General features: G+C 74.3%; 47 protein-coding genes and 4 tRNA genes (2 of these 51 only partly in view). 28 read left to right on the top strand and 23 right to left on the bottom strand.

Going from position 1 to position 56,764, the window contains the following annotated elements; genetic code table 11:
- On the bottom strand, nucleotides 1-32 hold the 5' end (the start) of the coding sequence (glnA, locus tag QYM41_RS06275; RefSeq protein WP_368798881.1) for a type I glutamate--ammonia ligase. 1,393 nt of this gene lie to the left of the window's left edge; 32 of the gene's 1,425 nt are visible here — the first part of the coding sequence; it begins with the start codon at nucleotides 30-32; its stop codon lies beyond the left edge, outside the window.
- A gap of 194 nt (nucleotides 33-226) precedes the next feature.
- Here glnA and QYM41_RS06270 point away from each other — a divergent pair, with 194 nt between their 5' ends.
- Complete coding sequence (locus tag QYM41_RS06270; protein ID WP_368798880.1) at nucleotides 227-673, top strand: RDD family protein; 447 nt, start codon at nucleotides 227-229, stop codon at nucleotides 671-673.
- Between the two features lie 91 nt (nucleotides 674-764).
- On the opposite strand, the gene QYM41_RS06265 is transcribed toward QYM41_RS06270, so the two are convergent.
- The 3 genes from QYM41_RS06265 to lipB all read right to left on the bottom strand — a co-directional run bounded on the left by QYM41_RS06265 (nucleotide 765) and on the right by lipB (nucleotide 3,468).
- Complete coding sequence (locus tag QYM41_RS06265; protein ID WP_368798879.1) at nucleotides 765-1,562, bottom strand: DUF4191 domain-containing protein; 798 nt, start codon at nucleotides 1,560-1,562, stop codon at nucleotides 765-767.
- A 127-nt stretch (nucleotides 1,563-1,689) separates the two neighbouring features.
- On the bottom strand, nucleotides 1,690-2,697 hold the full coding sequence (lipA, locus tag QYM41_RS06260; RefSeq protein ID WP_368798878.1) for a lipoyl synthase: 1,008 nt from the start codon (nucleotides 2,695-2,697) through the stop codon (nucleotides 1,690-1,692).
- A gap of 69 nt (nucleotides 2,698-2,766) precedes the next feature.
- Nucleotides 2,767-3,468, bottom strand: a complete 702-nt coding sequence (gene lipB / locus QYM41_RS06255; protein WP_368798877.1) for a lipoyl(octanoyl) transferase LipB — start codon at nucleotides 3,466-3,468, stop codon at nucleotides 2,767-2,769.
- Between the two features lie 95 nt (nucleotides 3,469-3,563).
- On the opposite strand from lipB, the gene QYM41_RS06250 reads away from it, so the two are divergent.
- Nucleotides 3,564-5,315 (top strand): serine/threonine-protein kinase, encoded by a 1,752-nt coding sequence (locus QYM41_RS06250; protein ID WP_368798876.1) that lies wholly within the window; start codon nucleotides 3,564-3,566, stop codon nucleotides 5,313-5,315.
- A gap of 37 nt (nucleotides 5,316-5,352) precedes the next feature.
- On the opposite strand, the gene QYM41_RS06245 is transcribed toward QYM41_RS06250, so the two are convergent.
- From QYM41_RS06245 to QYM41_RS06230, 4 genes are all read right to left on the bottom strand, one after another.
- Entirely contained in the window at nucleotides 5,353-5,700 is a 348-nt protein-coding gene (locus QYM41_RS06245) for a hypothetical protein (RefSeq protein WP_368798875.1), read from the bottom strand.
- Nucleotides 5,701-5,825: 125 nt separating this feature from the next.
- A complete protein-coding gene (gene sucB, locus QYM41_RS06240) occupies nucleotides 5,826-8,144 on the bottom strand; it encodes a 2-oxoglutarate dehydrogenase, E2 component, dihydrolipoamide succinyltransferase (protein ID WP_368798874.1) in 2,319 nt (772 codons plus the stop codon).
- Nucleotides 8,145-8,249: 105 nt separating this feature from the next.
- Nucleotides 8,250-9,617 carry a dihydrolipoyl dehydrogenase gene (gene lpdA / locus QYM41_RS06235; protein WP_368798873.1) on the bottom strand — a complete coding sequence of 456 codons (1,368 nt, stop codon included), beginning with the start codon at nucleotides 9,615-9,617 and terminating at the stop codon, nucleotides 8,250-8,252.
- Nucleotides 9,618-9,760: 143 nt separating this feature from the next.
- Nucleotides 9,761-11,353, bottom strand: a complete 1,593-nt coding sequence (locus QYM41_RS06230) for a leucyl aminopeptidase (RefSeq protein WP_368798872.1) — start codon at nucleotides 11,351-11,353, stop codon at nucleotides 9,761-9,763.
- A gap of 265 nt (nucleotides 11,354-11,618) precedes the next feature.
- Between QYM41_RS06230 and QYM41_RS06225 the strand changes: the two genes are divergently transcribed.
- From QYM41_RS06225 to QYM41_RS06210, 4 genes are all read left to right on the top strand, one after another.
- A complete protein-coding gene (locus QYM41_RS06225; RefSeq protein WP_368798871.1) occupies nucleotides 11,619-12,536 on the top strand; it encodes a proteasome assembly chaperone family protein in 918 nt (305 codons plus the stop codon).
- A gap of 89 nt (nucleotides 12,537-12,625) precedes the next feature.
- A complete protein-coding gene (locus QYM41_RS06220) occupies nucleotides 12,626-13,921 on the top strand; it encodes an MFS transporter (protein WP_368798870.1) in 1,296 nt (431 codons plus the stop codon).
- Nucleotides 13,922-14,049: 128 nt separating this feature from the next.
- On the top strand, nucleotides 14,050-15,444 hold the full coding sequence (locus QYM41_RS06215) for a DUF4192 family protein (protein WP_368798869.1): 1,395 nt from the start codon (nucleotides 14,050-14,052) through the stop codon (nucleotides 15,442-15,444).
- A gap of 187 nt (nucleotides 15,445-15,631) precedes the next feature.
- Nucleotides 15,632-17,140 carry an RNA polymerase sigma factor gene (locus tag QYM41_RS06210; protein ID WP_368798868.1) on the top strand — a complete coding sequence of 503 codons (1,509 nt, stop codon included), beginning with the start codon at nucleotides 15,632-15,634 and terminating at the stop codon, nucleotides 17,138-17,140.
- A 230-nt stretch (nucleotides 17,141-17,370) separates the two neighbouring features.
- On the opposite strand, the gene QYM41_RS06205 is transcribed toward QYM41_RS06210, so the two are convergent.
- Entirely contained in the window at nucleotides 17,371-17,571 is a 201-nt protein-coding gene (locus QYM41_RS06205) for a DUF7455 domain-containing protein (protein ID WP_017834164.1), read from the bottom strand.
- A 254-nt stretch (nucleotides 17,572-17,825) separates the two neighbouring features.
- Here QYM41_RS06205 and QYM41_RS06200 point away from each other — a divergent pair, with 254 nt between their 5' ends.
- Both QYM41_RS06200 and QYM41_RS06195 read left to right on the top strand, forming a co-directional pair.
- Entirely contained in the window at nucleotides 17,826-19,934 is a 2,109-nt protein-coding gene (locus QYM41_RS06200) for a DNA gyrase/topoisomerase IV subunit B (protein WP_368798867.1), read from the top strand.
- A 115-nt stretch (nucleotides 19,935-20,049) separates the two neighbouring features.
- A complete protein-coding gene (locus QYM41_RS06195; protein ID WP_368798866.1) occupies nucleotides 20,050-21,102 on the top strand; it encodes a malate dehydrogenase in 1,053 nt (350 codons plus the stop codon).
- 3 nt (nucleotides 21,103-21,105) lie between these two features.
- Here QYM41_RS06195 and QYM41_RS06190 read toward each other — a convergent pair whose 3' ends face one another.
- Nucleotides 21,106-23,601, bottom strand: a complete 2,496-nt coding sequence (locus QYM41_RS06190) for a DNA gyrase/topoisomerase IV subunit A (RefSeq protein ID WP_368798865.1) — start codon at nucleotides 23,599-23,601, stop codon at nucleotides 21,106-21,108.
- A 127-nt stretch (nucleotides 23,602-23,728) separates the two neighbouring features.
- Here QYM41_RS06190 and QYM41_RS06185 point away from each other — a divergent pair, with 127 nt between their 5' ends.
- Genes QYM41_RS06185 through QYM41_RS06170 form a run of 4 tightly spaced genes read left to right on the top strand, consistent with a single transcriptional unit; the run spans nucleotide 23,729 to nucleotide 30,001 of the window.
- Entirely contained in the window at nucleotides 23,729-26,425 is a 2,697-nt protein-coding gene (locus tag QYM41_RS06185; RefSeq protein ID WP_368798864.1) for a bifunctional acetate--CoA ligase family protein/GNAT family N-acetyltransferase, read from the top strand.
- A gap of 15 nt (nucleotides 26,426-26,440) precedes the next feature.
- Entirely contained in the window at nucleotides 26,441-28,072 is a 1,632-nt protein-coding gene (locus tag QYM41_RS06180; RefSeq protein WP_368798863.1) for a serine/threonine-protein kinase, read from the top strand.
- A 46-nt stretch (nucleotides 28,073-28,118) separates the two neighbouring features.
- Nucleotides 28,119-28,829 carry a DUF5998 family protein gene (locus QYM41_RS06175; protein WP_368798862.1) on the top strand — a complete coding sequence of 237 codons (711 nt, stop codon included), beginning with the start codon at nucleotides 28,119-28,121 and terminating at the stop codon, nucleotides 28,827-28,829.
- Nucleotides 28,826-30,001 (top strand): alkaline phosphatase family protein, encoded by a 1,176-nt coding sequence (locus tag QYM41_RS06170; protein ID WP_368798861.1) that lies wholly within the window; start codon nucleotides 28,826-28,828, stop codon nucleotides 29,999-30,001. Before QYM41_RS06175 ends, QYM41_RS06170 begins: the two co-directional genes overlap by 4 nt.
- A 209-nt stretch (nucleotides 30,002-30,210) precedes the next feature.
- On the opposite strand, the gene QYM41_RS06165 is transcribed toward QYM41_RS06170, so the two are convergent.
- Nucleotides 30,211-30,981 carry a hypothetical protein gene (locus QYM41_RS06165; protein WP_368798860.1) on the bottom strand — a complete coding sequence of 257 codons (771 nt, stop codon included), beginning with the start codon at nucleotides 30,979-30,981 and terminating at the stop codon, nucleotides 30,211-30,213.
- Between the two features lie 158 nt (nucleotides 30,982-31,139).
- Nucleotides 31,140-32,702, bottom strand: coding sequence for a septation protein SepH (gene sepH, locus QYM41_RS06160; RefSeq protein WP_368798859.1), 1,563 nt, complete (start codon nucleotides 32,700-32,702; stop codon nucleotides 31,140-31,142).
- 301 nt (nucleotides 32,703-33,003) lie between these two features.
- Between sepH and QYM41_RS06155 the strand changes: the two genes are divergently transcribed.
- Entirely contained in the window at nucleotides 33,004-33,303 is a 300-nt protein-coding gene (locus tag QYM41_RS06155; RefSeq protein ID WP_368798858.1) for a DUF4193 domain-containing protein, read from the top strand.
- 94 nt (nucleotides 33,304-33,397) lie between these two features.
- Here the strand turns inward: QYM41_RS06155 and QYM41_RS06150 are convergent, their stop codons facing one another.
- Nucleotides 33,398-33,919, bottom strand: coding sequence for a DUF3093 domain-containing protein (locus QYM41_RS06150; RefSeq protein WP_368798857.1), 522 nt, complete (start codon nucleotides 33,917-33,919; stop codon nucleotides 33,398-33,400).
- A 111-nt stretch (nucleotides 33,920-34,030) separates the two neighbouring features.
- Here QYM41_RS06150 and dut point away from each other — a divergent pair, with 111 nt between their 5' ends.
- The 4 genes from dut to QYM41_RS06130 all read left to right on the top strand — a co-directional run bounded on the left by dut (nucleotide 34,031) and on the right by QYM41_RS06130 (nucleotide 36,432).
- Nucleotides 34,031-34,459 (top strand): dUTP diphosphatase, encoded by a 429-nt coding sequence (gene dut / locus QYM41_RS06145; RefSeq protein ID WP_438612556.1) that lies wholly within the window; start codon nucleotides 34,031-34,033, stop codon nucleotides 34,457-34,459.
- Between the two features lie 70 nt (nucleotides 34,460-34,529).
- Entirely contained in the window at nucleotides 34,530-35,285 is a 756-nt protein-coding gene (locus QYM41_RS06140; RefSeq protein WP_368798855.1) for a DUF3710 domain-containing protein, read from the top strand.
- A 3-nt stretch (nucleotides 35,286-35,288) separates the two neighbouring features.
- Nucleotides 35,289-35,693 carry a single stranded DNA-binding domain-containing protein gene (locus QYM41_RS06135; protein WP_368798854.1) on the top strand — a complete coding sequence of 135 codons (405 nt, stop codon included), beginning with the start codon at nucleotides 35,289-35,291 and terminating at the stop codon, nucleotides 35,691-35,693.
- A gap of 13 nt (nucleotides 35,694-35,706) precedes the next feature.
- Nucleotides 35,707-36,432, top strand: a complete 726-nt coding sequence (locus QYM41_RS06130; protein WP_368798853.1) for a DUF3159 domain-containing protein — start codon at nucleotides 35,707-35,709, stop codon at nucleotides 36,430-36,432.
- Between the two features lie 121 nt (nucleotides 36,433-36,553).
- On the opposite strand, the gene QYM41_RS06125 is transcribed toward QYM41_RS06130, so the two are convergent.
- Together QYM41_RS06125 and QYM41_RS06120 are read right to left on the bottom strand one after the other, a co-directional pair.
- On the bottom strand, nucleotides 36,554-37,237 hold the full coding sequence (locus tag QYM41_RS06125) for a potassium channel family protein (protein ID WP_368798852.1): 684 nt from the start codon (nucleotides 37,235-37,237) through the stop codon (nucleotides 36,554-36,556).
- Nucleotides 37,237-37,983, bottom strand: a complete 747-nt coding sequence (locus QYM41_RS06120) for a potassium channel family protein (protein ID WP_368798851.1) — start codon at nucleotides 37,981-37,983, stop codon at nucleotides 37,237-37,239. Before QYM41_RS06120 ends, QYM41_RS06125 begins: the two co-directional genes overlap by 1 nt.
- Before the next feature lie 87 nt (nucleotides 37,984-38,070).
- Here QYM41_RS06120 and QYM41_RS06115 point away from each other — a divergent pair, with 87 nt between their 5' ends.
- From QYM41_RS06115 to dxs, 4 genes are all read left to right on the top strand, one after another.
- On the top strand, nucleotides 38,071-40,095 hold the full coding sequence (locus QYM41_RS06115; protein WP_438612552.1) for an APC family permease: 2,025 nt from the start codon (nucleotides 38,071-38,073) through the stop codon (nucleotides 40,093-40,095).
- Nucleotides 40,092-41,498, top strand: a complete 1,407-nt coding sequence (locus tag QYM41_RS06110) for a class I SAM-dependent RNA methyltransferase (protein ID WP_368798849.1) — start codon at nucleotides 40,092-40,094, stop codon at nucleotides 41,496-41,498. The genes QYM41_RS06115 and QYM41_RS06110 overlap by 4 nt, the downstream gene beginning before the upstream one ends.
- A 163-nt stretch (nucleotides 41,499-41,661) precedes the next feature.
- Nucleotides 41,662-44,487: an aconitate hydratase gene (locus tag QYM41_RS06105; RefSeq protein ID WP_368798848.1), complete on the top strand. Its 2,826-nt coding sequence runs from the start codon at nucleotides 41,662-41,664 to the stop codon at nucleotides 44,485-44,487.
- A gap of 163 nt (nucleotides 44,488-44,650) precedes the next feature.
- Nucleotides 44,651-46,696, top strand: a complete 2,046-nt coding sequence (gene dxs, locus QYM41_RS06100; RefSeq protein WP_368798847.1) for a 1-deoxy-D-xylulose-5-phosphate synthase — start codon at nucleotides 44,651-44,653, stop codon at nucleotides 46,694-46,696.
- 7 nt (nucleotides 46,697-46,703) lie between these two features.
- Here dxs and QYM41_RS06095 read toward each other — a convergent pair whose 3' ends face one another.
- Nucleotides 46,704-47,147, bottom strand: coding sequence for a Rieske (2Fe-2S) protein (locus QYM41_RS06095; protein ID WP_368798846.1), 444 nt, complete (start codon nucleotides 47,145-47,147; stop codon nucleotides 46,704-46,706).
- 245 nt (nucleotides 47,148-47,392) lie between these two features.
- Between QYM41_RS06095 and QYM41_RS06090 the strand changes: the two genes are divergently transcribed.
- A complete protein-coding gene (locus QYM41_RS06090) occupies nucleotides 47,393-47,824 on the top strand; it encodes a hypothetical protein (RefSeq protein WP_368798845.1) in 432 nt (143 codons plus the stop codon).
- A 147-nt stretch (nucleotides 47,825-47,971) separates the two neighbouring features.
- Here the strand turns inward: QYM41_RS06090 and QYM41_RS06085 are convergent, their stop codons facing one another.
- The 3 genes from QYM41_RS06085 to msrB form a co-directional block, all read right to left on the bottom strand.
- Complete coding sequence (locus QYM41_RS06085) at nucleotides 47,972-49,318, bottom strand: HRDC domain-containing protein (protein WP_438612551.1); 1,347 nt, start codon at nucleotides 49,316-49,318, stop codon at nucleotides 47,972-47,974.
- Between the two features lie 52 nt (nucleotides 49,319-49,370).
- Entirely contained in the window at nucleotides 49,371-50,033 is a 663-nt protein-coding gene (locus tag QYM41_RS06080) for a DUF3000 family protein (protein ID WP_368798844.1), read from the bottom strand.
- A gap of 117 nt (nucleotides 50,034-50,150) precedes the next feature.
- Complete coding sequence (gene msrB / locus QYM41_RS06075; RefSeq protein ID WP_368798843.1) at nucleotides 50,151-50,582, bottom strand: peptide-methionine (R)-S-oxide reductase MsrB; 432 nt, start codon at nucleotides 50,580-50,582, stop codon at nucleotides 50,151-50,153.
- Nucleotides 50,583-50,748: 166 nt separating this feature from the next.
- On the opposite strand from msrB, the gene QYM41_RS06070 reads away from it, so the two are divergent.
- The gene (locus QYM41_RS06070; protein WP_368798842.1) at nucleotides 50,749-52,056 is read left to right on the top strand and encodes an alpha/beta hydrolase family protein; all 1,308 of its coding nucleotides are present in this window, start codon (nucleotides 50,749-50,751) and stop codon (nucleotides 52,054-52,056) included.
- Between the two features lie 7 nt (nucleotides 52,057-52,063).
- On the opposite strand, the gene ybaK is transcribed toward QYM41_RS06070, so the two are convergent.
- From ybaK to QYM41_RS06055, 3 genes are read right to left on the bottom strand one after another with little or no spacing between them, the layout of a single operon-like run.
- Nucleotides 52,064-52,555: a Cys-tRNA(Pro) deacylase gene (ybaK, locus tag QYM41_RS06065; protein ID WP_368798841.1), complete on the bottom strand. Its 492-nt coding sequence runs from the start codon at nucleotides 52,553-52,555 to the stop codon at nucleotides 52,064-52,066.
- A 17-nt stretch (nucleotides 52,556-52,572) separates the two neighbouring features.
- Nucleotides 52,573-53,028: a SufE family protein gene (locus QYM41_RS06060; protein WP_368798840.1), complete on the bottom strand. Its 456-nt coding sequence runs from the start codon at nucleotides 53,026-53,028 to the stop codon at nucleotides 52,573-52,575.
- Nucleotides 53,025-53,933 (bottom strand): sulfurtransferase, encoded by a 909-nt coding sequence (locus tag QYM41_RS06055; RefSeq protein WP_368798839.1) that lies wholly within the window; start codon nucleotides 53,931-53,933, stop codon nucleotides 53,025-53,027. Before QYM41_RS06055 ends, QYM41_RS06060 begins: the two co-directional genes overlap by 4 nt.
- A gap of 247 nt (nucleotides 53,934-54,180) precedes the next feature.
- Here QYM41_RS06055 and zapE point away from each other — a divergent pair, with 247 nt between their 5' ends.
- On the top strand, nucleotides 54,181-55,242 hold the full coding sequence (zapE, locus tag QYM41_RS06050; RefSeq protein WP_368798838.1) for a cell division protein ZapE: 1,062 nt from the start codon (nucleotides 54,181-54,183) through the stop codon (nucleotides 55,240-55,242).
- Nucleotides 55,243-55,369: 127 nt separating this feature from the next.
- On the opposite strand, the gene QYM41_RS06045 is transcribed toward zapE, so the two are convergent.
- Nucleotides 55,370-55,441: transfer RNA gene (locus QYM41_RS06045), tRNA-Val, on the bottom strand.
- Nucleotides 55,442-55,740: 299 nt separating this feature from the next.
- On the opposite strand from QYM41_RS06045, the gene QYM41_RS06040 reads away from it, so the two are divergent.
- The 4 genes from QYM41_RS06040 to QYM41_RS06025 form a co-directional block, all read left to right on the top strand.
- Nucleotides 55,741-55,813: transfer RNA gene (locus tag QYM41_RS06040), tRNA-Gly, on the top strand.
- A gap of 60 nt (nucleotides 55,814-55,873) precedes the next feature.
- A tRNA-Cys gene (locus QYM41_RS06035) sits at nucleotides 55,874-55,944 on the top strand.
- A 49-nt stretch (nucleotides 55,945-55,993) separates the two neighbouring features.
- A tRNA-Val gene (locus tag QYM41_RS06030) sits at nucleotides 55,994-56,068 on the top strand.
- Nucleotides 56,069-56,277: 209 nt separating this feature from the next.
- A protein-coding gene (locus QYM41_RS06025) for a cytochrome (protein ID WP_368798837.1) crosses the window boundary here: on the top strand, nucleotides 56,278-56,764 show its 5' portion. Its footprint extends 368 nt past the window's final position; the window shows 487 of its 855 coding nt (coding positions 1-487); it begins with the start codon at nucleotides 56,278-56,280; its stop codon lies off the right edge, out of view.

Genomic DNA, 56,764 nt, shown 5'->3' with positions numbered 1-56,764 from the left:
AACGTGAGGACTTCCTCGGGTGTCTGGAACATGTGCTGTTCTCCTTGTTAGGTGGGCTGGATGCCGTGCCGCGAACGACCGGTCGGCGTCCGTTTCCGGGGACAACGCTACGGACCGGGCATTAAGGCTCCGTGTCCCGGGTGTTTCCTCGGTGTTACACGGGAGTCCCCGGAGGAGCCACGGTCCCCCGTCAGTCTAGGGGAGTCCGTCCCGATACCCTGAGGGGATGATCGACAGACGTGACGTGGGGTCCTGGCTCGAGGGACCGGGGACGGGCCGGCAGCAGTACCCGGGACAGCGCCTCGGGCGCCCGGAGGGGGGGCCGGGCTCCGTGGGGCGCGTGGGGCGGCGCCTGGTGGCCCTGGTGGTGGACTGGTTCCTGTGCTGGGCGCTCGCCGAGTGGCTGGTGCCGCAGGGGAACGAGCAGTCCCTCATGAGCCTGGCGTTCCTGTTCCTGCTCAACGTGCTGCTGGTCGGAGCGACAGGCCACACCCCGGGCCACCTGCTGCTGGGGCTGCAGGTGCAGACGCTGGGCGGGCGGCCGGCGGGCTTCGCCCGCGCCGCGGTGCGCTCCCTCCTGCTGTGCCTCGTGATCCCGGCCGTGGTCTTCGACCCCGACCAGCGCGGTCTGCACGACCGGGCCGCGGACACGATCCTCGTGCGCACCCGCTGAGCGGTCCGCACGGGTCCCACGACGACGACGGAGCCCCTCGCCTTCCGCGGAAGGCGAGGGGCTCCGTCGTCGCACCGGGCGGGCCCGCGGCTCAGCGGCCGCGCATGGCCCGCCGGTCCGGGCGGGCGCGCATCGGGTCCACGCCCTTGGGGATCGGCAGCCGGTTGCCGAGGGTGCTGATCCGCTTGTGCACGGTCTGCACCTCCTGCTGGGTGAGCTTCTTGTCGAGCTTCTTCATCTCCTTGGCCAGCTGGCGCAGCGGCACCTGGCCCTCGCCCTTGCCGGTCTTGATGACGTGGATCGGCACGTTCTGGATCACGGGGCCGATCCGGCGGCGCTCCTTGGTCACGAGCTTGTCGACCCGCCCGGCGGGGCCCTCGGTCACGAGCACCACACCGGGTCGGCCGATGGCGCGGAAGATGAGGTCGCGGGTGCGCGGGTCCATGGCGGCAGGCTGCTCCTCGACGATCCAGCCGCGGCGCAGCGCGTTCAGCGCGGCCCCGGCCGCCCCGGGCTGGTCCTCGATCCGCGCGAACGCGGCGCGCTCGGCACGCCGCGAGAGGTAGAAGGAGGCCGCGAGCAGGGCGAACGGCAGACCGATCAGCAGACCGGTGATCCAGTTGCCGAGCAGGACGCCGATGAGCAGGAAGACCAGGAGCACGCCGAGCCCGATCAGCAGCATCCACCAGCCGATGTTGGGCTCGACCTCGCGGGTCATCCGGAAGACCTGCTTGATCTGGCTGAGGAAGCCGGGTCCCTTGGTGGCCTTCCGCTGCTTCTTCGCCTCGCGCCGCTCCGCCCGGGTGGGCTTCCCGGTGGGCTTGCCCGTCGGCTTCCCGGGGGAGGTGGATCGCGACGTCGGGCGCGACTTGGCGTGGGAAGGTGACACGGTGAGACCTCGTCCTGTGGTGCGGTGGCGGTGTTCCGGGGGGACCGGCGGCGTCAGCCCCTGAGGCTGACGGGCCGTGGTCCGTCCTCCAGTTTAGCGGGTGGGCGCGGTCGCGCCCCGCCGGTCCTCAGTCGAGCCGCTGGACCAGCGAGGAGGCCTCCTGGGAGGCGCTGCCGGTGTCCTCGATGTGCGCCAGGTGCTCGGGGATCGGCCGCCCCGACTTCTCCATGGCCCGGGCCCACAGCCGGCCCGCGCGGTACGAGGAGCGGACCATCGGCCCGGCCATGACGCCCAGGAAGCCGATCTCCTCGGCCATCTCGGAGAGCTCCACGAACTCCTCGGGCTTGACCCACCGGTCGATCGGGTGGAACAGCGGCGAGGGGCGCAGGTACTGGGTGAGCGTGATGATGTCGCACCCGGCGTCGTTGAGGTCGCACAGGGCCTCGTAGATCTCCTGGTTGGTCTCGCCCATGCCGAGGATGAGGTTGGACTTGGTGATCATCCCGGCGTCCTTGCCCTGGGTGATGACGTCCAGAGAGCGCTCGTACGTGAACGCGGGCCGGATCTGGCGGAAGATGCGCGGGACCGTCTCGACGTTGTGGGCGAAGACCTCCGGCTCGGCGTCGATGACCTGCTGCAGCCGGTCGGGCACGCCCTGGAAGTCGGGGATCAGGATCTCCACGCCGGTGTTGGGGTTCAGCTCGTGGATCTGGCGGATGGTCTCGGCGTACAGCCAGGCACCGCCGTCGTCCAGATCGTCACGGGCGACGCCGGTGACGGTCGCGTAGCGCAGCCCCAGCTCCTTGACCGACTCCGCGACCTTGCGGGGCTCGGTGACGTCCAGCAGGTCGGGCTTGCCGGTGGCGATGTCGCAGAAGTCGCAGCGCCGGGTGCACTTGGACCCGCCGATCAGGAACGTGGCCTCCCGGTCCTCCCAGCACTCGTAGATGTTGGGACAGCCCGCCTCCTCGCACACGGTGTGCAGGCCCTTGCCGCGCGCGAGCGACTTCAGCTCCTGGAACTCGGGGCCCATCCGCGCGGTGTTCTTCAGCCAGGACGGCTTCTTCTCGATGGGTGTCTCGGCGTTGCGCGCCTCGACGCGCAGCAGGCGGCGGCCCTCGGGGGCAACGGTCATGGTCGGTCTCCTTGTCGAGATGTCGACGGTGGTGCGCTCATGGTCCCGGCGGTCCCGGGGCGGCGCAGGTCAGCTGACGGGGGTGCTCCAGGGCAGCGGACCCGGGGTCCCTGACGGGACGAACTGTTCGCACAACTCGTCCCGGCGGGCGAATATTTCCTGCTCCACCCGGGCGACCACCGTCTCCGGGGTCACGAGCCGTCCCGTCTCCTGCGAGATGCTCGTGACCGAGGCGTCGGTGATGCCGCAGGGAATGAAGTTGCCGAACGGGGCCAGGTCGTTGGAGCAGTTCAGGGCGAAGCCGTGCATGGTGGTGCGCCGGGAGACCTGCACACCGATGGCGGCGATTTTGCGGTCGGGGCCGCGCTCGTCCGCGAGCACCCACGCCCCGGAGCGGCCCGCCACGGTGGTCGCCTCCACCCCGAAGTCCGCGACGACGGCCAGGATGATCTCCTCCAGCAGGCGCACGAAGCGCACGACGTCGATGGGCGTGGTCAGCCGGACGATGGGGTAGCCGACGAGCATCCCGGGACCGTGGTAGGTGAGCTTGCCGCCCCGGCCGATCTCCACGACCTCGGTCCCGTCGACGGGGTACTCGTGGGACTCGGTGCGCCGCCCGGCCGTGTAGACCGGGGGGTGCTCCAGCAGCAGCACGGTGTTGGCCCGCTCGCCCGCGACGACCTCGCGGTGCACGTTCTTCTGCAGCTCCAGCGCCGAGCGGTAGTCGACGAGGTGCGGGTCGAAGCCGAGCCGTTCGAAGGAGAGGGACATGTCCCCAGCCTATCGCGCGCGCGGACGGGAGCGCGCCGGGCGGTGGCTGTGGACGGCGCCCGCGGCGCCGGCCGCCCGGCGGGCATGCTGGGGGCATGGACCACCGCCCCGCCGCGACCGACGGTCACCACGAGGAGGGCCGGGCCCTGCCCGACTCCCCGCGGGAGCGGCTCGTCGCGGCTCTGCGCGACGACCGTGCGCCCGGACGCCCCGGCCCGCAGGGGACCTCCTCCGCCGACGGGGCGGGGGAGGACGCTCCGCCGCGGCTGCCCCCCGAGGACGGTCTCGAGCCGGTGCGCCGCCTGGGCGGACGCTCGTGGCTGGTCCGGGAGGCGCGGTCCGGGGAGCAGTTCGTCCTGCGACCCTGTCCCCAGGAGCCGGGCCCGGCCCGCGACCGGTCGCGGGCAGCGTTCCTGTCCCTGGCGGTCGCCCTCGGCGGCCGGGAGGAGCCGTGTCTCGTGCCCGTGCGCGGGCTCCTGGGTCCGGCGTCGGCGCCGCTGGGGCTGGTCGAGGACTTCCTGCCGGGCGGCTCCCTGGCCGACCGGATCGCCGAGCACGGCCGGCTGGCCCCCGGCGAGGCCGGTGCGCTCCTGCGGGACGCCGCGACCGGTGTGGCCGTGCTGCACGCCCTCGGCCGGTGCCACGGGGAGCTCTCGCCCTGCCAGGTGCTGTTCCGCGGCACGGGGAGCGCCGACGGCGCCGGTCTGCCGGCGGCGGTGCGGGCGGGCAGGGGCACGGGCAGCCCGGAGGACGACGTCCGCGACCTCGGGGCCCTCGGGTGGGCGGCGCTCACCGGCCGCGCCCCGGCCCGGGGCGGGCCACGGGTAGACCTGAGCCTGCTCTGTCCGGGCGCCCCGCCCGGACTCGTCCGGGCGGTCGAGGACGCCCTCGGCGACGACCCGGCGGCCCGGCCCACGGCGGCCGGCCTGGCCGAACGGATCGACCGGGCCCCGGAGCCGTCCCCGGAGGACCCGCAGGTCCCCGCCGGGAGGCGGGCCCCCGGTGGCAGGCGGGCTCTCGATGGCCGGCGGGCCCGCGGCGGCAGGCGGGCCACCAGCGGCAGGCGGGTTCGCGGCGGCCACGAGCAGGGCCCGGAGCGGCGCCGGGCCGTTCTCGTGGCCGTGGCCGTGGCGGCGATGCTGCTGGCCGGCGGCGGCGCCGTGCTGCTGCCCTCCGGGGACCCCGGTCCCGCCCCGGCGGCGGTGCCGGAGCCGGCGACGACGGACCCGGGCAGCGCGGCGGGTGCGGAGCCGGCGACGACGGACCCGGGCAGCGCGGCGGGTGCGGAGCCCGCCACGGCGGGGGACCCGGGCAGCGCGGCGGGTGCGGAGCCGGCCACGAGGGGGAGCCCGGGCAGCGCGGCGGATCCGCGGCGGGCGCTGCGGGAGCTCGTGGCGCGGCGGGGCCTGGCGCTGCGCACCGGCGACGCCGGGCTGCTGGACGAGGTGTACGCGCCCGGAGCGGAGGCCGCGGCCGCGGACCGGGACACCATCGCCCGGGTGTCCGGGGAGTTCCGGGACCTCGAGCTCGAGGTCGTCGGTCTCCGGGACGCACCGGCCGGAGAAGGGGTACGGGGCACGGCCACCCTCGTGGCCGAGGTGCGGGTGGACGGCTACCCGGGCGACCCGGGGGCGGTCCCGTCCGTGGCGGCGGCGGGGCACGGATGGGTGCAGACGGTCCGGGTGCGCCTGGTCGAGGGCCCGCAGGGGTGGCGGATGGCCGCGGTGGAGCCCGTGGCCGGTGCGGGCTCAGCACCGGGCCGGGCGCCGCAGGACCCGGAACGTCGCGCCCCGGAAGGTCCGGGCCCCGAACGACGGGACCCCGAACGGCAGGACCCCCGGGGCTGACGGACAGCGCCGGGGGTCCTGCGGAGTGGGGCGGGGCTCACCAGAGCGTGGCGACCGCCATGTTGATCAGCGCCAGCCCGCCCACGGCGTGGGCCAGGCCGGTCGAGACCGTCTCCCCGCGCTTGGTCCTCCGCTGGCCCACGAACGCGGCGCCCGCCACCGCCAGGGCGACGAGCAGCTTCACGGCGACCTTGGCGTGGTTGACGTCCGCCTCGCCCATCTCGTAGATCCCGACGAGCAGCAGACCGGTCAGCAGGCTCAGCAGCGAGGCGTGGAACTGCCCGGGGGACACGGTCGGGCGCTTGAACGTGTAGATCCAGGTGCCCACGATGACGGCGGCACCCACGAGGTGCAGGAGGACGAGGAGTCCGGTCAGGAAAGTCATGCATCCGAGCCTATCGGAGCCCTCCCGGGCGGACGGCGGGAGGGCGTGCCCCTGTGACCAGGAACACGCCCTCCCGTGTGCCGCGCCCGCCGCGGCGGCTCAGCCGCCGGACGGGAGCGGAGCCGTCAGAGACCCACCTCGGACTCGAAGCGGCCCTCCTCCAGGCGCGCCTTGAGCGCCTGCAGGAAGCGGCCCGCGTCCGCGCCGTCGACCAGACGGTGGTCGTAGGTCAGCGACAGGTAGCACATCTGGCGGATGGCGATCGTGTCGTTGCCGTCGGCGTCCGCGACGACCATCGGGCGCTTCACGATCGATCCCGTGCCGAGGATGGCGACCTGCGGCTGGTTGATGATCGGGGTGTCGAACAGGGCCCCGAAGGAACCCAGGTTCGTGATCGTGAACGTGCCGCCGGTGAGGTCGTCCGGGGTGATGTTGCCGTCCTTGGCGCGGGAGCCGAGGTCGGCGATCTGCTTGGCCAGGCCGCCGAGGTTGAGGTCGCCGGCGTTCTTGATGACCGGGACCAGCAGCCCCTTCGGGGTGTCCACCGCGATGGCGATGTTCTCCGAGCCGTTGTAGACGATCTCCTTCTCCGCCTCCTTGAAGGTGGCGTTGAGCTTCGGGTGGGCCTGGAGCGCCTCGGCCACCGCCTTGGCGAAGAAGGGCAGGTAGGTGAGCTTGGCGCCCTCCCGCTCCTGGAACTTCGCCTTCGCCCGGCCCCGCAGCACGGCCACGCGGGTCATGTCGACCTCGGTCACCTGCGTCAGCTGAGCCGCCTCCTGGAGCGACTCGCGCATGCGCTGGGCGATCGTCATGCGGATCCGCGGAGCCTTCTCCGTGGTCCCGCGCTTGGCGTCCGGCTTCGGGGCCTCCGGAGCCGCCTTCTGCTCGGGCGCGGCCCCGCCCGACTCGGCAGGAGCCTCCGCGGCGGGAGCCTCGGCGCCCTTCTGCTGCTCGGCAGCGGCCAGCACGTCCTGCTTGCGGATGCGCCCGCCCACGCCGGTGCCGGTGAGCGTGGAGAGGTCCACGCCCTCCTTCTTGGCGAGCTTGCGCACCAGCGGGGTCACGTAGGAGGAGTTGTCGCCCGTCGGGGCCTCCGCCTTCTCGGTGCGGGCGCCGTCACGCTGCTCGGCGTCCTGCTCCTTCCCGGAGGTGTCGGCCGTCGCGGGCTCGTCGGTCTCGACCAGGGCCTCGTCCCGGGACGGCGCCTTCTCCTGCGTGCCGGACGAGGAGCCCTCGTAGCCCTCGCCGCCGGCCGTGGACTCCTTCGCGGGCTTCTCCTCGGCCTGCTCGGCGGAGGACTCGCCCTGATCCGAGCCGCCCCCGGAGGGGGCGGAGCCGGAGCCGATGATCGCCAGGACCTGGCCGACCTCGGCGTCCTCGTCCTCCTGCACCCGGATCTCCAGCAGGGTCCCGGCCACAGGGGAGGGGACCTCGGTGTCGACCTTGTCGGTGGAGACCTCCAGCAGCGGCTCGTCGACGGCGACCTCGTCACCGACCTGCTTGAGCCACCGGGTCACGGTGCCCTCGGTCACGGACTCGCCGAGCGCGGGCAGGGTGATCTCGCTGCCCTCGCCGGTCTCCCGCGCCTCGGCCTTGGGGGCCTGCTCCTCCTGGGCGGGCTCCTGCTCCGAGGACTCCTGGCCGGAGTCGGAGGACTTCTGCTCGGCGGCCTCGTCGGTCGCCTCGGGGGTCTCGGACTCCGTCGCGGCGTCCTCGGCCTGCTCGGCGGAGGACTCGCCCTGATCCGAGCCGCCCCCGGAGGGGGCGGAGCCGGAGCCGATGATCGCCAGGACCTGGCCGACCTCGGCGTCCTCGTCCTCCTGCACCCGGATCTCCAGCAGGGTCCCGGCCACAGGGGAGGGGACCTCGGTGTCGACCTTGTCGGTGGAGACCTCCAGCAGCGGCTCGTCGACGGCGACCTCGTCACCGACCTGCTTGAGCCACCGGGTCACGGTGCCCTCGGTCACGGACTCGCCGAGCGCGGGCAGGGTGATCTCGCTGCCCTCGCCGGTCTCCCGCGCCTCGGCCTTGGGGGCCTGCTCCTCCTGGGCGGGCTCCTGCTCCGAGGACTCCTGGCCGGAGTCGGAGGACTTCTGCTCGGCGGCCTCGTCGGTCGCCTCGGGGGTCTCGGACTCCGTCGCGGCGTCCTCGGCCTGCTCGGCGGAGGACTCGCCCTGGTCCGAGCCGCCCCCGGAGCCGCCGCCCGAGCCGTCACCGATGACGACCAGCGGGGCGCCGACCTCGACGTCCTCGTCCTCCTCGACGAGGATCTCCTCGATCACGCCCGCCACGGGGGAGGGGATCTCGGTGTCGACCTTGTCGGTGGACACCTCGACCAGGGGCTCGTCGACGGCGACCTCGTCACCGACCTGCTTGAGCCACCGGGTCACGGTGCCCTCGGTCACGGATTCGCCCAGTGCGGGCAGGTTTACGGTTTCTGACATGGTCCGACCGTCTCTCTTTCGGTGCCTTCGATGGTGCGGTCCGGGCGCCGGCCCGGTGCCGGGGTGCTGGGGAGGCCCCGCCCGGCGGGCGGGGCCTCGGTGTGCTCAGCCGTGCAGCGGGGTTCCCGCCAGGGCCATGGCGGCCTCGCCGATGGCCTCGTTCTGGGTGGGGTGGGCGTGCACGAACGCGGCGACGTCCTCGGGGTAGGCCTCCCAGTTGACGATGAGCTGGCCCTCGCCGACCTGCTCGCTGATGCGCTTGCCGATGGCGTGGAAGCCCACGATCGGACCGTCCTTCTCGCGCACGAGCTTGATCATGCCGCCGGTGCCGAGGATCGAGCTCTTGCCGTTGCCCGCAAGGTTGTACTCGGCGATCTCGACGTTGTCCTCGCCGAACTTCTCCTTGGCCTTGGGCTCGGTGTAGCCGACCGAGGCGATCTCGGGCTCGGTGAACGTGACCTTGGGGATGTTCACGTCCTCCACGATCGCCGGGTTGAGCCCGGCGATCTCCTCGGCCACGAACCGTCCCTGCTGGTAGCCGCGGTGGGCGAGCTGGAGGCCGGGGACGATGTCGCCGATCGCGTAGATGTTGCCGACGCCGGTGTGCAGGCGCTCGTTCGGGGTGACGAAGCCGCGGTCCATGGGGATGCCCTGCTCCTCGTAGCCCATGTCGGCGGTGTTGGGACCGCGGCCCACGGCCACCAGCACGATGTCGGCCTCGAAGACCTTGCCGTCGGAGAGGGTGACCTTCGCGCCGTTGTCGTCCTGCTCGACCTTGTCAAAGAACGTGCCGAGGTTGGACTTGATGCCGCGCTTCTTGAACTCCCGCTCGAGGACCTTGATGAGCGCCGGGTCCTCGTTGGCGACGAGGTGGGGCAGACCCTCGATGACGGTGACGTCCACGCCGAAGGACTTCCACATGGAGGCGAACTCGCAGCCGATCACGCCGCCGCCGAGGACGATGGCGCTCTTCGGGACGAAGTCGATCTCCAGGGCCTCGGTCGAGGTCATGACCCGTCCGCCGATCTCGACGCCCAGGGTCTTGGAGATCGAACCGGAGGCCAGCACGATGTGCTTGCCGGTGTAGGTGGTGCCGTCGACCTCGACGGTGTTCTCGCCCGTGAGCTTGCCGACGCCCTCGATCACCGTGATCTTGCGCATCTTCATCAGGCCTGTGAGGCCCTTGAACTTGCCGGCGACGATCTTGTCCTTGTACTCCCGCACGGCCGCCATGTCGATGGAGTCCAGGGTGGTGTGGATGCCGTACTTGGAGCTCTCGCGGGCGTCCTCGGCCAGTTCGGCGGAGTGCAGGTAGGCCTTGGTCGGGATGCAGCCCCAGTGCAGGCACGTGCCCCCGAGCTTGTTCTTCTCGACCAGCGCCACGGTGAAGCCGAGCTGGACGGCCCGCAGCGCGGCGGCGTAGCCGGCACTCCCTCCGCCGAGGACGAGGATGTCGAATTCGTTGTCGGCCACGTGTTTGGCTCCCTTGCGCGTTGACGTCGTTCCGGGTGGGTCGCACCCGTCCCGTGACGGGTTCGTTTCGTACATACCTTAGCCCTACGCCGGAGGGAGCGACCAGGCGGACGCTCCCTCCGGCGCGGGGGTGTCGCGGGAGCTCAGCGGCGGTCGGGGACCGCGTCCTCGAGCAGCCGCACGAGGGTGCGCACGCCCGCGCCCGTGCCCTCGGCCGGGGTGTAGCCGTAGGGCGATCCCTCGTTGAAGGACGGCCCGGCGATGTCCACGTGCGCCCACGGCACCCGTGCGCCGTCGCTGCCGCCGACGAACTCGCGCAGGAAGATCCCCGCGACCAGCATCCCGCCGTTCTTGTCCCCGATGTTCTTCAGGTCGGCAACCTTCGAGTCCAGGGACGGGCGCAGGTGCTCGGGCAGCGGCATGGGCCAGCCGTCCTCCCCGGCGCCGCGGGCGGCGTCGGCCACGGCCGTGCGCAGCGCCTCGTCGCCCATGATCCCGAACGTCCGGGCCCCGAGGGCCACCATCTGCGCACCGGTCAGGGTGGCGATGTCGACGACCGCGTCCGGGGCCTCCTCGCACGCGGCCACGAGCCCGTCGGCCAGCACGAGACGGCCCTCGGCGTCGGTGTTGAGCACCTCGACCGTGCGGCCGCCGCGGATGGTGATGACGTCGCCGGGGCGGGTGGCCGTGGACGAGGGCAGGTTCTCCGCCAGGCACAGCCAGCCCGTGACCTTCACGGGCAGCTCGAGCTCGGCCGCCGTGAGCACGGTGGCGAGCACGGCGGCGGCACCGGCCATGTCCGACTTCATGGTCATCATCGAGGCCGGGGGCTTGAGGGAGAGCCCGCCCGAGTCGAACGTGATGCCCTTGCCCACGTACGCGTAGTGCCGGGCGGCGCGGGCCGGGGCGTACTCCAGCTTGACGAGGCGCGGGCCGTGCACGGAGCCCTGTCCCACGCCCAGGAGCCCGCCGTAGCCGCCCTTGGCGAGCTCCTTCTCGGCGAGCACGGTCACGGAGACCTTCGTGCTCCTGGCGGCCCGGCGGGCGTACTCCGCCACGGCCTCCGGGTACATGACGTTGGGGGAGAGGTCCACGAGGGTGCGGGCGGCCCGGACGCCACGCCCGAGGGCGGCGGCGCGGTCGAGGCACCGGCCCAGCGCGGCGCGCGCCACGCCGGGGGCGTGCACGACGGCGGAGGCCAGCGGGGCCTGCACGCTGCCGGCGGTCGCCGCCCGCTGGTGGGCGAACGCGAAGGCGCCGAGAGCCGCGCCCTCGGCCACCGCCGCGGCGTCCTGCTCGGTCTCCACGGGCAGGGCGAGCACCGCGGAGTCCGTCCCGGCGAGCCGGCGCACGGCCGCACCCACGGCGCGGCGCAGCGCCTCCGCGCGCTCGGCGGCGTCCTCCGGCAGGACCCCGAGCCCGGTGAGGACCACCACGGTGAAGGGCAGCCCGGACGGGGCCGGCAGCACGGTCACCTCGTCGGCGGAGCCCTTCACCCGCAGCGCCGCGGCGGCGTCGAGCACGGGGGCGAGCCGGCGCTGCTCACCGGCGGGCAGCAGCACCCGGCCCCCGCCGTCGTCCTTCCGTCCCGTCGCCCCGGACGACTTCTCCGCCGCCTGGGCGGCCGCCTTCTCGACGCCGAGCACGAGCGCGTGGGCCGGGGTCCGCCCCAGCGCCTTGTGGGTCGCGGTGAGCTCGATGCCCCGGGGCTCGAGCAGGTCCTGTACGTCGGGCATGGAACGTCCTTTCGCTGAGGTCTGGGCCGGCGGGGCCGGTCCGGTCCGCTCCCGGCGGCCCGGCCCGGCCGGCAGGCGTGCTGTCGATCCTATCCCCGGCGGCCCGGCCGCCGGGGCGTTCGGCGCGGGGCGCGCCCGGCGGCCGGGCCGGGGAATAACAGGGTGCCCGCGGACGGTTGACATGATCCGGGCGCACCGCTGCCGGCGTGCCCCGCCGGTCTCCCGACGGACGCCCGGAACCGAACCACCCCCAGGAGGAAGTGCTGTGCTGGACCCCACCTCGCTGTACCTGAGCAACCCCGCTCTGCTCGAGGACGCCCGGGTTCGTGGCCTGCCGCTGATCGTCGCCCTGTCCGGCTACGCGGAGGCGGGGCACGTGGCCGTGCAGATCGAGCACACCCTCACGGAGGCCCTGCCGCACGAGGTCGTGGCCCGCTTCGACCTCGATCAGCTCTACGACTACCGGGCCCGCCGCCCGCACGTGACGTTCCGGGAGGACCACTTCGAGGGCTTCCAGACCCCCGAGCTGTCCCTGCGGCTGGTCACCGACGGACTGGGCCGCAGCTTCGCGCTGCTGACGGGCCCCGAGCCGGACCTGCAGTGGAACCGGTTCACGGAGGCCGTCGTGGGGCTGGCCCGGCGGATGGACGTGTCCCTCGTGGCGATCGTCTCCGGGATCCCCATGCCCGTCCCGCACACCCGCCCGTTCATCGTCTCGGTGCACGGGAACCGGGCCGACCTGCTGCCCGCCGAGCACGCCTGGAAGCCGGTCGTGGAGATGAGCTCCTCGGCCGCCCAGCTCCTCGAGATCCGGCTGGGCGAGGCGGGGATCGACAACATCGGCTTCACCGTCCACGTCCCGCAGTACCTGGCCGAGGCGCACCTGCCGCACGCCGCCGTGGCCGCCCTCGAGCACATCAGCGCGGTGACCTCGCTGAACCTGCCCTCGGACGAGCTGCGCGAGGCGGCCCGCGAGATCGAGCAGCAGATCGACCAGCAGGTCGGCGCCTCCCCCGAGGTGCAGGCGGTCGTGGCCGGTCTGGAACAGCGCTACGATGACGTCGTCGACGCCTCGGTGCCGCGCTCCCTGCTCGTCGGGGACGAGTCGGAGCTCCCCGACGCCGACGAGATCGGTGCCGCGGCCGAGGCCTTCCTCGCCGCCCAGGAGGACGAGCAGGACTGAGCCCGCCCGGCGCGGCCGGCCCGGCCCCGTCCCGGCCGGCGCCGCCGTCCCGGTCCCCGGCCCGGGCCCGTCCCCCGAGAGCGAAGTGCATGCCGTCCGACCGGTCCCGAGCCCCTGAGCCCGGCAAGGACTCCCGCCGCGCGTACCTGGTCTTCGCGATCGGCACCTTCGCCTACTTCAGCGCCGTGGCCCAGCGCACGAGCTTCGGCGTCGCGTCCGTGGACGCGGCCGAGCGGTTCGGCACCGCGGCCTCGGCGCTGTCGATGTTCTCGCTGATGCAGGTCCTCGTCTACGCGGCGCTGCAGATCCCCGTGGGCGTGCTCGTGGACCGCTTCGGCTCCCGCGTGATGGTCGCCGCGGGGGCCGTGCTCATGACGGCGGGCCAGGTCCTGCTGGCCCTGGCCGACTCGGTGGGCGAGGGGGTCGCCGGTCGCGTGCTCGTGGGCGCGGGGGACGCGGCCACGTTCGTGTGCGTCATGCGTCTGATCCCCGCCTGGTTCTCCGCGCTGCGCGTCCCGCCGCTGACCCAGTTCCTGGGCGTGGTCGGCAACCTCGGCCAGCTCGTCTCCGTCATCCCCTTCGCCTGGCTGCTCGAGCTGACCGGCTGGTTCCCGTCCTTCACGGCCCTGGCCTCCCTGGCCCTGCTCTCCGCGGTGCTCACCGCGGCGCTGCTGCGCAACGCGCCCCCCGGGACGGACGTCCTGAACCGGGAGCTGGGCCTGCGGCGCACCGGCCGGGTGATCCGGCAGAGCGTGTCCGAGCCCGGGACCCGGCTCGGCTTCTGGGTGCACTTCACCACCCAGTTCGCGGGCAACACGTTCGTGCTCATGTGGGGCTACCCCTACCTCCAGTACGCCCAGGGCCTGTCCGACACCACGGTCTCCGTCGTGATGACCTCCTTCGTACTGACCAACCTGGCCGTCGCCCTCGGCCTGGGCGGGCTCACCGCCCGCCGCCCGCACCGCCGCGTGCGGCTGTCCCTGGTCGTCACGGCCGTCATCTTCTCGGCGTGGACGGTGCTGCTGGTCTGGCCGGGGACGGCGCCCGTCCCGGTCGTGCTGACCGCCGCGTGCGTCATCGCGATCAGCATGCCGGCGTCCATGATCGCCTTCGACATCGCCCGCAGCTTCAACCCGGCGCGCCGCTCGGGCACGGCCACGGGCATCGTCAACGTGGGCGGGTTCACCGCCTCGGTGCTGGCCATCTTCCTCACGGGCTTCGTCCTCGACGTGCTGCACGCCGCGGGGTTCCGGGAGGACCTCTACGCCCCCGACGCCTTCCGGATCGCGATCGCCGCGCAGTACCTGATCGCCGCCGGGGGCGCCGCGGGCGTGCTGGCCACGGCCCGGCGCGTGCGCCGGCGGCACGGGCCCGACGCCGCCTGAGGCGCACCGCTCCGGAGCCGCCCCGTCGGCACTGCACCGGCGCGGGACCCCGGGCGCTGCGGCGCCCGCGGTCCACAGCGCGAGCGGTGCCGGGTCGCCGCCGCGCCGCGAGGGCCCACGCTGGGCCCATGAGACAGCGTCCCGTCCGAGATCCCTTCGTCCCCGTCGTCCGCTGCGCGGCCGACCTGCTCGCGGTCGTGCCCCACACCCTCGGCTACTGGCCCACCGACTCCGTCGTCCTGTTCGCCGCCGGGGGCCGCACGGCAGGGGCCTGCGTGCGCGTGGACCTGCCGGCCGGCACGGACGACGACCGCCTCCGGCAGGGCTACGTCGGGGAGCTCGCCGAGCTCGTCGGCCACGACACCCTGAGCGACCGGGTGTTCGTGATCGTCTACACGTCCTCCTCCGCCGGGGACCCGCCGGCCTCGGAGGACGTGGCGGGGGCGCTCGAGCTCGTGGCGGAGGCCGCGCGGCGGGCCGGCCGCGCGGTGGCGGGGCGCTGGGTGGTGGCCGGCGACCGCTGGTGGCCGGCCGAGGGCCCGGCCGACGTCCAGGACGTGGCCGCCATCGAGCACAGCGCCGTCAACGCCGCGCTCGTGGCCTCGGGCAGCTCCTACGCGCCGGCCCCGCGCCTGGCCATGGAGCACGAGTACGGGGCGCTGCCCGCCGGCACCGTGCGGGCCACCCGGGGCGCCGCGGCCCGCTGGGCGCGGGCGGGGGCCTGGCACCACCTCGAGCGCCTCGGGCCCGTGCTGTCCGTCTGGGCGGAGGTCCTCGCCACGGTCCGGGACTCGCCGGCGGATCCGGTGCCGGCCGTGCTCGGCCACGAGGACGACGTGCTCGGCCTCCTGGCCGCGAGCGTCACGGACCCCGTGCTCGCCGACCTGCTCCTCGTGGCGTGCGCCACCGACGACCTCCGCGGCACTCTGGCGGCCGCCGCGATGTGGGCCGAGCTGTGCGACGACGTCGACGACGCGGAGGCGACGGCCGAGGGCGTCCCGCTCGGGCCCACCCGCGCGCCGGTGCCCCCGGGTCTGCCTCCGGTGCCCCCGGCGGCACCGTCCGACGGACCCGGCGCAGCATCCGGGCATACCGTGCCGCCCGCGGCCGATGCCGGGGAGTTCGTCCGGCTCTCGCGCGTGCTCGCCGGCGAGTGGCCCCAGGCCCCGCACTGGGGGACCCTGGACGCCCTCTACCAGGTGCTGCAGGTGCTCGACTGGCTGCTGGAGCCGGGCACCGGTCCCTCCCCGGGGGCCGCCCGGAAACACGCACCGGACCCCGCGTCCGGCCCCTCGTCGGACCCGGCCGAGGAGGCGCGGGGGCGCACGGTGCTCTCCGGCGTGCTCGTCGAACTGGCCCAGCTCAACCGCTTCCGGGCGCGCGGCTCCCACACCGCGCACTTCGTGCGCCGGGCCACGGACCTGGTCCCCGGCCATCTGCCGGCGCTGCGCGTGCTGCGCCTGGCCGAGGCCCGGCCGGTGCCGCTGTGGGCCCGGGACAGGGCCACCGCCTGGCACGGCTGAGCCGTCGATTCCGGGCTTTTCCGGGTCCGTGCCCCGGGGCGGGAACAAATCCGGGGCACCTGTCGTTCCGGCTCTCAGGACCCTTCAAGCCCGCCGCGCCGGACACTGCCCGGAGCACGGACTTGACAGGGTCATAGGCGTGTTGCCCCGAGGGCGGGCGCCGTGACCGCTCAACGAAAGGCTCTCAGTGTCACCTGCCGCCAGCAAGAAGACGACGGACACCGCCGCCGAGGCCCCGGACACCGGGGACGCTCGGTCGCCGTCCGGCACCACGGGCGCGTCGCCGCGGGCGAAGACCGCCGCTGCGAAGTCGACCGCTGCGAAGAAGACCGTGGCCGCGAAGAAGACCACGGCGACGAAGTCCACGGCGACGAAGTCCACGGCCGCGCGGCCCGGCGCCTCCCGGAGCGCGGCCACGGCCGCCCCGACGAAGTCCACGGCCGGCAAGTCGGCCGCGACCCGGACCGCCGCGAGCAAGGCGCCCGCCGCCCCGAAGGCCACGGGCCGCCAGAAGTCCGCGGCCCCCGCCACCGAGGACGCCCCGGACGTCACCGGGGTGGCCGATGAGGACGTCGTCGTCACCGACGACACCGACATCGACGCCTCCCTGACCGACGAGGCCGGGGTGGTCGAGCCCGAGACGGCCGAGGACGAGGACGTCGAGGAGGCCGCGCCGGAGGACCCTGCCGCCGCGCCCGCGGCCAAGGACGAGAAGACCTCCGGCTTCGTGATCACCGCGAACGACGACGACGACGCCCCCGCGCAGCAGGTCGTCTCCGCCGGGGCCACCGCCGACCCGGTCAAGGACTACCTCAAGCAGATCGGCAAGGTCGCGCTGCTGAACGCCGAGCAGGAGGTGGACCTGGCGCTGCGGATCGAGGCGGGACTGTACGCCGAGCACAAGCTCGCCGACGGGAAGGACTCCCTGGACCCGCAGACCCGCAAGGAGCTGCGCTGGGTCATCCACGACGGCAAGCGGGCCAAGAACCACCTGCTCGAGGCCAACCTGCGCCTGGTCGTCTCGCTGGCCAAGCGGTACACCGGTCGCGGCATGCTGTTCCTGGACCTCATCCAGGAGGGCAACCTCGGTCTGATCCGCGCGGTCGAGAAGTTCGACTACACCAAGGGCTTCAAGTTCTCCACGTACGCCACGTGGTGGATCCGCCAGGCCATCACCCGCGCCATGGCGGACCAGGCCCGCACCATCCGCATCCCGGTGCACATGGTCGAGGTCATCAACAAGCTCGCCCGCGTCCAGCGCCAGATGCTCCAGGACCTGGGCCGGGAGCCCACCCCGGAGGAGCTCGCCAACGAGCTCGACATGACGCCCGAAAAGGTCGTCGAGGTCCAGAAGTACGGCCGGGAGCCGATCTCCCTGCACACCCCGCTGGGCGAGGACGGGGACTCGGAGTTCGGCGACCTCATCGAGGACTCGGAGGCGGTGGTCCCCGCGGACGCCGTGAGCTTCACGCTCCTGCAGGAGCAGCTCCACTCGGTCCTGGACACCCTCTCCGAGCGGGAGGCCGGGGTCGTGGCGATGCGCTTCGGCCTGACCGACGGCCAGCCCAAGACCCTCGACGAGATCGGCAAGGTCTACGGCGTGACCCGTGAGCGCATCCGGCAGATAGAGTCCAAGACGATGTCCAAGCTGCGCCACCCGTCCCGCTCCCAGGTGCTGCGCGACTACCTGGACTGACGCCCGGCCGCACCGCGGACCCCGTGCCCGGACACCGTCCGGGCACGGGGTCCGTTCGTCCCGCCCGTGACCCGGTCCCCGCGCGGTGGTCCGCCCAGGTGGCGGTCCCGGCCGAGCCGTTGCCGGGCCGCGGTGGCCGGACATGCAGGAGGGCCCCGGCACGTGCCGGGGCCCTCCTGCATCGACGGCCCGTCGCGGGCGATCGAGCGCCCGTCGCGGACGTGCGGGGGTCAGGAACCGATGCGCTCGGTCTCGTCCTGCCAGGTGGCGGCCAGCGGCCGCAGCTTCTGCTCGTTCTTGCGCGCGTGGTGCGCGCAGAAGAGCAGCTCACCGCCCGTCGACTCGAGGATCACTCGGACGTAGGCCTGGGCGCCGCACGCGTCGCAGCGGTCGGTCGCATTGAGTTCTCGGCTCTCCAATGTTGCGTTCACGGGATCCTCCTCCTGTGTCGTACGCGGTGCACGGGGCACGGGGCCGCCGGTGCGGGTACCCGGGCTCTCGTGGACGCATCGGGGTACTGATCTATACAACCACGCCTGTCGGACATTCGATTCCGGCCGGGACCGATTTTCGCCCCGGGCGTAGGTCCCGGCGCCGGGCGGGGGACCGGCGTCCGGCGCCGCCGTGTCGGCCGCCCCGACTACAGTGGTGGGGAATCCCGCCGTCCCCCAGGAGTCGTATCCCCGTGACACCGTCCCGTTCCGAGTACAACGCCCACCACCTCTCCGTCCTCGAGGGCCTCGAAGCCGTCCGGAAGCGGCCGGGCATGTACATCGGCTCCACCGACTCCCGCGGCCTCATGCACTGCATGTGGGAGATCATCGACAACTCCGTGGACGAAGCGCTCGCCGGTTTCGGCCACCAGATCACGGTGGTCCTGCACGCGGACGGGGCCGTGGAGGTGCACGACGACGGCCGGGGCATCCCCATCGACCTCGAGCCGCGCACCGGGCTGACCGGCGTGGAGGTCGTCTTCACGAAGCTGCACGCGGGCGGGAAGTTCGGCGGCGGCTCCTACAGCGCGTCCGGGGGACTGCACGGCGTGGGCGCCTCCGTGGTCAACGCGCTCTCCGCCCGCCTGGACGTCCAGGTGGACCGCGGCGGCAAGACCTACCAGATGTCCTTCCGCCACGGGGAGCCGGGGCGCTTCGTGGACCAGGGCCGGCCGTCGCCGCACGCCCGCTTCGAGCCGTTCGTGGAGGGCTCGGTGCTCGACGTCGTCGGCAAGGCCAAGCGCGGGGTCACGGGCACCCGGATCCGGTACTGGGCCGACGAGCAGATCTTCACGGCGGACGCCCGGTTCAGCTACGAGGAGCTCGCCAAGCGTGCCCGCCAGACCTCGTTCCTGATCCCGGGGCTGCGGATCACCGTGCGCGACCAGCGCGGCCTGCCCGGCACACCGGGGGAGTTCGGCACCCACGAGGAGGTGTTCCAGCACGACGGCGGGATCTCCGAGTTCGTGGAGTACCTCGCCGCGGACAGCTCGGTCACCGACGTGTGGCGCTTCCAGGGGGAGGGCCGGTTCACCGAGAACGTGCCGGTCCTCGACGAGAACGGCCGCTCGAAGCTCACGGCGCTGGACCGCACGTGCGAGGTCGACGTCGCCCTGCGCTGGGGCATCGGCTACGACACGTCCGTGCGCTCGTTCGTGAACATCATCGCCACGCCCAAGGGCGGCACCCACCTGGCCGGTTTCGAGGCGGCCCTGCTGAAGACGTTCCGGAAGCAGATCGAGGCGAACGCACGCAAGCTCAAGGCCGGCAGCGACAAGGTGGAGAAGGACGACGTCCTCGCGGGCCTCACGGCCGTGCTCACGGTGCGGCTGGCGGAGCCGCAGTTCGAGGGCCAGACCAAGGAGGTCCTGGGCACCCCGGCCGTGCGCCAGATCGTGAGCCGGGTGGTCGAGAAGGAGCTGACCGCCAAGCTCTCGTCCACCGGCCGCCACGACAAGCAGCAGGCCGGGCAGCTGCTGGAGAAGGTCGTGGCGGAGATGAAGTCGCGGATCTCCGCGCGGGTGCACAAGGAGACCCAGCGGCGCAAGAACGCCCTCGAGACCTCCTCGATGCCGGCCAAGCTCGTCGAGTGCCGCTCGAACGACGTGGAGCGCTCGGAGCTGTTCATCGTGGAGGGCGACTCCGCCCTCGGCACGGCACGGCTGGCCCGGTCCTCGAACTACCAGGCCCTGCTGCCGATCCGCGGCAAGATCCTCAACGTGCAGAAGGCGTCCATCACGGACATGCTCGCGAACACGGAGTGCGCCGCGCTCATCCAGGTCATCGGGGCGGGTTCGGGGCGCACCTTCGACCTCGCCGCGGCCCGCTACGGCAAGGTCATCATGATGACGGACGCCGACGTCGACGGCGCGCACATCCGGACCCTGCTGCTCACGCTGTTCTACCGCTACATGCGTCCCCTCGTGGAGGCCGGCCGGGTCTACGCGGCGGTGCCGCCGCTGCACCGGGTGGAGATCGTCAACGCGGGCGGCAAGGCCAACGAGATGGTCTACACGTACTCCGAGCGCGAGCTCGCGGACCTGCTCGCCCGGCTCGAGGCGGAGGGACGGCGCTACAAGGAGCCCATCCAGCGCTACAAGGGACTGGGCGAGATGGACGCGGACCAGCTCGCGGAGACCACCATGGACGTCCGGCACCGGATGCTGCGCCGGATCCGCGTCGAGGACGCCGAGGCGGCCGAGCACGCGTTCTCCCTGCTCATGGGTTCCGAGGTGGCCCCCCGCAAGGACTTCATCATCGAGGGCGCCACGCAGCTCGACCAGGAGCGCATCGACGCCTGAGTCCTGATTCCGGGATGGATTCCGGGACGCGTGCCGGAGGGCGGTCCGGCCGGGCCGCCGGCCCGGCCACTACGCTGGGCAGGGACGAGCCGACCCCGCCCAGGAAGGACCCCGCATGACCGCCACCGGCCAGCACACCCCGCCCCCCGCACCCGGCCGGCCCCGGCCGGTCACGGTCACCGTGACCGGCGCCGCCGGCCAGATCGGCTACGCCACCGTCTTCCGGGCCGCGGCGGGGGACCTCCTGGGGCCCGGCACCCCCGTCCGGCTGCACCTGCTGGAGCTGCCGCAGGCGCGGCGGGCCGCGGAGGGCACCGCCCTCGAGCTGCAGGACGGGGCGTTCCCGCTGCTCGACGGGGTGGAGGTCTTCGAGGACGCGGACGCGGCCTTCGAGGGCGCCTCGGTGGGACTGCTCATCGGGGCCAGGCCCCGCTCCCAGGGGATGGAGCGCGCGGACCTGCTCGAGGCCAACGCGGGGATCTTCTCGGTCCAGGGCCGTGCGGCCAACCGCGGGGCCGCCGAGGACTTCCGGGCCGTCGTGGTCGGCAATCCCGCCAACACGAACGCGTACATCGCGGCCTCCCACGCCCCGGACGTGCCGCGCGAGCGGTTCACCGCCCTGACCCGGCTCGACCACCACCGCGCCGTCGCCCAGCTGGCCGCGGCCACCGGGGCGCGCGTCGACGAGATCGAGGGGGTGGCGATCTGGGGCAACCACTCCGCGAGCCAGTACCCCGACCTGACCCACGCCACGGTCGGGGGCCGGCCCGCCCTCGAGGTGCTGGCCGGGCAGGGGCAGGGACCGGACTGGGTGGACGGCTCCTTCATCCCCCGGGTCGCCCGCCGCGGCGCGGAGATCATCGACGTGCGCGGCGGCTCCTCCGTGGCCTCGGCGGCGCACGCCGCCCTGTGCCACGTCCGGGACTGGGCGCTGGGCACCCCGGCGGGCGCGTGGACCTCCATGGCGGTGCCCTCCGACGGCTCCTACGGCGTGCCGGAGGGGCTCGTCAGCTCCTTCCCGGTCGTCTGCCGGGACGGGCGCGCGACGGTCGTCCCGGGTCTGGAGCTCGACGAGTTCTCGCGCACCCGCATCGACCGCTCGGTCCGGGAGCTCGAGGAGGAGCGGGAGGCCGTGGCGCAGCTGGGACTGCTCGGGCCCCGCCGCTGAGGCTCAGCCGTAGGCGGGGCCCACGGCGTCGATCACCTGGTCGGTGGGCACCCCGGAGCCGTCCCGGCGGCCGTGCTCGGTGGGCAGGGCCCGGGCCACGCCCGAGGCGGAGACCGCCTTGGCGGGCCCGTGACCCGCCCAGGCCAGGGCCAGTCCGGTCTCCCCCTTGAGGAAGCGGTGCGCGCGCACCCCGCCGGTGGCCCGTCCCTTGGGCGGGTACTCCGAGAAGGGGGTGACCTTCACCGAGTACTGCGACATGCCCGGCAGCACCTCCTCCGCGCGCGCCAGGGTCACCACCACGGGGGTCTCGTCCGCGGCGCGCACGGCCCCGAAGAACGCCACGGCGTCCCCGGGGACCAGCTTGATCCCCGCCACGCCGCCGGCCGTGCGTCCCTGGGGCCGCACGGACCCGGCCTCGAAGTGCAGCAGCTTGCCCTCGCGGGTCACGAACACCAGCGAGTCCTCGGCGGCGGACTCGGCGAGACCGACCACCTCGTCGCCGTCCTTGAGCGTGATCACCTCCCACTCCTCCCGGTTGAGCGGGTACTCCGGGCTGACGCGCTTGACCACCCCGTTGCGCGTGCCCAGGGCCAGCACCGCGTTCAGCGGAGCGAGCCCCACGAGCCGCTCCCCGCGGCCGAGGGTCAGGAAGTCCTTGACCGGGACGCCGTCGCCCAGCTTCGGGGTGCCCTCGAAGGCGGTCAGGACGGGCACGTCCATCACCTGGACGCGCAGCATGCGCCCGGTCGAGGTGACCGCCCCGATCTCCCCCCGGGCGGTGGCGCGCACCGCGGAGGCGAGGGCGTCGTGCTTGATCCGCCGCGGCGGGTCCACCAGCGGGGCCTGGGAGGGCGTGCGGGCGAGCTGGCCGGAGGTGGAGAGGAAGACCCAGCACGGGTCGTCGGCGATCTCGAGCGACAGCCCGCCCGCCGCGGCCTTCCCGGGTGCGGGCGCCGCCGCGGCGATCGCGGCCGGGAGGGCCTCCGACTCGAGCAGCTCGGTGCGCCGGTCGTCGCCGTGGACCTCGGCGATCTCCGCGAGCTCCGCGGAGACCAGCGCCCGCAGCCGGGAGTCCGAGGCGAGGATCTCCTCGAGCTCGGCGATCTCCCGGCGCAGCTCCTCCTGCTCCTTCTCGAGCTCGATCCGCGAGTACTTGGTCAGCTGGCGCAGCCGCAGCTCGAGGATGTGGTCGGCCTGCACGCGGCTGAGGTCGTACACGGCCATGAGCCGCTCCCGGGCCACCGCGGTCTCGTCGGACGAGCGGATGATCTGGATGACCTCGTCGATGTCGACGATGGCCACGAGCAGGCCCTCGACCAGGTGCAGGCGGTCGCGCCGTCTGCCGAGGCGGAATCCGGTGCGCCGCCGGACCACCGACAGCCGGTGCTCCACGTAGACCCGCAGCAGCTCGAGCAGGCCCATGGTGCGGGGCCGCCCGTCCACCAGCGCCACGTTGTTGATCCCGAAGGAGTCCTCCATGGGCGTGTGCTTGTACAGCTGCTGGAGCACGGCCTGCGGGTTGAAGCCGTTCTTGACCTCGATCACGAGCCGCAGGCCGTTCTTGCGGTCGGTGAGGTCCACGACGTCGGAGACGCCCTGCAGCTTCTTGGCCTGCACCGCCTCCTTGATCTTCTCGGTGACCTTCTCCGGGCCCACCATGTAGGGCAGCTGCGTGACCACGATGCCCTGCTTGCGCGGGGAGACCTGCTCCACGGAGACCTTCGCCCGGGTCTTGAAGGAGCCCCGCCCGGTCCGGTACGCGTCCCGGATCCCGTCCAGGCCCACGATCCGCCCGCCCGAGGGCAGGTCCGGGCCGGGGACGAAGCGCATGAGGTCCTCGAGCGTGGCCTCGGGGTGCTCCACGAGGTGGCGGGCGCCCGCCACGACCTCCCGCAGGTTGTGCGGGGCCATGTTCGTGGCCATGCCCACCGCGATGCCGGAGGAGCCGTTGACCAGCAGGTTGGGGAACGCCGCGGGCAGCACGCCCGGCTGGGTGAACTGGTTGTCGTAGTTGGGCACGAAGTCGACGACGTCCTCGTCGAGGTCGGCCGTGAGCGCCAGCGCGGCGGGGGCCATCCGCGCCTCCGTGTAGCGGGAGGCGGCCGGCCCGTCGTCGAGGGAGCCGAAGTTGCCGTGCCCGTCCACCAGCGGCAGGCGCATCGCGAAGGACTGGGCGAGGCGCACCATGGCGTCGTAGATCGCGGAGTCGCCGTGGGGATGCAGCTTGCCCATCACCTCGCCCACCACGCGGGCGCTCTTGACGTGGCCGCGGTCGGGGCGCAGGCCCATCTGGTTCATCATGAACAGGATGCGGCGCTGCACGGGCTTGAGCCCGTCCCGGGCGTCGGGCAGGGCCCGGGAGTAGATCACGGAGTACGAGTACTCCAGGAAGCTCGTCTCCATCTCGGAGGTCACGTCGATGTCGACGATGTTCTCCCGGAAGTCGGCGGGCAGCTCGTCCTCGGCGGACGGGCGGGAGGGCGCACGGCGGCGTGCCATCACAGCGGGGGGTCCTTCGGTCGTGGGCGGGTCGGGGCCGGTCCCGGCGTCTCGGTGTCCGAGGTCGCCGGGGGACGCACCGGTGTGCACCGTTGACGGTGCGGGTTTGTCTACTAGCCTGAAGTCTATGGTTCCAGAGACCGCGGACACGGACGTCGCCGGGCAGTACCCCGAGTACTGGGAGGCCGACGTGATCCTGCGCGACGGCGCCACGGCGCAGCTGCGCCCGATCTCCCCGGAGGACCGGGACGGACTGCTGGCCTTCCACCGGTCCCAGTCCGAGAACTCGATCTACCTGCGCTTCTTCTCCTACAAGCCGACCCTCTCCCCGCGCGAGCTCGACCGGTTCACCCGCGTGGACCACCGGGACCGGGTGTGCTTCGTGCTGCTGCTGGGCGAGCAGATCATCGGCGTCGGCCGCTACGACCGCACGGACGACCCGCACGACGCCGAGGTCGCGTTCATGATCTCCGACGCCCACCAGGGGCGGGGGATCGGCTCGATCCTGCTCGAGCACCTCGCCGCCGCCGCGCGGGAGAACGGGATCGACCACTTCTCCGCCGAGGTCCTGCCCGAGAACCGCAAGATGCTCCGCGTGTTCGCCGAGGCCGGCTACGAGCTGACCCGCAAGTTCGACGACGGCGTGGTGGTGGTGGGCTTCGACATCGACCCGACGGAGCGCTCGCTGGCCGTGATGGCCGCCCGGGAGCACCGGGCCGAGGCGCTGTCCATGGCCGACCTCCTCTCCCCGTCCTCCATCGCCGTGATCGGGGCGTCCCGGGACCCCGGCCACGCCGGGCACGCCGTGGTCGAGCACCTGATCGCCTCCGGGTTCGCCGGGCGGCTCAGCGGGATCAGCCCCACGCCGTTCGAGCGGGAGGGCATGACCCACGCGACCTCGATCGGGGCGCTCGCCGACCCCGTGGACCTCGCCGTGATCGCCGTGCCCGTGGACCAGGTCGCCGACGTCGTGGACCAGTGCGGCGCCGCCGGCGTGCGCGCGGTGGTGGTGGTCACGGGCGGCTACGCCGAGGCCGGCGCCGAGGGCCGGGCCCGGCAGACCGAGCTCGTGCGCCGGGCCCGCTCCCACGGGATGCGCGTGGTCGGCCCGGCGAGCCTCGGCATCTACAGCACCGCCCCGGAGACCCGCTTCAACGCCTCGATCCTGCCCGAGGTCCCCCGGGAGGGACCCCTGGGCCTGTTCAGCCAGTCGGGGGCCATCGGCATGATGCTCAACGCCGCCGCCCTGCGCCACGACGTGGGGGTGTCCACCTACCTGTCCGCCGGCAACCGGGCCGACGTCTCCGGCAACGACATGATGCAGTACTGGGAGGACGACGCCGCGACCCGCGCGTGCGGGCTGTACCTGCAGTCCGTGGGCAACCCGCGCAAGTTCTCCCGCATCGCCCGCCGGCTGTCCCTGAACAAGCCCGTGATCGTGGCCAAGAGCGAGGTGACCGGGCTGCGGCTGCCTCCCGGGCACACGGGCCGCACCACGCAGGCCCCTCCGGGGGCCCTGGACGCCATGTTCCGGCAGGCCGGGGTGATCCGCGCCGACACGAGCGAGCACCTCATGGACGTGGCCGGGATCCTCTCCGCCCAGCCCCTGCCCGCGGGCGCCCGCACGGCCCTCGTGTCCAACGCGCTGGCGCTGGGCCAGCTCATGGAGGACCGCTGCATGCAGCTGGGGCTGGACGTCGCGGTCACCCAGGCCGGGGTGCGGACCGCGGACGGCGGGGAGGACGCCCTGGAGGCGCTGCGGGCGGCCGTCGACAGCTGCCTCGGCGCGGAGTCCGTCGACACCGCCGTGGTCACGCTGATGCCCGTCCCGGACACCACGCCGCAGGGCGTGGCCGAGCTCGTGGGCCGGGTGGGCCGGGAGCACGGCAAGACCGTGGTGGTCGTCTTCACGGGCAGCACCGAGCCGGGGGCGGTCTCGGCCGTGCACCACGCCGGGGACGGCCTGGACGTGCCCTGCTTCGACTCCCCGGGGGCGGCCCTGCGCGCGCTCGCCAAGGTCGTGGACTACACCCGGTGGCGCGCCCAGGACCAGGGCCGTCTGCCCGACCCGAAGGGCATCGACGCGGAGGCGGCCGAGACCTTCGTGGAGACGGTGCTGCCCCGGATCACCGGCGACGAGCTGCTCGAGCTGGACGCGGACCGGACGCGGGAGCTGCTCGAGACCTACGGCATCGGGCTGCTGCCCAGCGAGCGCTTCACGGACCCCGACGACGCGCCGGCCGCCGCCGAGCGGCTCGGCTACCCGGTGGCGCTGAAGACCACGGACCCCAACCTCCGGCACCGCCTGGACCTGGGCGGCGTGCAGCTCAACATCCAGGACGACGCGCAGCTGCGCACGGCCATCACCACCATGCACCGGGCGCTCGCCCCCTTCGGCACCTTCGACCTCGAGGTGCAGGCCATGGCGCCCACCGGCCAGGCCGTGGTGCTCCGGGCCATCGAGGACCCGCTCATCGGGCCGGTGCTCTCGTTCGGGATGGCCGGGGACGCGGTGAACCTGCTCGAGGACTGGGCCCACCGGGTCCCGCCGCTCACCGACCAGGACGTGCGGCGGATGGTCCGCGAGCCCAAGGCCTCCCGCAAGCTCTTCGGCCACCAGGGGGTCCCGGCCGCGGACGTCGACCGGCTCGAGGACCTCGTCTCGCGGGTGGCGCTGCTCAAGGACCGGCACCCCGAGATCGCCCGCGTGGAGCTGAACCCGGTGCTCGTCTCCAGCGGCTCCCTGACCGTGCTCGGGGCCTCGGTCGGGATCGGCAACGCCCGGCAGCGGACGGACAGCGCGCGCCGGGCCATGCGCAGCTAGGCGGGCCCGGACCTCGTGGCGGACACCATAGCCGGTCGGTACACCCTCATCGACCCCATCGCCCGCGGTGGCAGCGGGTCGGTCTGGCGGGCCTGGGACGGACGGCTCCAGCAGCTGTGCGCGGCCAAGGTGCTGCGCCAGCGGGACTCCGCGGACCTGCTGCGCTTCGCGCGGGAGCAGTCGGTGAAGCTGGAGCACCCGCACGTGCTCGCCCCGTACGGGTGGGCCGCGGAGGACGCGCACGTGGTCATCGCGATGCCGCTCGTCCACGGCGGGACCCTGGAGTCCGCGCTGCTGGACAACGGGGCGGCCTCCGTGGAGCTGACGGAGGAGGTCCTGGCGCAGCTGCTCCAGGCGCTGCAGTTCGTGCACGCCCAGGGCTGGGTGCACCGGGACGTGAAGCCGGGCAACCTCATGCTGGACAGCACCGGGACGGGCCGGCCCCACATCTTCCTCTCCGACTTCGGCATCGCCGTGCGCGTCCAGGACGCCCGGCTGACCCGGACGGGCACGGTGGTGGGCACGCCCGGCTACCTGCCCCCGGAGGCCTACGAGCTCACCGACCCGAACCCCGCCCAGGACCTCTACGCGGCGGGGATCACCGCCCTGCGCATGCTGGACCCCTCGCTGGAGCCGCAGGAGAGTCTCGGGCCCAAGGACGCGCGGGCGGTGGTGGGGGAGCAGGGCGACCTCGCGGAGCACCTCGCGGCGCTGCTCACCCCGGATCCGGCCCAGCGCCGCGACGCGGCCGTGGCCGTGCTGCACGAGCTCACCGCGGGCGCGGCGGGCCGGCACTTCGACCCGGCCCGCACGCGGGACGGGGAGCCGTTCGAGATCTTCGACGTCCTCGAGCCGCTGCCCGAGCCCTGGGCCGAGCGGGTGCTGACCGGGGGGGACGGCACGGACGGGACCACCGGCACGGCCGCCTCGCCGGTGGGATCCCCCGCGGGAGACCCGTTCCCGGACGGCCCCGACACCGTGGACACCGGTGACGGGGGTGACCGGAGCAGGACCGCGGGCACCCCCGTGGACGCCACGGGAACGGTCGGCCCCGGAACGGTCACCGCCGGAACGACCGGCCCCGGAACGGCCACCGCCGGAACAACCGGCACCGGCGCGACCGGCGCGGGCGGCGCCGCGGCGTCCGGGCACGGGACACCGGCCGGACCGGTGCCGGGCGGCGCCCGGCCGGGTCCCCGCGGGCCCGTGCCGGACGCGTCGGGCGCGGACGCGTCGGGCGCCGGTGGGTCGGGCGGGGAAGGGGGCGGGACGAACGGGCCCGCCCGCGGGGCCGGTCCGGATCCCGTCCCGGACCGCACGGGGCGCCGGCCTCCCGGGCGCCGGCCGACGGCGGCGCCGGCCCCTCAGCGAGGCCGGCGCCGCCGCCGCAGCGCCGTGACGGGGGTGTTCGTGGCCCTGGTGGGGATGACGGCCCTGCTCAGCGGCTATCTGCTGCTCGACCCCCTGGGCTCCGCGGACCGGGTGCCGGCCCCGGGGGCGACCCCCACGGTGACCCGCGGGGCGGACGGAACCCCCGGGGTGAACCCGACGCCCGGTCCCTCGCCGGAGGAGAGCCCCGTGGTGCTCGAACGCGTCTGCGAGGACCAGGGCGGCGGGGAGCAGCGCTGCTACTTCCGCGTGCCCTGACGGCCCGTGTTGGGCGAGGGCACGCCCGTGGGGGAAAATGTCCCCCATGACGTATTCAGGTGAGCGCGGCCAGCGGCTGGTCGAGGACATCAACAAGGCCGGCTTCTATCCGCAGCTGGTGATCGACGTGGTCCAGGACTCCCTCGACGGCCGGTCGCCGGTCTCCCACCTCGTGCAGCTGGAGACCCACATCGACCGCACGGAGGTGCACCGCCACACCACCGTGCTCGTGCTCGCCGAGGACGTGCTCCACGTGACGCACGTGGACGACGAGGAGTTCGACGAGAGCGGCCGGGACGTGGTGGCCCGCGTCTCCACCGAGACGGTGGGGATCTCCCAGATCCGCTCGGTGACGCTCAGCTACTCGTACTACCAGCCGGCCAACTACCGGCCGGACAGCCCCATCTCCGAGGTGACGCTCGCCATCGCGTGGACCGGCACCCTGCACGTGGACCTGGCACCGGCGCTGTGCGAGGACCCCCAGTGCCAGGCGGACCACGGCTACACCGGGACGGCCGCCCGGGAGGACATCGTGCTGCGGATCAGCGCGGAGGCCGACGGCCCGACCGCTGTGGAGGGCGCCCGGGAGTTCGCGCGCACGCTGCGCCGGGCTAATCTCTCCCCGCTGACCGACGGCGCACAGATCGCCCAGCCGGCCCACGGCCGCACCCCCGCCCCGCGGCGCCCGGCCGCCGCCACGCCGCGCACCCGGTTCACCGACCGGTTCACCGGCCGGGACGGCGGCGCCGCCCGATGACGGCGGTGCAGGAGGTCCTGCCCGGGCTGCCCGGTGACCTGCCCCGCCCGCCGCGCTACGGCAGCCGTTCGGTCGCCGAGGTGATGTCCTCGGCCGCGGCGTCCCTGGGCGTGCCGGGGTTCCGGGACGTGCTGGGACTGCCCGCGGCCCGGCGGGTCGTCGTCGTCATGGTGGACGGGCTGGGCCGCGCCCAGCTGCGCGCCCGGGCCGGGCACGCCCCCGGCCTGGCCGCCGCCCGGAACCTGGCCACCCTGGACGCGGCGTTCCCCACGACGACGGCGGCCTCGCTGGCGTCCGTCGGCACGGGCGCCGCCCCTGGCGCGCACGGCCTGGTGGGCTACGACGTGCTGGACCCCGCCCGGGACCGGGTCGTGAACCAGCTCGGCGGCTGGGACGCGGCCGTGGACCCGCGGTCCTGGCAGCCGCTGCCCACGGTGTTCGAGCGCGCCGCCGCGCACGTGGACGTGGTCACGGTCAGCCGGCAGCGCTTCGCCGGGTCCGGGCTCACCGAGGCCGCCCTGCGCGGGAGCCGGTTCGTGGCCGCGGAGGGGCCGGCGGCGCGCGTCAGCGCCGCGCTCGACCAGCTCGCCGCGGGCCGCGAGACCCTCATGTACTTCTACTGGGACGAGCTCGACCGCACGGGACACGCCCGGGGCTGGGAGTCCTGGGAGTGGACGGCGCAGCTCGAGGAGCTCGACGCGTCCCTGCGCCGGTTGGTGGCCCGCGTGCCCGCGGGCACCACCGTGCTCGTGACCGGCGACCACGGCATGGTGGACGTCCCGCGCGACGCGCGGGTCGACGTCTCCGCGCTGCCCGGCCTGCTGGACGGCGTCCGGCACACGGCCGGTGAGCCCCGGACGGTGCAGCTGCACCTGGAGCAGGACGCCACGGCGCAGGACGTCCGGGCGCTCGTGGCCGCGTGGCGGGAGCAGTTCGGGTCCCGGGTGTGGCTGCTCTCCCGGGAGGCGGCCCTCGAGGCCGGCTACTTCGGTCCGCCGGCACTCGTGCGGGAGGCGGTGCGCGGACGCATCGGCGATCTGCTCGTGCTGGGCCGGGAGCCGCTGGCGCTGTTCGACATGGGCCGGCTGCGGCCCAGCGTGCTGTCCATGGTGGGCCAGCACGGCTCGCTCACCCGCGCCGAGCGGGAGGTCCCCCTGCTGCGCCTGGCCTGAGCGCGGCGCCGGGCGCAGCGGGTCCGCACGCCGCTCCGGCACGCCGGTTCCGCACGCCGTGCCGGCACGCCGGGTCCGCCTCCGGATCCGTGCGCCGCCCCGGCACGCCGTATTCCGCCCCGCGCACCGGAGCCGCGCGCACCGGAGCCCCGCGCGCACCGGACGGGGGCGCGGCCGGGTCCGGGCGCCGCCGTGGCCCCGTGCCGCGCTCAGGGGGTCGCCGGGTCGTCCTCCGCGGCGCCGGTCCCCGTGCCTGTCCCGGCGCCGGTCGCCGGCTCGGCGGCGGCCGGACCCGCGAGCTCGTCCTCTGCGGCCGGGTCCCCCTGGTCCGCGCCCGCCTCGTCCTCCGGGGCGGGGGCGCCCTCCTCGGGCCCGTCCTCGTCCGCCGGGGCCTCGTCCGCGGGTGCCTCGTCCGCCGGGGCCTCGGACGGGACGGGTGCGGGCTGCGCCGGTGCCGGCGGAGCGGGGGCCGGTGCGGGCACCACGGGCTGCGGCGGGACAGGGGCGGGGACCACGGGTGCGGGGGCGACCGGCTCGGGAGCGGGCGGCGCCGGGGCAGGCACGACGGGCGCCGGCGGAGCCACCGGCTCGGGAGCGGGCGGCGGGGCGGGCCGCTCCGCCGACGGGCTCGGTGTGGGTGTGGGCGTGCGCGACCTGGACGGTGTGGGCGAGGGCGTGGCGGACGGCGACCGGGTCATCGACGGGGCGGGGACGAACTCGGCCTCCCGCCCGGCGCCGAAGAGGTCGCGGCCCACGCTGCCAAGGTAGAGCGCTCCGACACCGGCCAGGACCACGAGCACGACCGCGCCCAGGACGAGCCCGGCCACGAACCGTCCCGGACCGGAGCCCCGGACGAGCTCGGCCGGACCCTCCGCCGCGGTCGGGGTGCCCGCGGCGCCGGGGGACCCGGGGTCCCGGGCGGGGTCGCCGGCGTCCCGCTGGTCGTCCCCGAAGAGATCGTCCTGGATGGAATTGCCCATGTCGTGCCGCCCCTGACGTGGTGTCGTCCGTCCGGGCCGCGCACCGGCTGGGGGAGCGCGCGGACCCGGGGTGACGGCGCGGAGCCGTCCCCTGCTGCGTGCACTCTAACCCGGGCGGGGCCGGGGCGGCCGGACGGCGCGCACCGGCCCCGCCGGGCTCAGTCGGAGGAGCTGCCGAAGACGATCTCGTCCCAGCTGGGCACCGAGGATCGCGTGGACCGCCGGGCCTTGGCGGTCCGGTTGCGCGGACGGGGCCGTTCGGGCGCGTCCTCCTCGACGGTGCGGTCCTCGGGCGCGCGGTCGCCGGAGTCCTCGCGGGAGGCGGTGGCGTCCCGGCCGGCCGGGCCCCGCTCCACCCGTGCACCCGCCGCGGCGTCCCGGCTCCCGGCATCCTCGGACCGGGCGCCCTCCGACCGGGTGCCCTGGGGCCCGGTGGTCCCGTGGTCGCCAGCGGTGGATTCCTCCGTGCTGGAGCCCTCGGCACCGGAATCCCCCGTGCCAGACCCCTCGGTGCCGGAATCCTCGGTGCGCAGGTTCCCGGGACCGGAGGTCGTGGCTCCCCGGTCCTCAGCGATCCGGTCCTCAGCGCCTCGGTCCTCGGTGCGGGAGGAGGCCGCACGGGGGGAGTCCGTGCCGCGCCCGGCGTCCGGCCCGGCCACGGCACCGGGGCGCCCCGGGTCCGGGTCGCCGCGGCGGCCGCCGGCCGCCGCGCGCTCCGGCGACGTGGACCGTCCGGCAGGCTCGCCGGCCGAGCCCGCGGCCGGTGCGGCCTGGTGCTGCTCGTCCGTCCGGGCGGGGGAGTCCGCGGCCGGCGCGGCCGCGGTGTCCTCGAAGTGCGTGGCGGGCTGGAAGGGCCGGTCGAAGACGGAGCTGTCCTCGGGCGCGGCGAGCGGACGGGGCCGGCGCTCCACGTGGCCCATGCCGCGGCCCAGCAGCTCGGCGAGGGCGTCGTCGCCCTCGACGTCCTCGCCGATGCGCTGTCCCCGGCGGGCCTGCAGGACGTCGAGCAGGTCATCGGCCTCGACGGCCGAGCGGCGCAGCTGCGTGAGCTCCGGGTCCAGCCCGCCGTCGAGGACGCCGAGGCCCGTGCCGAGGGGCGTGTCCGGGGGACCGGGCTCGGTGAGGGACTCCGCCCACGGGTTCGCCGGGCGCACGCTCTGGTTCGCGGGGTTGTAGAGCCACTCGGCCAGCGGTTCGTCGTGCTCCGGCGCGGACGAGGGGTCGACCACCGTGAACCGGGCGACCACCGCCCACAGGTGGTCCTCGCGCTGCCAGGAGTCCCACTCCAGGGAGGACGGGTCCACCCCGAGGTCCCCGGCGCGGTGGGCGACGGCGCGGCCCAGTGTCAGCGGCTCGCCCTCGAAGACGGAGTGGTAGCCGCGGTGGGCGGAGCGGTCCTCGATCTCGACCTTCTGCGCCTCGGCGGCGACGTGGGCGCGCTCGGCGAGGATCGGCCACTCGTAGCGGCGGACCCGGGCGGACTCCCAGCCGCTCTCGGCCACGATCTCCTCGACCGTGGCCCCCGCCCGGAAGCGGGCCTGGATCTCGCGGGGACCGAACTGGCCGGAGCCGCGCCGGCGGGCGTCCGGGATCCGCCGGGCGCGCTGGACGGCCAGGCGCAGCTCCTGGTCGATCCGCAACAGGTGGCGGGTGCCTGCCTCGTCCTCGACGACCAGGTGCTCACCGTCGTCGTGCACACCTGCCAGGCGCAACTGCTCCATGCTGTCAATCCTCCGGGATGGTTCTCGGGTGCGCTCGGGGTCGTCGAGCGGGCGCTGCGGGGCGGGTCCGTCGGTCGCGGCCGGCGTGCCGGCCCGGTCCCGCGCCCCAATCCTACTGGCCGTCGGACCGCCCCGGCCGGAGACGCCCCGGGGGCGGTCCGCGCCGCGTGGCCGCGGGCCGGGGCACGGTTGGATTTTTGCCCCCGGATGGTGAACAATCTACGCGACACAGAGCCCGGGGGGCGGCCCAGCGCCGTGCCCGAGCCCGCCCGCGGACCTGCAATGGGAGCGAAGACCGGACATGGCCACTGACTACGACGCGCCGCGCAAGCAGGACGACGAGCTCAAGGAGGACTCGATCGAGGAGCTGCAGACGCGTCGCAGCGACCCCCAGTCCGGCAGCGTGGACGAGGACGAGGCGGCCGCGGCGGAGAGCTTCGAGCTGCCGGGGGCGGACCTCTCCCACGAGGAGCTCTCCGTGGTCGTGCTCCCGGCCCAGGACGACGAGTTCACGTGCGGGTCGTGCTTCCTGGTGCGGCACCGCTCCCAGATCGCCGAGCAGAAGAACGGCGTCACGTACTGCATCGAGTGCGTGGGCTGAGCCCCGGAGGGCAGGAGCCGGCCCCGCCCACGGAAGAACCCCGCCGCGACGGTCGTCGCGGCGGGGTTCTTCCGTGGGCCGGCCCCGGCCGGGCTCACGGACGCGCGGTGAGCGCCTCCACGACGCGCTCCGGGTGCCGGGTGGAGGTGAGCCAGTACGGGGTGGGGTCCACGGGGTCGGTGATCCGGATCCGCACCACCGGGCCCACGGACACCCGGAAGTTCATGAAGGCCCGCCCGTCCAGCTCCGGGCCGCGGACCCGGCGGACGTCGTCGCCGCGGAAGGCCTCCGCCTCGCCCACGAATCGGCGCTCGATGCGGGCCCGCCCCACCTGGAGGTGCTCGTCGGTGACCACGATGCTGGTGCTGGAGGCCACGAGCGCCACGGCGGCGCCGCCGCCGACCACGACGGCCGCCGCGCCGGCCACCCACAGGTCGATCGGGGCGAGGGCGATCAGGGCGACGACGCCGGCGAAGAGCACGAGGAGCCACATCCACCACGCGGGGGTGAGCTTCTCCTCGTAGAGGATCTCGGCACCGGGCCGGTCGGGGGAGGACCGGCGGGGGCCGCGGGGACCGTCGTCCGGGGACGCGCTGGAGGAAGCAGGGTGGGACATGGCTCTAGCGTCTCACGAACGCGCCGCCGGTCCGGCGCGTTAGAGTGGGGCACTGTGAACGACCAGTCGACAGGCCACCGGCCCGCGCCGGGCACCGGGCGCCCGCTCAGCATCGCGCTGCAGGCCCTCGACCCCGAGCTCCCCCTGCCCGTGTACGCGAAGCCCGGGGACGCCGGCGCCGACCTGCGCTCCCGCGAGGACGTGGTCCTGGGCCCCGGGGAGCGTGCCCTGGTGCCCACCGGCGTGGCGATCGCGCTGCCCGAGGGGTACGCCGGGTTCGTGCACCCCCGCTCGGGACTGGCCGCCCGGCACGGGATCACGGTGGTGAACGCCCCCGGCACGGTGGACTCCGGCTACCGGGGCGAGATCATGGTCACCCTGCTCAACACGGACGGCACCGCCCCCTTCACGGTCCGCCGCGGCGACCGGATCGCCCAGCTCGTGATCCAGCGCGTCGAGCAGGCCGTCTTCGAGGTCGTCGACGTCCTGCCCGGCTCGGCGCGCGGCGGCACCGGCTTCGGCTCCAGCGGCACCGCCTGACCCACGAGCCGCCCCCCCAGGAGCTCACCCCACGAGCCGGCACCGCGTGCCGGCGGAGGAGAACGAGAAGATGTTCGGTCGCAAGAAGAAGCAGCCCGCGGCGCAGGACGCCGTCCCGGAGCAGGCGGAGGCCGCCCCGAGCGCGGAGGACGCCGCGGCGACCCGGCGCCAGGAGCCGCAGGGTCCCCTCGACGTCGCCCAGATCGACAGCCGTGAGGGCTACCTCGACCTCGGCGCCGTCCTGGTGCGCCCCCGCACGGGGCTGGGCGTGCGGCTCGAGATCGACGAGCGCACGCAGCGGCCCCGTGCGGTCGCCCTGGACCTCGGGGGCGGCTCGGTCCAGGTCCAGGCCTTCGCCGCGCCCCGGTCGGAAGGGCTGTGGGACGAGGTGCGCCGGGAGCTGGTGCAGTCGCTGCGCACGGGCAACGGCGAGCCGACCGTGGAGGAGGGCCCGTTCGGGCTCCAGGTGCTCGCCCGCTTCCCCGCCACCGCCTCGGACGGGACCAACGGCTTCCGGCTCGCCCGCTTCGTGGGCGTCGACGGGCCCCGCTGGTTCGTGCGCGCGGTGTTCACGGGCACCGCCGCGGTGACCGCCGAGTCCGCGGCGGCCCTCGACGAGGTCGTGCGCGAGCTCGTCGTGGTGCGCGGCGACCGCCCCATGCCGCCGCGGGAGCTGCTGACGCTGGTCGTGCCCGAGGACGCGGTGCGCCGCTCTGCCGCGGAGCCGGGCGCCGCCCCCGGGTCGGATGCCGCCCCCGGGCCGGACGCCGCCCCCGGGCCCGTGCGGCCGCCGCGGCGCGGGCCCGAGATCACCGAGATCGGCTGAGCCGTGACCAGGAAGGACACCGGGCGGACCCGGCCGGCGCCGGGCACCGGGGCGATCGACGTGGTCGCCGAGGAGCCCGTCTGCGCGGGAGACCTCGACCCCGCGACGGCGGCCGGAGGGCGCCGCCGCGTGCTCGCCAGCGGACTCGTGGTGGAGGTGACCGTGCCCCCGGTGACGGGCGCGCAGAACTTCACCGCGCTGCTGGTGCCCGACAGCCCGCCGACGGAGGCGGGGCAGGGCGCGGCCGCGCCCCGGCCCCTGCGCCTCGTCTGGCACGGCCAGCGCAGCGTGCCCGGCGTCACCGCCGGGACCCGGCTGCGGTGCGCGGGCGTGGTGAGCTTCCGGGACGGGCGGCCCTCGATGTTCAACCCGCGCTACGAGATCATCGCCAAGCAGGTCAGCAGATGAGGAAGGTCAGCGGATGACGGATCCCCGCGAGCCCGGCAGCTCCGCCGGCGAGCCCCGGCCCGGCAGCGACGTGGAGCGCTCGATGGCCGCCTACGCCGCGCGCTCGGGCATGCGGCGCAAGGACAACGGCCAGCTCGACGTGCTGCACGCCGTGGGCGGCTGGCGCGGACTGGCCGAGACCATCCTGCCGGGCTTCGTGTTCCTCGCGGTGCTCCTCGCCGGCACCGGTCTCGGTGTCGCGCTCGTCGCGGCCCTGGGCACCGCCGCCCTGTTCACCGTGCTGCGCCTGGTCCAGCGCCAGAGCCTGGTGCAGGCCGTCTCCGGCTTCGTGGGCGTGGGCGTCTGCGCCCTGTTCGCCCGCGCCACGGGGGAGGCGCTGGACTACTACGTGCCCGGCTTCTGGATCAACGCGGCCTGGTTCGGGGGGCTCGGGCTGTCACTGCTCGCCCGCTGGCCGCTGCTGGGGGTGTTCTACGGGTACATCCGCGGCGAGGGAGTCCAGTGGCGCGACGTCCCGGTGCGCCGCCGCGCCTACCAGGTGGCCACGCTCATGCTGATGGCCATGTTCGCGGCCCGCCTGCTGGTGCAGGTGCCCCTGTACCTCGCGGAGAACCTCACGGGTCTGGGCGTGGCGCGCCTGGTCATGGGTGTGCCGCTGTACGCGCTGACCCTGTGGCTCGCGTGGCTGGTGTCCCGGCCGCCGGAGCAGATCGCCGCGCAGGAGCACGACACCCCCTGAGCCCGGCCGCCGGGCCGGGTCCGAACGGGCTCGGACCTGGCGGGCCCGGTCCGAACGGGCTCGGACCTGGCGGGCCCGGTCCGAGCGGGCTCGATCCCCACGGACCCGGTCCCGGCGCGGCTCAGTCCCGGTGCGGCTCGTGCCGGCCGGCGGTCGTGAACATGGCGCGCAGCTGCGCCTCGCCCTCCGTGGTCGAGACGAAGAAGAGCTGGTCGGCGCCCTCGACCACGTCGTCGCCCGAGGGGGTGATGGGCACCCCGTCGCGCAGGATGGCCACCAGCGCGACGTCCGGCGGCCAGGGCACCTGGGAGACCATCGTGGCGATGATCGGGTGCTCGTGCGGCACCGTGTAGGCCGACAGCGTCGCCCCGCCGGTCTGCAGCGTCAGCAGCCGCACCACGTCCCCGACCTCGACGGCCTCCTCCACGAGCGCGGTCATCAGCCGGGGCGTGGACACGGCCACGTCCACGCCCCACGCGTCGTCGAACAGCCACTCGTTCTTCGGGTTGTTCACCCGGCCGACCGTGCGGGGCACGCCGAACTCGCTGCGCGCCAGGAGGGAGACCACGAGGTTCGCCTTGTCGTCGCCCGTGGCGGCGACCACCACGTCGGTGTCCTCGAGCCCGCCCTCCCGCAGCGTGGACAGCTCGCAGGCGTCGCCGATGATCCACTGCGCCCCGCGCAGGTCCGAGCGGCCGATCACCTCCGGCTTCTCGTCGAAGATCACGACCTCGTGCTGGTGGGACAGCAGCTCCCGGGCGATCGAGGCGCCCACGGCGCCCGCGCCCACGACGACCACGCGCATCAGGAACCTCCCCGGGAGGTGTCGTCGGAGCCGGCCGCGTCCTCGGACTCCCGGCGCAGCGAGTTGGCGAAGTCGAGCACGTCCGGACCGGGCGGGCGGGACAGGACCCGGGAGACGGCCTCGACGTCGTCGGTGCGCATCATGGCGTGCACCACGTCCCCCTGCTGGTAGCTCATGTCGGGACCGGGCAGGACCCCCTCCCCGAAGCGCGTCACGAACGCGATGCGCACCCCGGTGGCCTCCTCGATCGCGTCCAGGTGCAGGCCGGACCAGGAGTCGTCCAGGGACAGCTCGCCCAGCTGCAGCCGCCCCGAGGCCTCGCGGAAGTCGGCCGTGATCGTCTGCTCCGGCAGGATCCGGCGCAGCGCCTGGTCGGCGCTCCACCGCACCGCGGCCACCGTGGGGATCCCCAGGCGCTGGTAGAACTCCGCCCGGGACGGGTCGTAGATGCGGGCCACCACGTGGCGGACCTTGAACGTCTCGCGCGCCACCCGGGCCGCGATGATGTTGGAGTTGTCCCCGCTCGAGACGGCCGCGAAGGCGTAGGCCTCCTCGATCCCGGCCCGGCGCAGCACCTCCTGGTCGAAGCCGAGGCCGGTGACCTTCTTGCCCTCGAAGGACTTGCGCAGCCGGCGGAAGGCCCGGTCGTCCTGGTCGATCACCGCCACGGTGTGCCCGGAGTCCTCGAGGGTGTGGGCGACCATCACGCCGACACGTCCCACCCCCATGATCACGAAATGCGCCATGCCCCACAGCCTAGGACACCTCCGGACCCACGGCTCGCCACCGGTGCGGCGGACAATCCGGGCGGGAAGGGGCTACCGTGAGGAGCCGTGCAGAGCATTCCTCGGACCTTGCGGCGCGCACTCGTCGGCAAGCCCATCCACAACGAGCGCTTCGGCGACGCCGTGCTGCCCAAGCGCACGGCCCTGCCGGTCTTCTCGGCGGACGCCCTCTCCTCGGTGGCCTACGCCCCGGACGAGATCATCCTCACCCTGGCGCTCGCGGGGACCACGGCGGTGGCGGTCTCCCCGTGGGTGGGCCTGACCGTGCTCGTGGTGCTCGCCGTGGTGATCACCGCCTACCGGCAGAACGTGCGCGCCTACCCCTCGGGCGGGGGCGACTACGAGATCGTCTCCAAGAACCTCGGCCGCACCGCGGGGGTGGGCGTGGGCGCTGCCCTGATGGCCGACTACGCCCTCGTGGTGGCCGTGTCCATGGCCACCGCCGCCCAGTACGTCACCGCCGCGGTGCCCTCGGTCGCCGGGTGGCGGGTGGAGCTGGCCGTGGCCGGGATCCTGTTCGTGGGGCTGCTCAACCTCCGCGGCCTGAAGTTCATGGGCCGGGCCGCCGCCGTGCCCACCTACTTCTTCCTCGCCGTCCTCGCGGCGCTGCTGCTCGTGGGTCTCGTCCAGGACCTCACCGGGTCCCTCGGGGACGCCCCCAGCGCCGGCCGGGAGGTCCTGCCCGCCGCCGGCTTCGACGCCGGGCTGGCCGGGCTGGCCGGTGCCCTGGTGGTGCTGCGGGCCTTCTCCTCCGGGGCGGTGGCGCTGACCGGGGTGGAGACCATCACCAACTCCGTGCCCTACTTCCGCAAGCCCCGGGCCGCCAACGCGGCGGCCACGCTGGGGGTGCTCGGTGCGCTCTCGGCGGCCCTGCTGGCGGGCGTGATGTACCTCGCCGACCGCACGGACGTCGTGGTCGTGGGCGACCCCGAGGAGCAGCTGCTCGTGGACGGGCGGCTGCCCGGGCCCGACTTCTTCCAGGACCCCGTCCTGGGCCAGCTCGCCAAGACCGTCTTCGGCACCGACTCCGTGTGGTTCTTCGTGCTCGTCGCCGCCACGGTGGGCGTGCTGGTCCTCGCCGCGAACACCGCCTTCTCCGGCTTCCCCACGCTCGCGTCCCGGCTCGCCCGGGACGCCTTCCTGCCCCGGCAGCTCCAGGCGCGCGGGGACCGCTTCGCGTTCACCAACGGCATCCTGCTGCTGCTGCTCGTCGCCGTGGTCCTCACCGTGGCCTTCGGCGCCAACGTCAACGGCCTCATCCAGCTCTACATCGTGGGCGTGTTCGTCTCCTTCACCCTGACACAGGCCGGCATGGTGCGGCACTGGGCGCGCGTGCGCCGGATGCGCCCGCACCCGGGGATCCGCCGCGAGCTGTTCGTGCGCCGGGCCGTGGCCCTGGTCGCGTTCGTGCTGTGCGCGGCGGTGCTCGTCGTCGTGCTCGTGACGAAGCTCACGCAGGGCGCGTGGATCACCCTCGTGGCCATCGCCGTGCTGAGCGCGGTCATGGCGGGGGTCCGGCGGCACTACGACGCCGTGGACGCCGAGCTCGCCCTGCAGCCCGACTCACCGGTCCGGGCGCTGCCCTCCCGGGTGCACGCCATCATCTACGTGTCCTCCGTGCGCAAGCCCCTCATGCGCGCCCTGGCCTACGCCCGGGCGTCCCGGCCCTCGACCCTCGAGGCCGTCGTGGTGGACACCAACGCCGCCTCCACCCGCCGGATCCTCGCCGAGTGGCAGCGCCTGGAGATCCCCGTGCCCGTCACCGTCCTGCACGCCCCCTACCGGGACACGATCGGCCCGGTCCTGGACCACGTGCGCGGGGTGCGCCGGAAGTCCCCCCGGGACCTGGTCGTGGTGTACCTGCCCGAGTACGTGGTGCGCCACCGCTGGGAGCGGCTGCTGCACAACCAGGCCATCCGGCCGCTGCGGGCCCGCCTGCACCAGGAGCGCGGGGTCATGACGGCCTCCGTGCCCTGGCACCTGTCCTCCGCCTCCGGCGAGGACACCGGCCCCGAGTCCGCCCCCGGGTCCGGCACCGGATCCGCCCCCGAGCAGAGAGCCGCCCAGCCGTGACCCCGACCCGCACCCCGGAGCCCGCCGAGACCGCCGGGCCCGCCGAGCTCGAGCTCCGTCTGGGCCCCGTCGCCCACGGCGGCCACACCGTGGCCCGCACCGGCGAGGGCCGCGTGGTGTTCGTCCGCCACGGCCTGCCCGGCGAGCTCGTCCGCGTCCGGCTCACCGATAGCGGCCCCGCCGCCCGGTTCTGGCGCGGGGACGTCGTGGACGTGCTCGAGGCGGACGCCCGCCGCCGGACCGAGCACGTGTGGGCGCCGGCGGACCCGCTGCTGAGCTGGCCGCGCGGCCGCCCGCCCGTCGGCGGCGCGGAGTTCGGCCACGCCGAGCTCGAGGCCCAGCGCGAGCTCAAGGCCGCCGTGGTCGCCGAGCAGCTCTCCCGGCTCGCCGGGCTGGAGACCCCGATCACCGTCGAGGCCATGCCGGGGGAGGACCCGCGCGGCCTCGGCTGGCGCACCCGCGCGCACTTCGCCGTCGACCCCGCCGGGCGGATCGGCATGCACCCCCACCGCAGCGCCGAGATCGTGCCGGTGGACTCGTTCCCGCTCGTCGTCCCCCCCATCGACGACCTGCGCCTCGGCCGGCTGGACCTGCGCGGGGTGCAGCGGGTCGACGTCGCGGCACCCGCGGGGGGCGGGACCCCCCTGGTGCACCTGGGCCTCGCGGTCGGGGCCGACCGGCAGCGCCTGCGCCGGGAGCTCGCCCGGCTCACCGCGGACCGGGACGTCTCCGTCACCGCCCGCGCCGAGGGGCAGCGCGAGCCCGAGCTCTGGGCCGGTCGCCCGGCCGTCGTCGAGCACGCGGGCCCGCACCGCTGGGAGGTCTCCGCGGAGGGCTTCTGGCAGATCCACCGCGCCGCCCCCGAGCTGCTGCACCGCACGGTGCCCGGAGCCGCCGGCGCCCGCCCGGGGGAGCACGCCCTCGACCTGTACGCGGGCGCGGGCCTGTTCACGGCGGCGCTCGCGGACGCCGTGGGACCGGCGGGCACCGTGCTGGCCGTGGAGGGCTCCCCGGTCACCAGCGCGGACGCCCGGCGGGCCTTCGCCGCCCGCCCGCAGGTGCGCGTCGACCGGGGCAGCGTGGACGCGGTCCTGGCGCGGACGTGGCCGCAGGCGGCCCCGGACCGCGGCCGCGGCCGCCGCCGCCCGTCCCGGGGGCGAGGCGCGCCCCGTCCCGACGTCGTGGTCCTGGACCCGCCCCGGGCCGGCGCCGGACGGACCGTGGTGGACCAGCTCGTGGCGCTCGCGCCGCGCCGGATCGCCTACCTCGCCTGCGACCCGGCCACGCTCGCCCGGGACCTGGGCCGGTTCCGCCGCGCCGGGTGGACCGTGCGGGAGGTGCGCGCCTTCGACATGTACCCGAACACCCACCACGTCGAGACGCTGGCGGTCCTGGAGCCCTGAGGACCGGCCCCGGCTCCGTGACGACGGCCCCCGGAGCGGTTCGGAGTCACCGGGCTCACACGGGCTACACTGACAGGTGACTGTTCACGGGAGAACTCCCGGCCTCGCGCCGGGCTCCTCCCGCGGGCGTTTCCAAGACGGTGGCGAGAGGAGTTCCACGCATATGAGCACGGTGGACAGCTTCGGAGCCAAGGGCGTTCTCGACGTCAAAGGCACCGAATACGAGATTTTCCGACTGAACACGCTGGAGGGTGCGCAGAAGCTCCCGTACAGCCTGAAGGTTCTGCTCGAGAACCTGTTGCGCACCGAGGACGGCGCCAACATCACCTCCGAGCACATCGAGGCCCTGGCCAACTGGGACCCCACGGCCGAGCCCAGCATCGAGATCCAGTTCACCCCCGGCCGGGTGATCATGCAGGACTTCACCGGGGTTCCCTGCATCGTGGACCTCGCCACCATGCGCGAGGCCATCGCCGATCTCGGCGGCGACCCCGCCCGCGTGAACCCGCTCGCGCCGGCCGAGCTCGTGATCGACCACTCCGTGCAGATCGACTCGTTCGGCACCTCGGACTCGATCGGCATCAACATGGACATCGAGTACGAGCGCAACGGCGAGCGCTACCAGTTCCTGCGCTGGGGCCAGACCGCGTTCGACGACTTCAAGGTCGTGCCCCCGGGCATGGGCATCGTCCACCAGGTCAACATCGAGAACCTCGCCCGCGTGGTCATGACCCGCGAGGTCGACGGCGTGCTGCGCGCCTACCCGGACACGTGCGTCGGCACCGACTCGCACACCACCATGGAGAACGGGCTCGGCGTGCTCGGCTGGGGCGTGGGCGGCATCGAGGCCGAGGCCGCGATGCTCGGCCAGCCCATCTCGATGCTCATCCCGCGGGTGGTCGGCTTCAAGCTGACCGGCCAGATCCCGGCCGGCGCCACCGCCACGGACGTGGTGCTCACCATCACGGAGATGCTCCGCGACCACGGCGTGGTCGGCAAGTTCGTCGAGTTCTACGGCGAGGGCGTCGGGGCCGTGCCCCTGGCCAACCGCGCCACCATCGGCAACATGAGCCCCGAGTTCGGCTCCACCGCCGCGATCTTCCCGATCGACGACGTCACCCTGGAGTACCTGCGCCTGACCGGGCGCTCCGACGAGCAGATCGACCTCGTCGAGGCGTACGTCAAGGAACAGGGCATGTGGCACGACCCGTCCGAGGAGATCACCTTCTCCGAGTACCTCGAGCTGGACCTCTCCACCGTGGTCCCCTCGATCTCCGGGCCGAAGCGGCCGCAGGACCGCATCTCGCTCACGGACGCCAAGGCGCAGTTCCACGAGGACATCAAGAACTACGCCACGCACGTCGACGACGCCGCCGCCGGCGACACGGTCGACGACGTCGCGGCCCAGTCCTTCCCGGCCTCGGACGCCCCCGGCTACACCGCGGACGACCACCAGGCCGACACGGACCGCCCGCGCGAGCACCACGCCTACGCCGAGGACGACCGCCCGACCAAGCAGGTCCCCGTGACCATGCCCGACGGCCGCGAGTTCGAGCTCGACCACGGCGCGGTCTCGATCGCCTCGATCACCTCGTGCACCAACACCTCGAACCCGTCGGTCATGATGGCCGCGGCGGTGCTGGCGCGCAACGCCGTGGAGAAGGGGCTCAAGGCCAAGCCGTGGGTCAAGACCTCGATCGCCCCGGGCTCGAAGGTCGTCACCGACTACTACGAGAAGTCCGGTCTGGTCCCGGCGCTCGAGGAGCTCGGCTTCTACATCGTGGGCTACGGCTGCACCACGTGCATCGGCAACTCGGGCCCCCTCGAGGAGGAGATCTCCCAGGCCATCCAGGACAACGACCTGGCCGTGACCTCGGTGCTCTCCGGCAACCGCAACTTCGAGGGCCGGATCAACCCGGACGTGAAGATGAACTACCTGGCGTCCCCGCCGCTGGTCATCGCCTACGCCCTGGCCGGCAACATGGACTTCGACTTCCAGAGCGAGCCCCTGGGCCAGGACGCCGACGGCAACGACGTGTTCCTCAAGGACATCTGGCCGGACCCGTCCGAGGTGCAGAAGATCATCGACGCGTCCATCGACACGGAGATGTTCACCCGCGAGTACGGCGCCATCTTCGACGGTGACGAGCGCTGGCAGAACCTGGACACCCCCACCGGCAAGACGTTCGAGTGGAACCCGCAGTCCACCTACGTCCGCAAGCCCCCGTACTTCGAGGGCATGACGATGGAGACCACTCCGGTCGAGGACATCTCGGGCGCGCGCGTGCTGCTGAAGCTGGGCGACTCGGTCACCACCGACCACATCTCCCCGGCGGGCTCCTTCAAGTCCGACACCCCGGCCGGCAAGTACCTCATCGAGAACGGGGTGCAGCGCAAGGACTTCAACTCCTACGGCTCCCGCCGCGGCAACCACGAGGTCATGATCCGGGGCACCTTCGCCAACATCCGGATCAAGAACCAGCTCCTGGACGGCGTGGAGGGCGGCTTCACCCGCGACTTCACGCAGGAGGGCGGCCCGCAGGCCGCCGTCTACGACGCCGCGATGAACTACCAGGAGGCCGGCGTCCCGCTGGTCGTGCTGGGCGGCAAGGAGTACGGCTCCGGGTCCTCGCGCGACTGGGCCGCCAAGGGCACCTCGCTGCTGGGCGTCAAGGCCGTCGTCGCCGAGAGCTACGAGCGCATCCACCGCTCGAACCTCATCGGCATGGGCGTGCTCCCGCTGCAGTTCCCGGCCGGCGAGTCCGCGGACTCCCTCGGCCTGGACGGCACGGAGACCTTCGACATCCAGGGCGTGACCGGGCTCAACGAGGGCAGCATCCCGAAGACCCTCAAGGTCACCGCCACGAAGGAGGACGGCTCCACGGTCGAGTTCGACGCCGCGCTGCGCATCGACACGCCGGGCGAGGCGGACTACTACCGCAACGGCGGCATCCTGCAGTACGTGCTGCGGAACATCGCGTCCTCCTGATCCCGGGAGCGCGCGGCGCAGGGGCCCGGTCCGGGAACGGACCGGGCCCCTGCGCCGTTGCCGGGCCTGTCGGAACGACCGAGTAGGATCGGGGGAGCGCGCCGCCCGGCCCCCCGGGGCCACGGTGCGGGAGACCACGACGCCGAGGACTGCGGGAGGAACCATGAGCGTGCTGGAGCGGGTGTCCGGGCCCGACGATCTCGCGGGGTTGAGCCGCGCGGAGCTCGCCCGGCTGGCCGAGGAGATCCGCGAGTTCCTCGTCACCCACGTCTCCGCGACGGGCGGTCACCTGGGACCCAACCTGGGGGTCGTCGAGCTGACGCTCGCGGTGCACCGGGTCTTCGACTCGCCCAAGGACTCGGTGGTCTTCGACACCGGGCACCAGTCCTACGTGCACAAGCTGCTCACCGGCCGCAAGAACTTCGACACGCTGCGCCAGGAGGGCGGTCTCGCGGGCTACCCGGACCGCCGGGAGTCCGAGCACGACATCGTGGAATCCTCCCACGCCTCCTCCTCCCTGTCCTGGGCCGACGGCATCTCCCGCGGCTACGCCATGACCGGTCAGCACGACCGGCACACGGTGGTGCTGGTCGGGGACGGGGCGCTCACGGGCGGCATGGCCTGGGAGGCCGTCAACAACATCGCCTCCGACCGCGACCGCAAGGTCGTGATCGTGGTCAACGACAACGGCCGGTCCTACGCCCCGACCGTGGGCGGCTTCGCCAACCACCTCGCGGAGCTCCAGGCCAGCGTGCAGCAGGGCGTCGACGCCGTGCGCACGGACCGCCGCTACGAGCAGGCGCTCGGCACCGTGAAGGACCTGCTCCAGCACTCCGGCCCGGTGGGGGAGATGGTCTACCGGGGCCTGCACGGGATGAAGCAGGGCCTCAAGGACGTGGTGGTGCCCCAGGGCATCTTCGAGGACCTGGGAATGAAGTACGTCGGTCCCGTCGACGGGCACGACCTCGAGGCGGTGGAGCAGGCCCTGGGCAACGCCAAGAACTACGGCGGGCCGGTCATCGTGCACGCCATCACCGAGAAGGGCCACGGCTACGGGCCCGCGACCGCCCACCAGGACGACCAGTTCCACGCTGTGGGCGTCATCGACCCCGTCACCGGCCGCTCCACGGCCACCAGCTCCGAGCGCTCCTGGACGGCGGTGTTCCGCGACGAGATCGCCCGGATCGCCGACGAGCGCGAGGACGTCGTGGGGATCACGGGCGCCATGCTCATCCCCGTGGGGCTGCAGAAGATGCAGGCGGCCCACCCCGACCGCGTGGTGGACGTGGGCATCGCCGAGCAGCACGCCATCGCCATGGCCGCCGGCATGGCCTACGGCGGGCTGCACCCCGTGGTGGCCCTCTACGCCACGTTCCTCAACCGGGGCTTCGACCAGCTGCTCATGGACGTGGCGCTGCACCGGGCCGGCGTCACCGTGGTCCTGGACCGGGCCGGGGTCACCGGACCGGACGGGCCCAGCCACCACGGCATGTGGGACCTGGCCCTGCTCCAGATCGTGCCCGGGCTCCACCTCGCCGCCCCGCGGGACGAGCCGACGCTGGTCGAGGAACTGCGCGAGGCCGTCGCCGTCGACGACGCCCCCACCGTGGTCCGGTACCCCAAGGGCTCCGTGGGCACCCCGGTGCCGGCCGTCGAGCGGCTGGTCGACGGGGTGGACGTGCTCGCGCGCCGCGGCGGGGAGAGCGGCACGGAGGGCGCCCGCCGGGACGTGCTGCTCGTGTCCGTCGGCGCCATGAGCGCGCTGGCCCTGGACGTGGCCGACCGGCTGGAGGCCCACGGGGTCTCCTCCACCGTGGTCGACCCCCGGTGGGTGCTGCCGGTGCCGGCCTCGGTCATCGAGCTCGCGGCGCAGCACCGGATCGTGGTCGTCGTCGAGGACGGGGTGCGCGCCGGCGGGATCGGCTCCCGGATCCGCCAGGAGATGCGGGCCGCCGGGGTCGACACAGCGCTCAACGAGGTCGGTCTGCCCACCGAGTTCCTCCAGCACGGCTCCCGCTCCCAGGTCCTGGCCCGGGTGGGCCTGACCGCCCAGCGCGTCGCCCAGGACACCCTGGCCTCGGTGCTGGGGACCCGGGTGCCGTACGCGCGGCCGGTGGACGGGGACGGCACTACCTCCGGGCAGGGCACGGTGCCCGAGACCGCCGAGGACGCCCGCGGCGCGTCCCTGCCGCGCTCGCGCCGCGGCTGAGAACGGCTCAGCCGAGCAGGATCCGGCCGCCCTCCACGCGCACCGAGCGCGCCTCCAGCCCGGTCGTGGCGGGTCCGGCCAGGACCTCGCCCGTCGCGAGGTCGAACTGCGAGGAGTGGCACGGGCAGACGTAGCGCTCCTGACGCGGGCTCACCATGCAGCCCTGGTGGGGGCACACGGGGGAGAATGCGACGACGGTGTCCGGGTCCGGGCGTGCGACGACCGCCTGGACGCCGTCCCGGTCGACCGTCACGGCCGAGCCCACGGGCAGGTCCTCGACGGCTCCCGCGTCCACCGGCGCGGCGGCCGCGGTGGCGGCCCCGTCCGTGCCGCCGGCGGCCGGCGGTTCCGTCCCGGCGCACGCGGCGAGCACCACGGTGGAGCCCGCTCCGGCCAGGCCGAGGACCGTGCGGCGGGAACGGGCGGGCGCGGGGGAGGGCAGCTCGGGCATCGGGGTCCTCTCGGGGCGGCGGTGGGGTGTCCGCGGCCAGTCTAGGCGGCGCGGGGCGGCGGCGCCCGCCCGCTGTCCCGGCACCGTCCGGGGACCGCCGGCAGCGGGGCCGCGCGCCGCCGGTGTCCGCCGCGCCGGTTCATCAGTAGGATGATGAAGACAGCAGTTCAGCGGGACGGGCCGTGCACCACCGGCCGCGCCCCGGACCCGGCCGCGACGGCCGGGACCGACGGAAGGACAGCACCATGATCAAGCGACTCATCTTCGTCACCGGATTCGGGGTCGGCTTCGTGGTCGGCTCGGCCTCGGGCCGCAAGAGCTACGAGACCCTGAAGCAGAACGCCGTGCGGACCTGGCACGACCCCAAGGTGCAGGAGAAGGTCTCCGAGGGCACCGACTGGGTCAAGTCCGAGGTGCCCGTGGTCGGCGGCAAGCTCGCCGACAGCGCCAAGAAGGCGGCCGACACCGTGGGCACCAAGGCCTCCGACGCGTCCTCGTCCGTCAAGGAGAAGGTCTCCGGCTCCTCGGCGGGGACGGGCTCCGCGGGCGGGACCACCTCGTCCGCCGGGACCTCGGGCACCGGCTACGCCGACCTGCAGGACGCCACGCCCGTCACCCCGGAGAGCCCCATGGACCCGGCCGAGCCGCACCCCGCCCCCGGCGACACGCAGCACTGATCCGCGGCACCGGCTCCCGGTCCGCCCTCGGCGGCGGGGCGGCGGTGCACCGCGGGACGGGCCCCGGCCGACGGCCGGGGCCCGTCGTCGTCCCCGGCCGTCGTCCCCGGACCCGTGCCGGGAGCCTTCCGGCGCCGGCACCCCGTCTCAGGCGGCGGGGACGTCCTCGTCCCCGGCCGGCGGCTGGTCCCGCCCGGCCTGCCGGGCGGCGCGCTTGCGGGCGCGCAGCTCGCGCCACGCCGGGCCGAGGACCGGCGCCGTCAGCTCCACCTGCCACCGCCGCGCCCCGAGGTCCTGCAGCCGGTGGGCCACCGCCTCGTCCGTGGTGCTCTTCGGCGGCTGCCAGCAGAAGCGCCGCAGGTGCTCCGGGGTCAGCAGGTTCTCGGTGGGCAGCTCGTGCGCCTCGGCGAGCTCGGCGACGAGCGGCTTCAGCGCCCGGAGCCGGGCGGCGGCCTCGGGGCGCTTGACCTCCCAGGCCTTCACGGGCGGCAGCGCGTCGGACTTCACGGTGAACGGCACGAGCTCCGTGGCGCTGCGGGCCTCGGCGATCGCCCGCAGCCACCGGGGCGCCTCCCGCGCCGCGAGCCGGCCGTGGAAGCCGGGGGTGGCCAGCAGCTGCGGCACGGTCCGCGGCATGGCGCTCGCGGCCGCGACCAGGGCGGCGTCGGGCAGCAGCCGGCCCGGGGCGACGTCCTTGTGCTGGGCGAGCCGTTCCCGCTCCTCCCACAGGGCGCGCAGCGCGGTGAGCTGGCGCCGGCCCTTCACCTTGGTGATCCCGGACGTGCGGCGCCACGGGTCCTGCCGCGGGGGAGCGGGCTCGGCGGTGCGCACGGCCTCGAACTCCTCGAGCGCCCAGTCGAGCTTGCCCCTCTCGCGCAGCAGCTCCTCCATGGCCCAGCGCAGCTGGATGAGCATCTCGACGTCGAGCGCGGCGTAGTTCAGCCAGTCCTTCGGCAGGGGCCGCTTCGACCAGTCCACCGCGGAGTGCTCCTTGGCGAGCGTGTAGCCCAGCAGCTCCTCCGTCTCCGCGGCCAGGCCCACGCGCCGGAGCCCGGCGATCCGCCCGCCGAGCTCGGTGTCGAAGAGCCGGTCCGGCTCCATGCCGAGCGCGCGCAGGGAGGGCAGGTCCTGGGTGGCCGCGTGCAGGACCCACTCCACCCCGGAGAGCGCCTCGCCCAGCACGGCCAGGGAGCCGGTGGCCTCCGGGTCGATCAGCACGGTGCCCACACCCTCGCGCCGCAACTGCACCAGGAAGGCGCGCTGACCGTAGCGGAAGCCGGATGCCCGCTCGGTGTCGATCGCGGCGGGGCCGGTGCCGTCGGCGACGGCGGCGGCGGCCCGTTCCAGGCCCGCCACGGTGTCGATGACGGGAGGGATCCCGTCGAACGGTGCGGCCAGGTGGACGCTGTCGGGGATCTCGAAGTCCTCGAACCCGGCGACCACGGGGGTCGAGGGCTCGGCGGGCGCGGATCGGCGGTCGGCTGGGCTGGTCACGGAGCGTCTTCGATTCTGTGTCGGCCCCGGCGGGGCACGTGCGGGTCGGTGGTCAGCGGCGGGGGTGCAGCACGGTCACGCCCCGCGGGTAGGGCGGCAGGCCCGCGAAGGTGCAGACCGTGTCCGCCCAGGCCGCGAGGTGCGGGGCCACGTCGGAGCCCTCGGGCGTCCAGGAGGCCCGGAGCTCCACGTCGGCCCCCTCCTCCTGGTCGCCGAGCAGGCCGAACCCCTCGGCGAGGACCCGGGACGCGGTGCCGCCCTCCCGAGAATATCCGGCCCGGTGGCGTTCCAGGGCCTCCAGGAGCCAGGTCCAGGTGATCGCGCCCGCGGTGTCGTCGCAGCCGATCTCCCGGCTCGCCGCCGCCCGCGCCCAGGTGACGATCCGGAACGGGCCGCCCCACGCGGCCGGCTCGGACGGGTCGTGCAGGAGCACGAAGCGCCCCGTGGCCAGTTCGCGGCCCGGGGGGCCGGCGGACGCGGACGGGGCGCGCCCCGCCGCCGGCGGGGCCGCGGGACGGGCCGGGAGGGCGGGGGCGCGGAGCCGGGCGGGCGGTGTCCGCACCTCGGCGCGGACCGCTGCGGCGAACGGGGCCAGGTGCGTCGGCGCGGGGATCGACGTGAGGTCGACGCCCTCCCGGCCGCCGGTGCGGCGCAGCTGCTCCAGGGCGTCCTGGAAGCCCTGGTACACCTCGGACAGGCCGTTCACCGCACTCACACTGGAAGGGTAGGCCGTCCGGGCGCCCCGGCCCGCCGTGCCACGCCGCGGGACCGGGACCGGCGTGGCCCGGGTCACGTCCCGGGTCACGTCCCGGGCCCGTCCCGGCGCGCCGGCTCAGGAGGCGGGCACCAGGCGGACGGAGACCGAGTTGATGCAGTACCGCAGGTCGGTGGGGGTCGGGTACCCCTCCCCGCCGAAGACGTGGCCCATGTGCGAGTCGCAGGCGGCGCAGCGGACCTCCACCCGCTCCATGCCGAGGGCGGTGTCCTTGATGTAGCGGACCCGGTCCTCGGCCAGCGGGGCGTAGAAGGAGGGCCAGCCGCAGTGCGCGTCGAACTTGGTCTCGGAGCGGAACAGCTCGGCCCCGCACGCCCGGCACTGGTAGACGCCCTCGGTCTTCGTGTCCCAGTACTCGCCGGTGAAGGGCCGCTCGGTGCCGGCCTCGCGCAGCACGTGGTACTCCTCCGGGGACAGGATCGACCGCCAGTCCTCCTCGCTCCGTCCGGCGGTCTCGGGGCGGTCGCCGTGCCTGGTGGTCTCGCTCATGGTGTCGTCCTCCGGGGTGGTGTCGGGGCTCCGGGCAACGGGCCCGGTGCGGGCCCGCTCGGCGGTCCGGGCGGGGTGGCGCGGGGCCGCGCGGGCGCGGACCGCCCGGCCAGCACAACGACGCGTCCCCCGCGGTTATGCCCGGGGCGCGTGGAAGACTGGGGCCATGCCTCGTCGCACGCCGCCGGTCCCCGCCGCCCCCGAGCCCCCGCCCGCCGCGCAGTGGGCCCGCGGCGCCGTGGTGGGCGCGGCGGTGACCGTGGGCGCGGCCTCCCTGTCCTTCGGGCTCTCGAGCGCGGCGGCCGCCTACTTCGCCCGGCAGGTGGTGGTCCCGCCCAAGTACCGGTCCGAGGACCTGCCGATCCTCGGGGTGACCCGCACCGGGGAGGAGGGCGACCCGGCGGCGACGACGCTGGTGCGGCTCCCGGCCACGGTGGACACCACGGTGGCGGGGACCTACAGCCTGCGCTTCGACGCCGGCCGCGGGCACGCCCGGATCGGGGCCATCCGCTCCTACTCCCCGCAGGAGGGGACCGTCACCCGCGTGGTCGAGGAGGTCTACTCGGGCGATCTCCTCCGGGCGACCCGCGGCTTCTGGTCCGGCACGGTCTACCCGGACCCCGGCGCGGCGGGCCTGCCGTTCGAGGAGGTCGAGATCCCCATCGAGGTCGGCCCGGCGCCGTGCTGGGTGGTGCCGGCGCAGGGCGGTCCGACACCGGAGGGCGAGCGGCCCCGGGAGCTGCCGGGCCCGTGGGCGATCATGGTGCACGGGCGCGGGGCGAACCGGATGGAGACCGTCCGTGCCGTCCCGGTGGCCCGGGAGCTCGGGCTGAGCTGCCTGCTGATCTCCTACCGCAACGACCGGGAGGCGCCGCCCACGCACGACTTCCGGTACGGGCTCGGCTTCACGGAGTGGAAGGACGTGCAGACGGCCATCAGCTACGCGAAGTCCCGGGGTGCCACGCAGATCGTGCTCTTCGGCTGGTCCATGGGCGGGGCGATCGCGCTGCAGACGGCGGACCTGTCCTTCTACCGGGACGACATCGCTGCCCTGGTGCTCACCGGTCCGGTGGTGGACTGGTTCGAGCTGATCGCCCACCACTCCCGGACCCGCCGCATCCCCTCGGGGATCGGCCGGCTCGCCACGAACCTGATCTCCCACCCGGCCGGGCGGATGCTGACCGGTCTCGCCGCTCCGGTGGACCTGCAGGCCCTCGACTGGCTCTCCCGGTCCGAGCACCTGCGCACCCCCACGCTCGTGCTGCACTCCGTGGACGACGAGTTCGTCCCGGCGGCCAGTTCCCGCCGGCTGGCGGAGCTGAACCGGCTCGTGGAGTTCGTGCCCTTCGCCCGGGCCCGGCACACCAAGGAGTGGAACGTGGACCCGCAGCGCTGGGAGGACGCGGTGCGGCGCTGGCTGCCGGGCCGGCTCGCCCAGGACGCCCGGACCCTCGGGCGCGCCCGCGCCCGCTGAGCCCGCCTCAGGAGCGCAGCGCGGCGGTGCGCCCGCCCGTGAGCCGCAGCAGCTCGGCCGGCGCCAGCTCCACGTCCAGCCCGCGCCGCCCGCCCGAGACCAGGACGGTGGGCCACTCCTGCGCGGAGCGGTCGAGCAGGGTGGGGGAGGGCGTTTTCTGCCCCAGCGGCGAGATCCCGCCCACCACGTACCCGGTGCGCCGCTCCGCGAGCCGCGGCTCGGCCAGGGCCGCCCGCTTCCAGCCGAGGGCGGCGGCGGCCGCGCGCAGCGACAGCCGGGCGGACACGGGCAGCACGGCCACCGCCCACTCCCGCTCGTGCACGATCAGCAGCGTCTTGAACACCTGCTCCGGGTCCCGGCCCAGCGCGGCGGCGGCCTCGAGACCGAAGGAGGCCGCCGCCGGGTCGTGGGCGTACTCGTGCAGGGTGAAGACCACCCGCTCGCGCGCCAGCAGCGCGACGGCCGCGGTGGGTCCCGCGCCGCGGGACGCCCTCGCCACGCCGGTGCCCCGGTCCCTCAGGCGTCCTGGAGCTCGCGGACACGCCGCTTGATCCGGGCCAGCATCGCGGACATCCCGCGCATCCGCAGCGGGGACACGAGCTGGGTGAGCCCGAAGCGCTCCGGCAGGTCGTCGGGGACGTCCAGGACCTCCTGCGCCGGGAGCCCGTCGAGGCCCTCGTGCAGGATCGAGGCGAAGCCCCGGGTGGTGGGGGCCTCCGCCGGGGCGGAGAAGAACAGCCGCACCGGGGCGCCGGGGCCGGGCACGGCGCCCTCGTCCCACTCGACCGTCAGGAACAGCGGCGACTGGCACTCCACGACCTGCTCGAGCTCCTCCGGGTGCTCGCCCAGCCGCTCCGGCAGGGCGGGCAGGGACCGGGAGAAGTCGAGCAGCAGCTCGAGCTTGTCCTCCTGCGGCACGGCCGTGAAGTCCGCGACGAGCTCCTCGAGCTGGGCGGGCAGGGCCCCGCTCATCGGGCCGACCCCGGGACCTCGCCGCGCTCCTCACCGCGGACGATCGGCACGCGCACCGAGTTGCCCCACTCGGTCCAGGAGCCGTCGTAGTTGCGGACCTTCTCGTAGCCGAGCAGGTGCTTGAGCACGAACCAGGTGTGGCTGGAGCGCTCCCCGATGCGGCAGTACGCGATGATGTCGTCGTCGGCGGAGAGCCCGACCTCGTCACGGTAGATCGCCTCGAGCTCCTCGCGGGAGCGGAAGGTGGCGTCCTCGGCGGCGGCCCGCGCCCAGGGCACGGACGCCGCGGTCGGGATGTGCCCGCCGCGCAGCGTGCCCTCCTGGGGGTAGTCGGGCATGTGCGTGCGCTCCCCGGTGTACTCCGGCAGGGACCGGACGTCGATCAGGGGCTGCTGCCCCAGGTGCGCCAGCACGTCCTCCCGGAACGCGCGGATCGGGGTGTCGTCGCGCTCCACCACGGGGTAGTCGGCGCGCTCGGGCGCGACCTTGTCCGTGGACAGCTCGCGGCCCTCCGCCACCCACTTGTCCCGCCCGCCGTTCATGAGGCGGACGTCGGGGTGGCCGAACAGCTCGAACACCCACAGCGCGTAGGCGGCCCACCAGTTCGACTTGTCGCCGTAGACCACGATCGTGGTGTCGCGGGAGATGCCCTTGCGCGCCATGAGCTCGGCGAACTCCGCCGCGTCCACGTAGTCCCGGGTGTCGGGGCTGTTGAGGTCGGTGTGCCAGTCGACCTTCACGGCGCCGGGCACGTGGCCGGTCTCGTAGAGCAGGACGTCCTCGTCCGACTCGACCACGACGACTCCGGGGTCGCCCAGGTGCTCGGCGACCCACTGGGTGGACACGAGCCGTTCGGGGTGCGCGTACTGCGCGAACTCTTCGTTGTTCTCCACGGCGACGCCCATGGGGGACTCCTTCCGGGTGGGGTATCAGGGGTGCCGGCCCGCGCGGACCGGCTTCATCCCCCAGGGTAGTGGTCCCGGCGGCGGCCGTTCCCGCCCGGGCGATCCCGGGCGCGCTGGACGGGGCCGGATTTCGCGGCGGGCGCACCCCGACGGCGGGCAGCCGGTAAAATCCACGGAGCACGCGCGTGCGCCGCTCGGCGCGCCGAACCAGCGAACCGCCGGGCACGGCGGACAGAGAGGTCTCCCCGTGAGCATCCAGATCGAACACCTCACCGAGCGGCGCCCCCACGTGTCGGCGGACGAGCTGCTGTCGGCCTTCCGTCCCTCGGAGCGCTTCGGGGAGGTCTCGTTCGACACCTACCGGCCCGATCCGCAGCAGCCCTCGCAGGAGGAGGCGGTGCGCGAGCTGCGCAGGTTCGCGGACTCGGTCGAGCGCTCGGCCGGCTCCGGCGGCGGGTTCCTCGGCCGGCTCTTCGGCGGCGGCGCCCGCCGGGACGCCGTGCGGACGGGCATCTACCTCGACGGCGGGTTCGGGGTCGGCAAGACCCACCTGCTCGCCTCGCTGTGGCACGCGGTGCCGGGGCCCAAGGCGTTCGGCACCTTCGTGGAGTACACCAACCTCGTGGGGGCCCTGACGTTCCGCAAGGCCGTCGACGCCCTGAGCGGCTACCGCCTGGTGTGCATCGACGAGTTCGAGCTCGACGACCCGGGGGACACGGTGCTCATGTCCCGGCTGATGCGCGAGCTCGCCGACTCCGGGGTGCGGATCGCGGCGACGTCCAACACGCTGCCCGGCTCGCTCGGCGAGGGACGCTTCGCCGCCCAGGACTTCCAGCGGGAGATCCAGGTGCTCGCCGACCAGTTCGAGGTGCTGCGCATCGACGGCGAGGACTTCCGGCACCGGGGCCTGCCGCAGGCGCCGGCGCCGCTGTCCGACGCCGAGCTGGACCGCGCCGTGGAGGAGCACTTCGCGGGGCGGGTGGTGGCCGCCGACCGGTTCGCCGACCTCGTGGAGCACCTCGCCGCCGTCCACCCCTCCCGGTACCGCAAGCTCCTCGAGGGGATCGACGCGGTGGTCTGGCAGGACGTGCACACCATCGAGCAGCAGGCCGTGGCCCTGCGCTTCGTGGTGCTGGCGGACCGGCTCTACGACAAGAACCTGCCCATCATCGCCTCGGGGCGGCCCTTCGATCAGGTCTTCACCGAGGAGATGATGGCCGGCGGGTACCAGAAGAAGTACTTCCGGGCGGTGTCCCGCCTCACCGCCCTGGCCCGCGAGGGCATCCTCGGGGACGTCTCCGCGGTCTGAGCCGGACCGGCCCGCGCCGCCCCGGGCGGCGCGGGCCGCTCCGTGCGCACGACTCCGTGTGCACAGCTCAGGGCGCACGACAGAGGGCCCCGGCTGTCTCCAGCCCGGGCCCTCTGTGTGCTGCTCGTGCGCGATACTGGGTTCGAACCAGTGACCTCTTCGGTGTGAACGAAGCGCGCTACCACTGCGCCAATCGCGCTTGCTGCTCGAAAACCATAACCCACATCCCGGCCGGGGACCAATTCGGGGCCGCGGCGCGGGTCCCGGACCCGGCCGCACGGCGGCACCGCGGGGGATTTGGCGTTTCGGAAATCGGTCCCGTACAGTCTTCATCTGTCAGGAACACCGACGGGCTCCTGCGGACGGAGCGGCCCCAGGGCCGCCACGGACCGTGCGCCCGCCGGACCCGGCACGCCCCGGACCGGCAGCAACACCACCGGAACGGGTTGTGCTAGAGTTCCTGATCGGGCGATCGAGAGATCGGCCGAAGCAGTACATGCGGACGTAGCTCAGCTGGTAGAGCACCACCTTGCCATGGTGGATGTCGCGGGTTCGACTCCCGTCGTCCGCTCGCAGTGATCGGCATGAACGATGTCGTGACCGACGGCCCTGTCCGTGAGGACCAGGTCCCGGTGGGGTGGCCGAGTGGTTAGGCAGCGGCCTGCAAAGCCGTCTACGCGGGTTCGAATCCCGTCTCCACCTCGGTGCACACCCACCACGCTCGACGGTCCCTCCGGGGGCCATCGCTCGGGCGCGATTGGCGCAGCGGTAGCGCGCTTCCCTGACACGGAAGAGGTCACTGGTTCGATCCCAGTATCGCGCACCACCAGGAAGGCCCCGGCTCCCCGAGCCGGGGCCTTCGTCGTGCCCGCCCTCCCCGTCGGGAGCCCCGGCGGGGAGAGGGGCGCGGCGGGCAGGCACGCCCCGCCGGGTACCGCCGGCCCGTGTCCGAGGCGGTCGGTAGCCTGCGGGACAGGGCCCGGAGCACCGGGTCCGCCCCGGGCCCGGGGACACGAGGGAGAGGCGACGAGCAGCGTGACACAGCCCAGGCTGGCGGAACAGACCGAGTACGGACGGATGTACGCGAGGTCCGTCGCGGACCAGGCCACCGTCCCCTCCATCACCACGGTGCTCTCCCGGGCCGCCACGGACCTGGACGGCTGGTACGGCTACTCCGCCGCCCAGGCCGCCGTGCAGGACGCCCGGCTGCGCACGGCCCTGGGCTCGCCGGCGCAGCTGCGGGCCGTCGTGCGGGACGCGGCCCGGGCCGCCGAGCGGCACCGGGACGAGGCCGCGGCCCGCGGGGACCGGGTGCACACCTACGCCGAGCAGATCGCCCTGCGCGCCCTCGGCCGGCCCCACCGGGCGGCGGACGCGCGCGCCGCCCTGGCGGAGCACGGCGAGGAGCGCTTCGCCTCGCGCTTCGACGAGTGGTGGGACCTCTACACCCCGGAGCCGCTCGCGGTGGAGGTCACGGTGTGGAACTCCACCGTGGGCTACGCGGGGACCCTCGACCTCGTGG

Origin of the sequence: Kocuria oxytropis (assembly GCF_040981195.1) — a bacterium.
Taxonomy (GTDB): domain Bacteria; phylum Actinomycetota; class Actinomycetes; order Actinomycetales; family Micrococcaceae; genus Kocuria; species Kocuria oxytropis.
This window is presented reverse-complemented; position numbering and strand designations above follow the sequence as displayed.

Bases quoted from the DNA above. Each gene is read 5' to 3' on its own strand.
- QYM41_RS06270 (WP_368798880.1), top strand. From the start codon at position 227: ATGATCGACAGACGTGACGTGGGGTCCTGGCTCGAGGGACCGGGGACG.
- lipA (WP_368798878.1), bottom strand. From the start codon at position 2,697: ATGACCGTTGCCCCCGAGGGCCGCCGCCTGCTGCGCGTCGAGGCGCGC.
- lipB (WP_368798877.1), bottom strand. From the start codon at position 3,468: ATGTCCCTCTCCTTCGAACGGCTCGGCTTCGACCCGCACCTCGTCGAC.
- QYM41_RS06250 (WP_368798876.1), top strand. From the start codon at position 3,564: ATGGACCACCGCCCCGCCGCGACCGACGGTCACCACGAGGAGGGCCGG.
- QYM41_RS06245 (WP_368798875.1), bottom strand. From the start codon at position 5,700: ATGACTTTCCTGACCGGACTCCTCGTCCTCCTGCACCTCGTGGGTGCC.
- sucB (WP_368798874.1), bottom strand. From the start codon at position 8,144: ATGTCAGAAACCGTAAACCTGCCCGCACTGGGCGAATCCGTGACCGAG.
- QYM41_RS06230 (WP_368798872.1), bottom strand. From the start codon at position 11,353: ATGCCCGACGTACAGGACCTGCTCGAGCCCCGGGGCATCGAGCTCACC.
- QYM41_RS06220 (WP_368798870.1), top strand. From the start codon at position 12,626: ATGCCGTCCGACCGGTCCCGAGCCCCTGAGCCCGGCAAGGACTCCCGC.
- QYM41_RS06215 (WP_368798869.1), top strand. From the start codon at position 14,050: ATGAGACAGCGTCCCGTCCGAGATCCCTTCGTCCCCGTCGTCCGCTGC.
- QYM41_RS06195 (WP_368798866.1), top strand. From the start codon at position 20,050: ATGACCGCCACCGGCCAGCACACCCCGCCCCCCGCACCCGGCCGGCCC.
- QYM41_RS06190 (WP_368798865.1), bottom strand. From the start codon at position 23,601: ATGGCACGCCGCCGTGCGCCCTCCCGCCCGTCCGCCGAGGACGAGCTG.
- QYM41_RS06185 (WP_368798864.1), top strand. From the start codon at position 23,729: ATGGTTCCAGAGACCGCGGACACGGACGTCGCCGGGCAGTACCCCGAG.
- QYM41_RS06175 (WP_368798862.1), top strand. From the start codon at position 28,119: ATGACGTATTCAGGTGAGCGCGGCCAGCGGCTGGTCGAGGACATCAAC.
- QYM41_RS06170 (WP_368798861.1), top strand. From the start codon at position 28,826: ATGACGGCGGTGCAGGAGGTCCTGCCCGGGCTGCCCGGTGACCTGCCC.
- QYM41_RS06165 (WP_368798860.1), bottom strand. From the start codon at position 30,981: ATGGGCAATTCCATCCAGGACGATCTCTTCGGGGACGACCAGCGGGAC.
- sepH (WP_368798859.1), bottom strand. From the start codon at position 32,702: ATGGAGCAGTTGCGCCTGGCAGGTGTGCACGACGACGGTGAGCACCTG.
- QYM41_RS06155 (WP_368798858.1), top strand. From the start codon at position 33,004: ATGGCCACTGACTACGACGCGCCGCGCAAGCAGGACGACGAGCTCAAG.
- QYM41_RS06150 (WP_368798857.1), bottom strand. From the start codon at position 33,919: ATGTCCCACCCTGCTTCCTCCAGCGCGTCCCCGGACGACGGTCCCCGC.
- QYM41_RS06140 (WP_368798855.1), top strand. From the start codon at position 34,530: ATGTTCGGTCGCAAGAAGAAGCAGCCCGCGGCGCAGGACGCCGTCCCG.
- QYM41_RS06130 (WP_368798853.1), top strand. From the start codon at position 35,707: ATGACGGATCCCCGCGAGCCCGGCAGCTCCGCCGGCGAGCCCCGGCCC.
- QYM41_RS06125 (WP_368798852.1), bottom strand. From the start codon at position 37,237: ATGCGCGTGGTCGTCGTGGGCGCGGGCGCCGTGGGCGCCTCGATCGCC.
- QYM41_RS06120 (WP_368798851.1), bottom strand. From the start codon at position 37,983: ATGGCGCATTTCGTGATCATGGGGGTGGGACGTGTCGGCGTGATGGTC.
- QYM41_RS06105 (WP_368798848.1), top strand. From the start codon at position 41,662: ATGAGCACGGTGGACAGCTTCGGAGCCAAGGGCGTTCTCGACGTCAAA.
- dxs (WP_368798847.1), top strand. From the start codon at position 44,651: ATGAGCGTGCTGGAGCGGGTGTCCGGGCCCGACGATCTCGCGGGGTTG.
- QYM41_RS06095 (WP_368798846.1), bottom strand. From the start codon at position 47,147: ATGCCCGAGCTGCCCTCCCCCGCGCCCGCCCGTTCCCGCCGCACGGTC.
- QYM41_RS06090 (WP_368798845.1), top strand. From the start codon at position 47,393: ATGATCAAGCGACTCATCTTCGTCACCGGATTCGGGGTCGGCTTCGTG.
- msrB (WP_368798843.1), bottom strand. From the start codon at position 50,582: ATGAGCGAGACCACCAGGCACGGCGACCGCCCCGAGACCGCCGGACGG.
- QYM41_RS06070 (WP_368798842.1), top strand. From the start codon at position 50,749: ATGCCTCGTCGCACGCCGCCGGTCCCCGCCGCCCCCGAGCCCCCGCCC.
- QYM41_RS06060 (WP_368798840.1), bottom strand. From the start codon at position 53,028: ATGAGCGGGGCCCTGCCCGCCCAGCTCGAGGAGCTCGTCGCGGACTTC.
- QYM41_RS06055 (WP_368798839.1), bottom strand. From the start codon at position 53,933: ATGGGCGTCGCCGTGGAGAACAACGAAGAGTTCGCGCAGTACGCGCAC.